General features: G+C 68.6%; 45 protein-coding genes, 1 tRNA gene and 1 pseudogene. 16 read left to right on the top strand and 31 right to left on the bottom strand.

All coding sequences use genetic code 11. From position 1 onward, the window contains the following. Positions 1–13 precede the first annotated feature (13 nt). The 4 genes from cysK (at position 14) to A5678_RS09595 (ending at position 3803) form a co-directional block, all read left to right on the top strand. Entirely contained in the window at positions 14–946 is a 933-nt protein-coding gene (gene cysK, locus A5678_RS09610) for a cysteine synthase A (RefSeq protein WP_068041279.1), read from the top strand. Positions 947–948: 2 nt separating this feature from the next. Then, positions 949–1632, top strand: a complete 684-nt coding sequence (gene cysE / locus A5678_RS09605) for a serine O-acetyltransferase (RefSeq protein ID WP_068041277.1) — start codon at positions 949–951, stop codon at positions 1630–1632. 7 nt (positions 1633–1639) lie between these two features. Beyond that, positions 1640–2059 carry a thioredoxin family protein gene (locus tag A5678_RS09600; protein ID WP_068041274.1) on the top strand — a complete coding sequence of 140 codons (420 nt, stop codon included), beginning with the start codon at positions 1640–1642 and terminating at the stop codon, positions 2057–2059. Positions 2060–2156: 97 nt separating this feature from the next. Further along, positions 2157–3803: an NAD-dependent malic enzyme gene (locus tag A5678_RS09595; RefSeq protein ID WP_068041271.1), complete on the top strand. Its 1647-nt coding sequence runs from the start codon at positions 2157–2159 to the stop codon at positions 3801–3803. A 139-nt stretch (positions 3804–3942) separates the two neighbouring features. Here the strand turns inward: A5678_RS09595 and A5678_RS09590 are convergent. Beyond that, positions 3943–4015: transfer RNA gene (locus A5678_RS09590), tRNA-Asn, on the bottom strand. A 152-nt stretch (positions 4016–4167) separates the two neighbouring features. Between A5678_RS09590 and A5678_RS09585 the strand changes: the two genes are divergently transcribed. Next, a complete protein-coding gene (locus tag A5678_RS09585; RefSeq protein ID WP_068041267.1) occupies positions 4168–4446 on the top strand; it encodes a hypothetical protein in 279 nt (92 codons plus the stop codon). On the opposite strand, the gene dnaG is transcribed toward A5678_RS09585, so the two are convergent. From dnaG to A5678_RS09570, 3 genes are read right to left on the bottom strand one after another with little or no spacing between them, the layout of a single operon-like run. Then, positions 4421–6412: a DNA primase gene (gene dnaG, locus A5678_RS09580; protein ID WP_068041264.1), complete on the bottom strand. Its 1992-nt coding sequence runs from the start codon at positions 6410–6412 to the stop codon at positions 4421–4423. The genes A5678_RS09585 and dnaG overlap by 26 nt on opposite strands. A gap of 30 nt (positions 6413–6442) precedes the next feature. Then, the gene (locus tag A5678_RS09575) at positions 6443–7051 is read right to left on the bottom strand and encodes a superoxide dismutase family protein (RefSeq protein ID WP_082945469.1); all 609 of its coding nucleotides are present in this window, start codon (positions 7049–7051) and stop codon (positions 6443–6445) included. A gap of 53 nt (positions 7052–7104) precedes the next feature. After that, complete coding sequence (locus A5678_RS09570) at positions 7105–8370, bottom strand: deoxyguanosinetriphosphate triphosphohydrolase (protein WP_068041263.1); 1266 nt, start codon at positions 8368–8370, stop codon at positions 7105–7107. A gap of 89 nt (positions 8371–8459) precedes the next feature. Here A5678_RS09570 and A5678_RS09565 point away from each other — a divergent pair, with 89 nt between their 5' ends. Beyond that, positions 8460–10445, top strand: coding sequence for a YgcG family protein (locus A5678_RS09565; protein WP_068041261.1), 1986 nt, complete (start codon positions 8460–8462; stop codon positions 10443–10445). Between the two features lie 24 nt (positions 10446–10469). Here the strand turns inward: A5678_RS09565 and A5678_RS09560 are convergent, their stop codons facing one another. From A5678_RS09560 to A5678_RS09550, 3 genes are all read right to left on the bottom strand, one after another. Continuing rightward, positions 10470–10718 (bottom strand): hypothetical protein, encoded by a 249-nt coding sequence (locus A5678_RS09560; protein WP_068041258.1) that lies wholly within the window; start codon positions 10716–10718, stop codon positions 10470–10472. A 266-nt stretch (positions 10719–10984) separates the two neighbouring features. Beyond that, the gene (locus tag A5678_RS09555; RefSeq protein WP_068041254.1) at positions 10985–12202 is read right to left on the bottom strand and encodes a PPE family protein; all 1218 of its coding nucleotides are present in this window, start codon (positions 12200–12202) and stop codon (positions 10985–10987) included. Positions 12203–12435: 233 nt separating this feature from the next. Then, the gene (locus A5678_RS09550; RefSeq protein ID WP_068041296.1) at positions 12436–13833 is read right to left on the bottom strand and encodes a glycine--tRNA ligase; all 1398 of its coding nucleotides are present in this window, start codon (positions 13831–13833) and stop codon (positions 12436–12438) included. A 248-nt stretch (positions 13834–14081) separates the two neighbouring features. On the opposite strand from A5678_RS09550, the gene A5678_RS09545 reads away from it, so the two are divergent. The 3 genes from A5678_RS09545 to A5678_RS09535 all read left to right on the top strand — a co-directional run bounded on the left by A5678_RS09545 (position 14082) and on the right by A5678_RS09535 (position 15976). Beyond that, on the top strand, positions 14082–14444 hold the full coding sequence (locus A5678_RS09545; protein WP_231983619.1) for a helix-turn-helix transcriptional regulator: 363 nt from the start codon (positions 14082–14084) through the stop codon (positions 14442–14444). Then, complete coding sequence (locus A5678_RS09540) at positions 14441–14833, top strand: Fur family transcriptional regulator (RefSeq protein ID WP_068041249.1); 393 nt, start codon at positions 14441–14443, stop codon at positions 14831–14833. The genes A5678_RS09545 and A5678_RS09540 overlap by 4 nt, the downstream gene beginning before the upstream one ends. Positions 14834–14974: 141 nt before the next feature. Further along, positions 14975–15976: an alpha/beta fold hydrolase gene (locus A5678_RS09535; protein ID WP_068041246.1), complete on the top strand. Its 1002-nt coding sequence runs from the start codon at positions 14975–14977 to the stop codon at positions 15974–15976. A gap of 4 nt (positions 15977–15980) precedes the next feature. On the opposite strand, the gene A5678_RS09530 is transcribed toward A5678_RS09535, so the two are convergent. From A5678_RS09530 to recO, 3 genes are read right to left on the bottom strand one after another with little or no spacing between them, the layout of a single operon-like run. Next, complete coding sequence (locus tag A5678_RS09530) at positions 15981–16409, bottom strand: hypothetical protein (RefSeq protein WP_068041242.1); 429 nt, start codon at positions 16407–16409, stop codon at positions 15981–15983. Beyond that, the gene (locus tag A5678_RS09525) at positions 16409–17299 is read right to left on the bottom strand and encodes a decaprenyl diphosphate synthase (protein ID WP_068041239.1); all 891 of its coding nucleotides are present in this window, start codon (positions 17297–17299) and stop codon (positions 16409–16411) included. The genes A5678_RS09530 and A5678_RS09525 overlap by 1 nt, the downstream gene beginning before the upstream one ends. Beyond that, positions 17292–18086 carry a DNA repair protein RecO gene (gene recO, locus A5678_RS09520; protein WP_068041230.1) on the bottom strand — a complete coding sequence of 265 codons (795 nt, stop codon included), beginning with the start codon at positions 18084–18086 and terminating at the stop codon, positions 17292–17294. The genes A5678_RS09525 and recO overlap by 8 nt, the downstream gene beginning before the upstream one ends. A 62-nt stretch (positions 18087–18148) precedes the next feature. On the opposite strand from recO, the gene A5678_RS09515 reads away from it, so the two are divergent. Genes A5678_RS09515 through A5678_RS09510 form a run of 3 tightly spaced genes read left to right on the top strand, consistent with a single transcriptional unit; the run spans position 18149 to position 21321 of the window. Beyond that, on the top strand, positions 18149–19645 hold the full coding sequence (locus A5678_RS09515) for an amidase (RefSeq protein WP_068041227.1): 1497 nt from the start codon (positions 18149–18151) through the stop codon (positions 19643–19645). 25 nt (positions 19646–19670) lie between these two features. Next, positions 19671–19835, top strand: coding sequence for a hypothetical protein (locus A5678_RS27020; protein ID WP_156746831.1), 165 nt, complete (start codon positions 19671–19673; stop codon positions 19833–19835). A 28-nt stretch (positions 19836–19863) separates the two neighbouring features. After that, positions 19864–21321, top strand: a complete 1458-nt coding sequence (locus A5678_RS09510; RefSeq protein ID WP_068041224.1) for an aminotransferase class I/II-fold pyridoxal phosphate-dependent enzyme — start codon at positions 19864–19866, stop codon at positions 21319–21321. A gap of 135 nt (positions 21322–21456) precedes the next feature. On the opposite strand, the gene A5678_RS09505 is transcribed toward A5678_RS09510, so the two are convergent. The 9 genes from A5678_RS09505 to hrcA form a co-directional block, all read right to left on the bottom strand. After that, the gene (locus A5678_RS09505; RefSeq protein WP_068041215.1) at positions 21457–22236 is read right to left on the bottom strand and encodes an SDR family oxidoreductase; all 780 of its coding nucleotides are present in this window, start codon (positions 22234–22236) and stop codon (positions 21457–21459) included. Between the two features lie 35 nt (positions 22237–22271). Continuing rightward, positions 22272–23171 carry a GTPase Era gene (gene era, locus A5678_RS09500; protein ID WP_068041293.1) on the bottom strand — a complete coding sequence of 300 codons (900 nt, stop codon included), beginning with the start codon at positions 23169–23171 and terminating at the stop codon, positions 22272–22274. Positions 23172–23208: 37 nt separating this feature from the next. Beyond that, positions 23209–24513: a hemolysin family protein gene (locus A5678_RS09495; protein WP_068041213.1), complete on the bottom strand. Its 1305-nt coding sequence runs from the start codon at positions 24511–24513 to the stop codon at positions 23209–23211. Continuing rightward, entirely contained in the window at positions 24510–25808 is a 1299-nt protein-coding gene (locus tag A5678_RS09490) for a hypothetical protein (protein ID WP_068041210.1), read from the bottom strand. The genes A5678_RS09495 and A5678_RS09490 overlap by 4 nt, the downstream gene beginning before the upstream one ends. Further along, positions 25805–26338 (bottom strand): rRNA maturation RNase YbeY, encoded by a 534-nt coding sequence (gene ybeY, locus A5678_RS09485; protein WP_068041204.1) that lies wholly within the window; start codon positions 26336–26338, stop codon positions 25805–25807. Before ybeY ends, A5678_RS09490 begins: the two co-directional genes overlap by 4 nt. A gap of 30 nt (positions 26339–26368) precedes the next feature. Further along, positions 26369–27427, bottom strand: coding sequence for a PhoH family protein (locus tag A5678_RS09480; protein ID WP_068041198.1), 1059 nt, complete (start codon positions 27425–27427; stop codon positions 26369–26371). A 119-nt stretch (positions 27428–27546) separates the two neighbouring features. Then, positions 27547–28308, bottom strand: a complete 762-nt coding sequence (locus A5678_RS09475; RefSeq protein ID WP_068041195.1) for a 16S rRNA (uracil(1498)-N(3))-methyltransferase — start codon at positions 28306–28308, stop codon at positions 27547–27549. 24 nt (positions 28309–28332) lie between these two features. Then, positions 28333–29478 (bottom strand): molecular chaperone DnaJ, encoded by a 1146-nt coding sequence (gene dnaJ / locus A5678_RS09470; RefSeq protein ID WP_068041192.1) that lies wholly within the window; start codon positions 29476–29478, stop codon positions 28333–28335. A gap of 58 nt (positions 29479–29536) precedes the next feature. Then, a complete protein-coding gene (gene hrcA, locus A5678_RS09465; protein ID WP_068041190.1) occupies positions 29537–30568 on the bottom strand; it encodes a heat-inducible transcriptional repressor HrcA in 1032 nt (343 codons plus the stop codon). Positions 30569–30781: 213 nt separating this feature from the next. On the opposite strand from hrcA, the gene A5678_RS09460 reads away from it, so the two are divergent. The 3 genes from A5678_RS09460 (at position 30782) to A5678_RS09450 (ending at position 32651) form a co-directional block, all read left to right on the top strand. Continuing rightward, positions 30782–31096: a type II toxin-antitoxin system VapB family antitoxin gene (locus A5678_RS09460; protein WP_068041187.1), complete on the top strand. Its 315-nt coding sequence runs from the start codon at positions 30782–30784 to the stop codon at positions 31094–31096. A gap of 83 nt (positions 31097–31179) precedes the next feature. Then, positions 31180–31779 carry a carboxymuconolactone decarboxylase family protein gene (locus A5678_RS09455; protein ID WP_068041185.1) on the top strand — a complete coding sequence of 200 codons (600 nt, stop codon included), beginning with the start codon at positions 31180–31182 and terminating at the stop codon, positions 31777–31779. Beyond that, positions 31776–32651 carry a sigma-70 family RNA polymerase sigma factor gene (locus tag A5678_RS09450; RefSeq protein ID WP_068041182.1) on the top strand — a complete coding sequence of 292 codons (876 nt, stop codon included), beginning with the start codon at positions 31776–31778 and terminating at the stop codon, positions 32649–32651. Before A5678_RS09455 ends, A5678_RS09450 begins: the two co-directional genes overlap by 4 nt. On the opposite strand, the gene A5678_RS09445 is transcribed toward A5678_RS09450, so the two are convergent. The 10 genes from A5678_RS09445 to A5678_RS09400 form a co-directional block, all read right to left on the bottom strand. Continuing rightward, entirely contained in the window at positions 32645–33148 is a 504-nt protein-coding gene (locus tag A5678_RS09445; protein ID WP_068041290.1) for a hypothetical protein, read from the bottom strand. The two genes, A5678_RS09450 and A5678_RS09445, sit on opposite strands and share 7 nt — an antisense overlap. Before the next feature lie 176 nt (positions 33149–33324). Continuing rightward, positions 33325–33840 carry a hypothetical protein gene (locus tag A5678_RS09440; RefSeq protein ID WP_068041289.1) on the bottom strand — a complete coding sequence of 172 codons (516 nt, stop codon included), beginning with the start codon at positions 33838–33840 and terminating at the stop codon, positions 33325–33327. A 179-nt stretch (positions 33841–34019) separates the two neighbouring features. Next, positions 34020–34238 carry an MbtH family protein gene (locus tag A5678_RS09435; protein WP_068041181.1) on the bottom strand — a complete coding sequence of 73 codons (219 nt, stop codon included), beginning with the start codon at positions 34236–34238 and terminating at the stop codon, positions 34020–34022. Continuing rightward, the gene (gene mbtG / locus A5678_RS09430; protein ID WP_068041179.1) at positions 34216–35511 is read right to left on the bottom strand and encodes an NADPH-dependent L-lysine N(6)-monooxygenase MbtG; all 1296 of its coding nucleotides are present in this window, start codon (positions 35509–35511) and stop codon (positions 34216–34218) included. Before mbtG ends, A5678_RS09435 begins: the two co-directional genes overlap by 23 nt. Beyond that, entirely contained in the window at positions 35508–39917 is a 4410-nt protein-coding gene (locus tag A5678_RS09425) for a non-ribosomal peptide synthetase (protein ID WP_068041288.1), read from the bottom strand. The genes mbtG and A5678_RS09425 overlap by 4 nt, the downstream gene beginning before the upstream one ends. Continuing rightward, positions 39914–46459 (bottom strand): non-ribosomal peptide synthetase, encoded by a 6546-nt coding sequence (locus A5678_RS09420; protein ID WP_068041170.1) that lies wholly within the window; start codon positions 46457–46459, stop codon positions 39914–39916. The genes A5678_RS09425 and A5678_RS09420 overlap by 4 nt, the downstream gene beginning before the upstream one ends. After that, entirely contained in the window at positions 46456–49464 is a 3009-nt protein-coding gene (gene mbtD, locus A5678_RS09415; RefSeq protein ID WP_156746830.1) for a mycobactin polyketide synthase MbtD, read from the bottom strand. The genes A5678_RS09420 and mbtD overlap by 4 nt, the downstream gene beginning before the upstream one ends. Next, on the bottom strand, positions 49461–50774 hold the full coding sequence (locus A5678_RS09410) for a polyketide synthase (protein ID WP_068041285.1): 1314 nt from the start codon (positions 50772–50774) through the stop codon (positions 49461–49463). Before A5678_RS09410 ends, mbtD begins: the two co-directional genes overlap by 4 nt. Next, positions 50767–51531, bottom strand: coding sequence for a thioesterase II family protein (locus A5678_RS09405; RefSeq protein ID WP_068041168.1), 765 nt, complete (start codon positions 51529–51531; stop codon positions 50767–50769). The genes A5678_RS09410 and A5678_RS09405 overlap by 8 nt, the downstream gene beginning before the upstream one ends. Further along, on the bottom strand, positions 51528–55034 hold the full coding sequence (locus A5678_RS09400; RefSeq protein WP_068041166.1) for a non-ribosomal peptide synthetase: 3507 nt from the start codon (positions 55032–55034) through the stop codon (positions 51528–51530). Before A5678_RS09400 ends, A5678_RS09405 begins: the two co-directional genes overlap by 4 nt. A gap of 98 nt (positions 55035–55132) precedes the next feature. Here A5678_RS09400 and A5678_RS09395 point away from each other — a divergent pair, with 98 nt between their 5' ends. Further along, positions 55133–56779, top strand: coding sequence for a (2,3-dihydroxybenzoyl)adenylate synthase (locus A5678_RS09395; RefSeq protein WP_068041161.1), 1647 nt, complete (start codon positions 55133–55135; stop codon positions 56777–56779). 2 nt (positions 56780–56781) lie between these two features. Here A5678_RS09395 and A5678_RS09390 read toward each other — a convergent pair whose 3' ends face one another. Both A5678_RS09390 and A5678_RS09385 read right to left on the bottom strand, forming a co-directional pair. Further along, on the bottom strand, positions 56782–57399 hold the full coding sequence (locus tag A5678_RS09390; RefSeq protein ID WP_068041159.1) for a TetR/AcrR family transcriptional regulator: 618 nt from the start codon (positions 57397–57399) through the stop codon (positions 56782–56784). An 87-nt stretch (positions 57400–57486) separates the two neighbouring features. Continuing rightward, a pseudogene (locus A5678_RS09385) lies at positions 57487–57671 on the bottom strand (pantothenate synthetase); the annotation flags it as partial.

The following is a 57671-nucleotide window of genomic DNA, read 5'->3' as shown; positions in this document are numbered from 1 at the left end:
CTGAGGAAGACAGATGAGCATCGCAGATAACGTCACAGAACTGATCGGGAACACTCCGCTGGTCCGGCTGAACCGGGTCACCGACGGGGCGGCCGCCGATGTCGTCGCCAAGCTGGAGTTCTTCAATCCCGGAAACAGCGTGAAGGACCGCATCGGGGTCGCGATGATCGACGCGGCCGAAAAGGCGGGCCTGATCAAGCCGGACACGATCATCCTCGAACCGACGAGCGGAAACACGGGCATTGCCCTGGCGCTGGTGGCTGCGGCCCGCGGTTATCGCTGCGTGTTGGTGATGCCCGAGACGATGAGCATGGAGCGGCGGATGCTGCTGCGCGCATTGGGCGCCGAGATCGTCCTGACACCGGGCTCGGAGGGCATGCCGGGCGCCATCGCCAAGGCGGAGGAGTTGGCCAAGAGCGACCAACGCTATTGGGTGCCCCAACAGTTCGAGAACCCCGTGAACCGGGAGATTCACCGCAGGACCACCGCCGAAGAGGTGTGGCGCGACACCGACGGCAAGATCGACATCTTCGTGGCCGGCGTGGGCACCGGCGGCACCATCACCGGGGTCGCCGAGGTCATCAAGGAACGCAAGCCGTCGGCGCAGTTCGTCGCCGTGGAGCCGGCGGCGTCCCCGGTGCTCTCGGGGGGACAAAAAGGTCCCCACCCGATCCAGGGCCTGGGCGCCGGATTCGTACCGCCGGTGCTCGACATGGAACTCGTCGACGAGGTCATCACCGTCGGCAACGAAGAGTCCATGGACCTGGCCCGTCGGCTGGCACGCGAGGAGGGCCTGCTGGTCGGCATCTCGTCGGGCGCCGCGGTGGTCGGTGCCCTGCAGGTGGCCCGCCGCCCAGAAAACGCCGGGAAGCTTGTCGTCGTCGTCCTGCCTGATTTCGGCGAGCGATACCTGAGCACCCCGCTGTTCGCCGACCTGGCGGGTTAGCCATGCTCGACGCCGTACGCCGAGACATTCGGGCCGCCAGGGAGCGCGATCCCGCTGCCCCGACGACGCTTCAGGTGATCTTCGCCTACCCGGGCGTGCATGCCATCTGGGGCCACCGGATCAGCCACTGGCTGTGGAACCGCGGCGCCCGGCTGGCCGCACGGATACTCAACGAGGTCACCCGCATCCTGACCGGAGTCGACATCCACCCCGGCGCCGTCCTCGGTGCGGGCCTCTTCATCGACCACGCCACCGGGGTCGTGATCGGCGAGACGGCGGAAGTCGGCGAGGACGTGACGATCTATCACGGCGTCACGCTCGGCGGCAGCGGACGGGATACCGGCAAACGCCACCCGACCATCGGTGACCGGGTGACCATCGGCGCCGGCGCCAAGGTGCTCGGAGCGATCAAGATCGGCGATGACAGCCGGATCGGCGCCAACGCCGTCGTAGTCAAAGAGGTGCCGTCCTGCGCCGTGGTCATCGGGGTTCCCGGTCAGGTCATCAGTCGCCACGGTCGAAACAGCCCGGACGACTCGATGATGCCCGACCTCGTGGGCGTCAGCCTCCAGTCCCTCCTGACCCGGGTCGCCAAGCTCGAGGCGTCCAACGACGGGCAACAATCCGGAAGTGTCATCCGGCCACCCGAAGCCGGGGTGTGGCACGGCGAAGATTTTTCTATCTGAGGACCAATTGAGCACTCTTGTCATCGCGGGGACGGCGCTGATCGCCGCGCTGGGCGCTGCCACTGCGGCAGGCGCGATGATCAATCGACGGTCCGGGGTACTTCGCGAGACGAGTCTCGGGCCCACGCAGGACGGGGCAGATCTCGGGCTGTCCGAGGCGGGTCCGACCGTCGTCCATTTCACCGCGGCATGGTGTGGTCCATGCGCTTCGGTGCGCCGCGTGGTTCAGCAAGTGTGCAGCGATCTCCCCGACGTGACCCATCTCGAGATCGATATTGACACCAATCCTGCAGCAGCCAAGCAGCTTTCGGTGTTGTCGCTGCCAACTACCTTCATCTTCGACGCCGACGGCCGGCAGCGGTACCGTAGCGCGGGCGTCCCGAAGGCGGCTGACCTGCGGCAGGCGTTGCAGCCTCTGCTGGCTTGACCCGCGGTGCCGGCGCTTCGGATGCCGTTCAAGATGCGGTCACCGCGATCGACGCTACGGTTGCCGTAAGGGACCACGTCAGGGACGGAGAACTGCGATGAGCGACCCCCACGCGCCGAAGATCCCGGCGGCGCTGTCATCGCCGAGCCTGAACCGTGGGGTCGGCTTCACGCACGAGCAGCGGCGACAGTTGGGCCTGACCGGCCGGCTCCCGTCGGCGGTGCTCACGCTCGACGAACAGGCCGACCGGGTGTGGCATCAATTGCAAAGCCTGGCAACGGATCTGGGCCGCAACCTGCTGTTGGAGCAGCTGCATTACCGCCACGAACTGCTCTACTACAAGGTGCTGGAAGACCATCTTCCGGAATTGATGCCGGTGGTCTACACGCCCACCGTCGGCGAGGCCATTCAACGGTTCTCCGACGAATACCGCGGACAGCGCGGGCTTTTCCTGAGCATCGACGAGCCGGACGAGATCGAGCCCGCCTTCGCAACTTTCGGGCTGGAACCGGAAGACGTGGACCTGATCGTGTGTACCGACGCCGAAGCGATCCTGGGCATCGGCGACTGGGGCGTGGGCGGCATCCAGATCGCGGTGGGCAAGTTGGCGCTGTATACCGCTGGGGCCGGCATCGATCCCCGTCGCTGCATCGCGGTCTCCCTCGACGTGGGCACCAATAACGAACAGCTGCTTCAGGATCCGTTCTACTTGGGCAATCGTCACGCCCGGCGCCGCGGCGACGAATACGACGACTTCGTCAATCGCTACATCGAAACCGCTCACCGGCTGTTCCCGAAAGCGATCCTGCATTTCGAAGACTTCGGGCCCCTGAACGCACGGCGGATCCTGCACACATACGGCGACAAGTACTGCGTGTTCAACGACGACGTCCAGGGAACCGGCGCGGTGGTCGTCGCGGCCGTGTACGGCGGATGCCACGTCACCGGTGTGCCGCTGCGCGATCAGCGCGTGGTCGTCTTCGGGGCAGGCACCGCGGGAATCGGGGTGGCCGACCAGATTCGTGACGCGATGGTCTCCGACGGCGCCTCCATCGAGCAGGCCGCGGCGCGGATCTGGCCGATCGACAAGCAGGGCCTGCTATTCGACGACATGGAGGACCTGCGCGATTTCCAGGTTCCCTACGCGAAGAACCGCGCGCAGCTGGGCGTGGGAGCGGGAGATCGGGTGGGATTGGTGGACACCATCAAGCTCGCCTCCCCGACCATCCTGCTCGGCTCCTCGGCCGTGTTCGGCGCCTTCACCGAGAAGGTCGTGCAGGCCATGACCGCGTCATGTGAGCGCCCGATGATCTTCCCGCTGTCCAACCCGACGTCGCGCATGGAAGCCATGCCGGCCGACGTGCTGCAGTGGTCCGACGGCAAGGCGCTGATCACCACCGGCACCCCCGTCGCACCGATCGAATACGACGGCACCACCTTCACCATCGGGCAGGCCAACAACGTGCTGGTGTTCCCCGGAATCGGGCTGGGCATCATCGTCGCCGGCGCCAGGCTGCTGACCAAGGGAATGCTGCAGGAGGCGGCGAAAGCCATTGTTGCGCAGGCCAGCCCGTCAACGGTCGGGGATTCGTTACTACCTGATGTCAGGGCGTTGCGCGCCATCTCGACGGCGGTTGCCGAGGCCGTGTATCACGCCGCCGTCGCCGACGGCGTGGCCACCAGGATGCATGCCGACCCGCGGCAGGCCGTGCTCGGCACCGTCTGGGCCCCGGCATACGACTAGCGCTTTCCGGACGGTTCCGCCGCCGGATCGTTCGGGTGCGGCGCCAGCGGCGCCACCCGGTGCCTAGGGGCCGCCACCCTTGTGACCGGGCGACCACGTCGACGGCGGCCAGAGCGCCGGACACTGAGTTTCAACCTTGCTCCCCCGCCTGGACTCGAACCAGGAACCTATCGGTTAACAGCCGAACGCTCTGCCAATTGAGCTACGGGGGATCAACACGATCGCGGGACGACTCTAGCGTACTGGCATAACCGCACCCAACTGGACAGGACCGGCCTCGTCTCACCCCGGGGATCGGATCGGGCGCGCACGCACCGGGGTGAGTGAGGCAGGATGGGAACGGTCGATAGTCGGGAGGAACGCTTTGATCCGGTATGTCGTGGTGCTGGGACTGGGTTACGTGCTGGGCGCGAAGGCCGGGCGTCGCCGATACGAACAAATCGTCGGCACCTATCGCGCGCTGACCAGCAGCCCCGCCGCGAAGTCGGTGATCCAGGGGGGACGCCGCAAGATCGCGAATCGGATCTCCCCCGACACCGGCTTCGTGACCGTTGCCGAGATCGATGACCAAACGGCCATCTTGGAGCGCGGTGCCGAGCGACCGGCCGACGAGGCCCTTACATCGTCAGATCGTCGCCGCTAGCCTGCTCCAGCAGGCTGCGCCGGTAGGCCTCCATGGCCACCAGGTCACCGAACAACGCGTGGTACTCGTCACCCTGTTCGATCGGCGACATGCGCTGCAGTTTGGACTTCACCTCGGCGATCTGCCGGCCCATCCACACCTCCTGCAGCCGGGCCAGGACCCCGGCGATGTACCGCACCAGCTTCTCGTCGTCATCGACCTGGATGGCCTCCACGCCGAGCTCGCTGACCAGCCCCGCGGTGAGGTCCGAGGCGGCCCGCTGACGGACCGCGTCGATCCACTGCGCCCCGGTGATGCCGCTCGACGTGCCGCCCGCGGCCTCGATGGCCGCGCGCACGGCGGCGTAACCGGGGTGGGTGAAGCTTTCGACGGGCAACGTGTCGAATATCGGCCCGGCCAGCGCCGGATACTGCAACGCCGACTTGAGCGCCGCGCGCTGCGGCCTGAGCGTCGGGTCGCGTGGGTCCGGAGGTGTGGCGGCGGGGTGGCCCGCGGCCGCCGCCCGGGGCTGCTGCGCGGCGCGGCGGGGGGCATTCTGGCCGGAACCGCCCCGCGCCGGTGCCGACGACTTCTTGGCCTGGCTGCGCACCCGGTCGATGACCTGCGCCACGTCGTCCCAGCCGACCCAACCGGCGAGCTGGCGGGCGTACTCGTCACGCAGCGTGGGGTCTTTGATCTGACTCACCATCGGCACGCAGCGGCGCAGCGCCGCGACCCTGCCCTCGGCGCTGTCCAGGTCCATCTCGGCGATAGCGGTGCGTATCGCGAATTCGAACAATGGGGTGCGCCGGGCCACCAGGTCGCGCAGCGCGCCGTCGCCCGACTTCAACCGCAGATCGCAGGGATCCATGCCGTCCGGGGCCACCGCGACGAAGGACTGCCCCGCCAGATTCTGCTCGCCGCCGAAGGCCTTGAGGGCGGCGGCGCGGCCGGCCGCATCACCGTCAAAGACGTAGATCAGCTCGCCGCGGAAGAAGCTGTCGTCCATCATCAGTCGGCGCAGCATCGACAGATGTTCGTCGCCGAATGCGGTGCCGCACGACGCCACGGCGGTGGTGACCCCGGCCAGATGCATCGCCATCACGTCGGTGTAGCCCTCGACGACGACCGCCTGGTGCCCCCTGGCGATGTCGCGTTTGGCCAGATCGATGCCGAACATCACCGACGACTTCTTGTACAGCAGCGTCTCGGGAGTGTTGATGTACTTGGCTTCCATCGGATCGTCGTCGAAGAGGCGGCGGGCGCCGAACCCGATCACCTCGCCGGCCGCGGTGCGGATGGGCCACAACAGCCGGCGGTGGAAGCGATCCATCGGGCCGCGCCTCCCCTGTCGCGACAGGCCGGCCGCTTCCAGCTCCTTGAACTCGAAACCTCTGCGCACCAGATGTTTTGTCAGTGAATCCCACCCGGATGGGGCGAATCCGCAGCCGAACCGGCGGGCCGCCTCGGCGTCGAAATTCCGTTCCGTCAGGTACTGGCGGGCCGGTGCCGCCTCGTCGGATTCCAGCGCCGCCGCGTAGAACTCCGCCGCGGCCGCGTTGGCCGCGACGAGCCGGCTGCGGCTGCCGCGGTCGCGTTGCACGCTGGTCGCCGGACCGGTGTAGCTGATGGTGTGGCCGATCCGGTCGGCGAGCAGCTCGACGGCCTCGACAAAGGTGACGTGTTCGATCTTCTGGATGAAGGCGTAGACGTCGCCGCCCTCCCCGCAGCCGAAGCAGTGGAAGTGGCCGTGGTTCGGGCGGACGTGGAACGACGGCGACTTCTCGTCGTGAAACGGGCACAGGCCCTTGAGGGAATCGGCTCCCGCGCGCCGCAATTGGACGTAGTCGCCGACAACTTCGTCGATGCGAACCCGCTCGCGGATGGCGGCGATATCGCGATCGGGAATGCGGCCCCGGCCCCTGGGCCGGGCGTCATCCTCTCCCGCGCGCGGGTGGTGCCCCCACGAACCTGCCGGGCTGGACATCGGCTCAGTCTAGAGCCCGGAGCCGGCCGGCTAGCCGGTTCCGATGACGCCGCATGCCACCCGTTCCATCGCGTTGTCGGCGCCTTCGGCGCCGTGCAGCATCAACGCTTTGCCCTCGCCACCCAGCAGGACGTCCCGGTTGAACGCGTCGGTGGTGGTCACCAGGTAGGCCGAGCCGTCCGAACGCACCTCCAGCGACGTCAGGTCGCCGCTTTCCGGCTTGCCCGTGTGTCCGGGCGCCTGGTAGTGGCCGCCGGCGGACAGGAAGTTGCCGGGCGGACCGCCGGTCGGGGCGACGGAGTTGGGCTCGCACTTGCCGATCTGGTGGACGTGCAGGCCGTGGAAGCCCGGCGACAGGATGCCGCCGGCCACCGTCTTGACGGTGACGGTCACGTACCCGCCGGTGAAGTCGAACGTCGCCGTGGCAACCGACCGCCCGTCGGGCGTCTTCAGTTGCGCGGTGAGCGATTCGCCGTTGGGCGCCGGCGTCGTCGTCTCACCCGACGATGCCGGCGGGGCGCTCTTGACCGGAGGGGTGGTGCCGGACTGGGTGCTCGCATGTTGGGGTGAGCTGCAGGCGGTCATGGCGACGACGGGAAGCCCCACCGCGAGGGTGGCGATACCGCTGAATTTGGTCATGCCGGGCAGCCTAGTCCGCGACGACGACGGCGCTGCCGAGGGATGACCCGCGGTTAACCGGTGGCCTGGCGCGCGTCGATACGCTCCAGCCGACCCTCGGTATATGAGGCGATCTGATCGACGATGACCCGTAGCCGGGCGCGGTCGTCGGCCGCGGTGGTGAACGCCGCGGCGAAGACCGGGTCGAGTGTTCGGGGTGCCCCGGAGTACAGCCACCGGGCCACCCGGTGGATCCGTTCGCGCTGCAGGGCCTGGCTGCCCAGATGCCTCGGATCGGACATGATGAATTGCAGCGCCAAGATTTTCAGCAGCGCGACCTCGGCGCGCACGAGGTCCGGTACCAGCAGGTCGGCCCGGTACCGCACCAGCGGGCCGGGACCGGCCGCGGCGCGAGTGGTGGCAATGGCGGCCGAGGCGAATCTGCCGACCAATTCACTGGTGAGTCGCTTGAGCGCCACCGCCGCGGCCAGCGTGGCGTCGTACTTACCGACCGCGGCGACCACCGGCAGCCCTGAGAGCCGCCGGGCGGCCGCCATGACGTCGTCCGCGCTCACCCGGGAGAATTCGCTCTCGCCCAGTTTGGCCAGGGCGGCCGCCTCGTCGTCGTCGGCGAGCACGCGCAGGTCGATGCGCTGGGAGACGACGCCGTCCTCGATGTCGTGCACCGAATAGGCGATATCGTCCGCCCAGTCCATCACCTGCGCTTCCAGGCACATCCGGCCCTCCGGCGCGCGGGCCCGAAGCCAGGCCGCCGGCTCGCGGTCCTCGTCGTAGAACCCGAACTTGCGCTTTCCATTACCCCGCGGCCACGGATACTTGGTGACCGCGTCCAGGGAGGCGCGGGTCAGGTTTAACCCCGCGCTATTGCCTTGCTCGTCAAGCACTTTGGGCTCGAGGCTGGTCAGGATGCGAAAGTTCTGCGCATTGCCCTCGAAACCGCCGTAGTCGGCGGCGAACTCATCCAGGGCGCGCTCGCCGTTGTGGCCGTAGGGCGGGTGTCCGATGTCGTGGGCCAGGCCGGCCAGCTCGACCAGGTCGAGGTCGCAGCCCAGGCCGACCGCCATCCCCCGCCCGATCTGGGCGACCTCCAGCGAGTGGGTCAGCCGGGTGCGCGGCGTGTCGCCTTCGCGAGGCCCGACGACCTGGGTCTTGTCGGCCAGCCGGCGCAACGCGGCGCTGTGCAGCACGCGAGCCCGGTCCCGGGCGAAGTCGGTGCGGTGCTGACCTTCCGTACCCGGCAGACCGGCAGTCTTCGGCGCTTCGCGTACCCGCCGTTGACGGTCGAAGTCCTCGTAAGGGTCTTGCCGATTCGTGGTCACCGCAGCACAGTCTGCCAGGGAATGCGGGGCGACGGACCGCTCCGCCGCACGGCTGTTTGCCCGCGTCGTCACCGGGCTAAATTGGCGTCATGCGCTCTGCTCGCCTGTTAGGTGTGATCGCGACGATCCTCGCAATCGGTTTCGGCGGCGGGCTGCTCGTGGCACCAATGGCCGGCGCGCAACCCCCGTTCCGGCTGGCGGATTACGTCACCGACAACGCGGGCGCCCTGTCGGACTCCGGCCGTGCGGCGGTCACGTCGGCGGTGCGCAAGCTCTACACGGATCGGCACATCCGGCTTTGGGTGGTCTACGTCGACGACTTTTCCGACCAGAGCCCGGTTAACTGGGCAGAGCGCACGGTGCGTACCAGCGATCTGGGCGACTATGACGCCCTGCTGGCCGTCGCCACCCGCAGCCGTGCCTACGCCTTCCTGGTGCCGTCCACCGTCAAGAGCGTCAACGCGCGTCAGGTCGATGACTTGCGGCACAACAAGATCGAGCCCGCCTTGCACAACGGCGACTGGAGCGGCGCCGCGGTCGCGGCGGCCAACGGGCTCAATTCCTCGCCGGGTTCGTCGGGGCGGGTGGCCCTGCTGGTCACGCTGGCAATCATTCTCGTGGCGGTGACGGCCTTGCTGCTGATCATGCGCTATCGCGCTCGGCGGCGGCGCGCGGCCGAATTGGCCGCGGCCCGACGGGTCGACCCCACCGACTCCCAAGCGCTGGCCGCCGTGCCGCTGCAGGCCCTCGACGACCTGTCGCGCGCGCTGGTTGTGGATGTCGACAATGCCGTGCGAACCAGCTCCAACGAAGTCGACCTGGCGGTCGCCGAGTTCGGTGAAGAGCGGACTGAGCCCTTCACCCGGGCCGTGGCCAACGCCAAAGCCGCTCTGTCCCAAGCGTTCACGGTGCGACAGCAGCTGGACGACAGTACACCGGAGACGCCCGAGCAGCGCCGCGAGCTGCTCACCCGGGTGGTCGTGTCGGCGGCGCGCGCCGACCGCGAGCTGGAGTCGCAGACCGACGCGTTCGAGAACCTGCGCGATCTGGTGATCAATGCCCCGTCGCGGCTCGACGCGCTGACCCAGCGGTACGTCGAGCTCACCAGCCGGATAGCGCCGTCAGAGCAGCGCCTAGCCGAGCTGCACGACCAATTCGACGCTGGCGCACTGACTTCCGTGTCCGGCAACGTCTCGGCCGCCAAGGAGCGGCTGGCGTTCGCCGACCGCAACATTGGCACCGCCCGGGGTTTGGCCGCCGAAGCCGTCAGCGGCCGGCAGGCGGGCTTGGTGGATGCGGTGCGTGCCGCCGAGTCCGCGCTCGGGCAGGCGCGTGCGCTCCTCGACTCGGTGGACAACGCGGCCACCGACATCCAGCACGCCATCGACCGGCTGCCGTCGGCCGTGGCCGACATCCAGGCGGACATCAAACGCGCGGGCGAGCTGCTGCAGAAAGCCCAGACAACCGCTCACACCGGCGATCTGCTCGCGGCGCGCGATGCGGCCGCTCGGGCCGTCGACGGCGCGCGCGCCGCCGGCTCCACCGACCCGCTCGGCGTGTTCGCCCAGTTGGCCAGGGCGGATGCCGATCTCAACGGGCTGCTGGTCACCCTGGCGCAGGAGCAGGCCAACGCCGAGCAGCTCAACCGATCATTGGAGCAGGCGCTGTTCACCGCCGAGTCCCGGGTGCGAGCGGTCTCCGACTACATCGACACGCGTCGCGGCAGCATCGGCCCAGAGGCCCGCACCCGGCTCGCCGAAGCCACCCGGCATCTGCAAGCCGCGCGGGACAAGAGGGCTACGAACCCGACCGAGGCGATCTCCCACGCCAATGCTGCGTCGACGCTGGCCGCCCAGGCGCAGGCGTTGGCCAACGCCGATGTGCAATCCATTCAGCGCGCCTACACGCGCCGCGGGGGCAGCGACATGGGCGCGATGCTGGGCGGCATCATCATCGGCAACCTGCTGGGCGGGGGCATGAGGGGCGGCTTCGGCGGCTGGAGTCCCACATCATTCGGCGGCTCGTCGGGGGGCGGCTCCGGCGGCGGCTTCATGGGCGGCGGCGGTCGATTCTGAGCCGCTCGCGCTAGACCCCGGCGGTCAACCGGCGGCCGGTGAGTGCGGAATCACGCCTCCGCTGCGCGGCATCTCGAAGTGGGGTTCGGCTTCGCCTTCCCACCGCTTCCACTCGGTCCATTCTTTGGTGTCCGCGACCGCGGTAGGGGCGGGGGCCTCGGCCGCCACGTCGCCGGGATCGGCGCTCACTTCCGGCTTCGGGGCCCAATGGTCGTAGTCATCCGGCGGCACGACAACGCCCCACACGAGCGGAACCGAAAGACCACCGAGCATCCCCGACTCACCCCGAACCGCCGATACCGAGTCATCGGGTAACGGCGGACCAAGAGGCAAAAGCATGTTGCCCCCTTCCACAGCCGATTTTCGGAGGCTGTGGCCGAACCTAATAACAGCAAGCAGGCACATCGTAAGCCAAACTTCAGACAAATACCCGAAAAACGTGGATTTGCTTTTCGCGAGGCATCCGCCGGCCGCCCGGGCCGAAACCGGCAAGCGGGCCACCGGACCCACAGCGCCAGTCGGATGGCGGTGGTCCCGCGCTATCCGCCCTTGGTCCGCGGGACGACCTTGGGCCGCGACTGCACGACGTGTGGATTCTCCCCGCCGCGGCGTCCCCTCCGGTCGGTCTGGTCGGTCTTGTCGTTCCCGGTTTCCCGGCCGTCCATCGCCATGGCCATGGCCGGGGACGAACCGGCGGGTGCGGATGACGGCGAAGACGATCCCCCGGTCGCGATCGGGGTCGGTATTTGGGTGCCCAAGGCCGGCACGGCGAGACTCGTGAGGACCGCCGGCACCGGCATCGAGCCCTGCCAGGTCGGCGGCACTGTAATCGCTCCCACGAACCGCGCCGTGCCCAACCCGGCCGTCGCGACGCCCAGCCCGCCGGCCGACTGCAACCCATGCACGCCGCCCGCGATGGCTTGCGGGGTTCCCGCGGCCACGGTGGTGACACCGGCCATTGCGGGTGCCGCCGGCCCGACGTTGTGGGCCAGGACCATCATCGGGGACATCAGCGCGCTCGCCGGATACATGCCGATCGGCGCCAGCGCGGTCATCGTGGTCACCGGCATCGACGAGAGCAACGACGTCACCGACGACAGGCCGGGGAAGAACGCTCCCAGCACCGACTGCAGCTCCGAAACGAAGGTGGCCCCCAGCGACGAGAACGCTCCGAAAGCCTGAGACACCAGGTCGAGCGGCGCCGTCACCAGCCCTGCCAGCCCACCCAGGGCCATCGGCGGGACGCTGAACGCCGGCAGCGTCGCCGCCACCGTCTGGGCCCCGATGTGGTAGCCCACCATCGCGGCCACATCCCGGGCCCACATCTCCATGTACTCGATTTCGGTCATCGCGATCGCCGGGGTGTTCTGACCGAAGAAGTTCGTGGCGATCAGCATGAGCAACCGGAGGCGATTTTCAAGCACCTCCGGGGTGGGCACCGTCGCCATGAACGCCGCCTCATAAGCCGTCGCCGCCGCGGTCGCCTGGGCGGACGCGAGCTCAGCTTGTCCGGCGGCCGAGATCAGCCACTGCAGATACGGTGTCGCCGCCGCCACCATCGCCGCGGACGACGGACCGGTCCAGGGACCGGCGGCGACTCCCGTCACCACCGACTCGAACGAGGCCGCCGCGGCCGCCAAATCCGCCGCCAGCGCTTGCCAGGCCGAGGCCGCCGTCAACAGTGGGCCGGGCCCGGCGCCGCCATACATCAGCGCAGAGTTGATCTCGGGGGGGAAGAACATAAAAGCTGGAATCATCACATCCCCGACTCACCGACCGAGTCAACGCCACCTACACCCACACGAACCGACACCCACCCCCCGGCGACTAGACACGTGAGGAACATCGCCCTAAGAGCCTAGGCCAATCGGCTACCCAGGAACGGTTTTTTACGAAACGTTTAATAACGCGGCGCCGGGGTCCCCACGCCGGTCAACCAGCCAAGTTGGGACCCTGGGCGGGGGCCGGAAGGGGAGGGAGCCGGCGCCGGTCAGCAACCCTTGAGCCGCGCGGCCAAGTAGTCGGCGACGGCGTTCATCGCGACGCGCTCCTGCGTCATGTCGTCGCGCCGGCGCACCGTGACGGCGTTGTCTTCGAGGGAATCGAAATCGACGGTCACACAGAACGGTGTCCCCACTTCGTCCTGGCGCCGGTAGCGGCGCCCGATAGCGCCGGCGTCGTCGAAATCGATGTTCCAGCAGCCACGCAACTCGGCGGCCAAGTCGCGAGCCTTGGGGCTCAAGTCAGCGTGCCGGGACAGCGGCAGCACCGCGGCCTTGACCGGCGCCAACCGCGGATCCAGCCGGAGCAGCGTGCGCTTCTCCATCACACCCTTGGCATTGGGGGCCTGGTCCTCGGTGTAAGCGTCGATCAGAAACGCCATGAACGACCGCGTCAGCCCGGCAGCCGGTTCGATGACATACGGGGTGTACCGCGTATCGGTGCCCTGGTCGTAGTACGACAGGTCGGCACCGGAGTGTTTTGCGTGCGTGGACAAGTCGAAATCGGTCCGGTTGGCGACGCCTTCCAGTTCGCCCCACGGGTTGCCCGCGAAGCCGAACTTGTACTCGATGTCGACGGTCCGGTCGGAGTAGTGCGAGAGCTTGTCGGCGGGGTGTTCGAATAACCGCAAATTCTCCGGGTCGAGGCCGAACTCGACATACCACTGCAGGCGGGTGTCGATCCAATATTGGTGCCATTCCTTCGCGGTCGACGGCTCCACGAAGAACTCCATTTCCATTTGCTCGAACTCGCGGGTGCGGAAAATAAAGTTGCCTGGCGTGATTTCGTTGCGAAAACTCTTGCCGATCTGGCCGATACCGAACGGCGGCTTCTTCCGCGCGGTGGTGACCACGTTGGCGAAGTTGATGAAGATGCCCTGCGCGGTCTCCGGACGCAGATAGTGCAAGCCCTCCTCGGTCTCGATCGGCCCGAGGTGGGTCTTGAGCATCATGTTGAACTCGCGCGGCTCCGTCCACTGGCCCTTGGTTCCACAATCCGGGCAGACGATCTCGGTCATCGGCACCGAGTCGGGGTCGTCGATGCCCTTCTTGGTCGCGTAAGCCTCCTGCATGTGGTCCTGCCGATGCCGATGGTGGCAGTTCAGGCACTCGACCAGTGGGTCGTGGAAGACCTCGACGTGGCCGGAGGCCACCCAGACCTGCCGCGGAAGGATGATCGACGAATCGATGCCCACGACGTCGTCGCGCCCGGTGACCACCGATCGCCACCACTGCCGTTTGATGTTCTCTTTGAGTTCCACTCCCAGCGGGCCGTAGTCCCACGCCGACCGGGTGCCGCCGTAGATCTCACCGGAAGGAAAGACGAAGCCGCGCCGTTTGGCCAGGTTCACTACGGTGTCGATGACGGACGCCACGGGGTGGTGCACTCCCTTTCCGGGTTTGGGTGGGCACGAGCGGCGCTCGGCCGCCGTGCGCAGAGCATTCGTCATCGTAACGATCGGCCCCGCGGTCTTTGACATGCGTCATCATGCATGTGACAGTGGAAGTCGACCGTCTCACGGCGTGTCCTCCCCACTACCTGGCACTTCTCGAGGTGATGACTCTCTCCATGGCGATATCCCCCTCCCCGTCTTCCTCGATGCCGGCCACCGCCGGCGGTGACATGGGATCGGTCATGAGCGCGGTTGCCCACGAGCACGCCGAAACCGTGCCCGGCGGACACGCGCCGGCGGACTACCCCGTCCCGCCGCCGCGGGAAATTCTCGACGCGGCCGGGGAGCTGCTGCGCGCGCTGGCCGCTCCGGTGCGGATCGCCATCGTGTTGCAGCTGCGTGAATCCCAGCGCTGCGTGCACGAGCTGGTCGACGCGCTCGGTGTGCCGCAGCCATTGGTCAGCCAGCACCTGAAGATCCTCAAGGCCGCCGGCGTCGTCGCCGGGGAGCGATCCGGCCGCGAGGTGCTGTATCGGCTGGCCGACCATCACCTGGCGCACATCGTCGTGGACGCGGTCGCCCACGCGAGCGAGGACACACCGTGACAGGCGCGAGTGTCCGGTCGACCCGTCAGCGAGCGGCGATCTCCACGCTGATGGACACCCTCGACGACTTCCGCTCGGCGCAGGAGTTGCACGACGAGCTGCGCCGCCGCGGCGAGAACATCGGGCTGACCACCGTCTACCGGACGCTGCAGTCAATGGCGGCGGCGGGAATGGTCGACACGCTGCGCACCGACACCGGCGAGTCCGTCTACCGCAGGTGCTCCGAACATCACCATCACCATCTGGTCTGCCGCAGCTGCGGTTCCACCATCGAAGTGGGCGACCACGAGGTTGAGGAGTGGGCGGCGCAAGTCGCGTCCAAACACGGCTATTCCGACGTCAGCCACACGATCGAGATCTTCGGCACCTGTTCACAGTGCGGGTCCTAGGTTGACCCTTGCCGGCCGAACGCGGCACGGCGGAAAAAATAGTTCTGGAAAAAGTGTCCCGACACGCGCCCGCCGCGTGCTCCTACCCATGAGTGGCCCACGGGCCGAGACGAGCAACAACTCTAGGGAATTGAGAGCACCATGCGGAACCACCCATCGCCCCATCTGCGGCCCGTCCGCGACGTCGAGGCTCCGTCACTGCAATTTCGCACCATCCATGGCTACCGACGTGCGTTCCGGATCGCGGGGTCGGGACCGGCTCTGCTGCTGATCCACGGCGTCGGCGACAAGTCCACGGCATGGGAGCCGGTACACGCCAAACTGGCGCGACGGTTCACGGTCATCGCACCGGATCTGCTGGGCCACGGGGAATCGGACAAACCACGCGCCGACTACTCGTTGGCAGCCTTCGCGAACGGCATGCGCGACCTGCTTGCCGCGCTTGACATCGACCGTGTCACCGTGGTCGGTCATTCGTTCGGTGGCGGCGTCGCAATGCAATTCGCCTATCAGTACCCGCAGTTGGTGGAGCGCATCGTGCTGGTCAGCAGCGGCGGCGTCGCCCAGGAGGTAAGCGTGGCCTTGCGGTTGGCGGCGATGCCGTTGGGCAGCGAGGCCCTGGCCATGCTGCGCATGCCGGGCGTGATGCCGGCGATCCGACTGTTCGGGCGGGCCATGGCCACCGTATTGGGCCCCACCAACCTTGGGCACGACGTCGCCGACGTGGTAAATCTGCTCGAGGGCTTCCGGGACCCGCGCGCATTGTCGGCGTTCGCGCGCACCTTGCGGTCGGTGGTGGACAAGCGCGGCCAATTCGTCACAATGCTGGACCGAAGCTATCTCGCGCAACCTATTCCGGTGCAAGTGATCTGGGGCGAGGATGACTTCGTGATCCCGGTGGACCACGCCCGGATGGCCCACGATGCGATACCCGGGTCACGGTTAGAGATCTTCGAAGACTCCGGGCACATGCCGTTCAAAGACCACCCGGATCGCTTCGTCGAAGTCGTCGAGCGGTTCGTCGACTCGACCCGACCGGCTCAGCACGACCAAGACCTCCTACGCTCGTTGCTGCAGGCCCGCGTCGACGAAAACGCCCGGGGATCGGTAGCCGTCGCGCTGACCGAATCGGCGGTGTCCTAGAGTCCTAATCCGTCAACGCGCGACGTATCCCGGCGCCCGAATCCAGCACCAACAGAACCAGAGTGCGCAGGGCATCGTCGGTCAGGCCGCCGCCGGGAAAGTTATAACGCAGCATCACGTCGGCGATTTTGGCGCTGTTTTTACTCGAATTGCGTTGCACGGCTTTCTTGTTGATTTTCTCGACGAGCGAAACGCTGCCAAAGTTGCTCTCGCGGGCCTGCCTGGCGACCTGATCGCTGACTTTCTTGGTCAGTGGCAGATCCCACGCCACGACCTGGGTCAGCGACACCAGATCGAGGTCGTCGGCAATGCTCACCACCCGTAACGAGGCGATGGTTCCCCCATGGCGTACGGTCAGCGCCCCGTCGGTTTCCTGTTCGACCGGAAGGACTTCACCGAGCACGGACGCCAGACGCTCTTGCAGTGACGGCATTAGGCACTCCCGAATCTTCTATTGCGAGAAGCGTATTCCTCGCAGGCCGCCCACAGGTCGCGGCGGTCGTAGTCGGGCCACAGCTTGTCCTGGAAGATGTACTCCGCGTAGGCGGCCTGCCACAACATGAAATTGCTGGACCGCTGCTCCCCCGAGCTTCGCAGGAAGAGATCCACGTCGGGAATGTCGGGCCGTTGCAGGTGCTGCGCCACCGTCGCCTCGGTGATGCGCTCGGGGTTCAGCCGGCCGGCGGCGGCCAGGCGCGCGATTTCTTTTGTGGCGTCCGCGATCTCGGCGCGGCCTCCGTAGTTGACGCAGTAGTTGACGGTGATGACGTCGTTGTCCTTCGTCATGTCTTCAGCGATCGCCAATTCATTGATCACGCTGCGCCACAGGCGTGGACGCGAGCCCACCCAGCGGATCTTGACCCCTATGGTCTTGAGGTTCACGCGGCGCATGCGCACCACGTCGCGGTTGAAACCCATCAGGAAGCGGACCTCCTCTGGCGAACGCTTCCAGTTTTCCGTGGAGAAGGCGTAGAGGCTGAGCCACTTGATCCCGATTTCAATTGCGCCACATACGATGTCAATGACGACCGCCTCGCCCGCCTTGTGGCCGTCGGTGCGGGTCAACCCACGTTGGGTGGCCCAGCGGCCGTTGCCGTCCATCACGATCGCCACATGATTGGGCAAGCGATCGGCCGGGATCCGGGGCGCCGCCGCCTTCGAGATGTGCTGTGGTGGCCGGCTCGGTCCGCCGCCTGGAGACGGCGGCAACTCGGGGAACACCACCGGCCATGTCGACTTTTCGGGGAAGACCGGGTAATCGTCGGGCGCCGGGGGCAGTTGCGGGAAGCCGGTCGACTTGAGCTTGCGCTCCGCTTTAGCCACAGTCCAACTGCTCCATCAGCGCTGCTCGCCGTTCGGCGATGGTGCGGTCGACGTGATACGTCCGCTCCACCAGTGGCAACGTCTTGAGCTGGCGTTCCAGGTGCCATTGCAGGTGCGCGGCCACCAGTCCGCTGACGTAGCTGCGGTGCGATTGCGGGGCTTCTTCGGCGAACTCCCAATCGCCGTCGTGCAGCGCGGACATCAGATCCAGCACACCCGGCGGCGGTGTCGTCGACCCGGCCGGACGGCAGTGCGTGCACACGCTGCCTCCGGCGCCGACATGAAACGCGCGATGCGGCCCGGGGGTGGCGCACCGGGCGCATTCGGTCAGCGCCGGCGCCCATCCGGCGATGCCCATGGCACGCAGCAGGTAGGCGTCCAGCAGCAGGTCCCGGGAGCGGCGGCCGTCGGCCACCGCCCGCAACGCGCTCACCGTCAGCCGGTGCAGGGCCGGGGCGGGGGCCCGCTCCTCCCCGGCGAGGCGTTCGGCGGTTTCCAGCATCGCGCACCCACAGGTGTAGCGGCCGTAGTCGCTGACGATGTCGGTGGCGAACGCGTCGATCGAGACGACCTGGGTGACGATGTCGAGATTGCGGCCGGGATGCAGTTGCGCGTCGATGTGCGCGAACGGTTCCAGCCGCGCACCGAATTTGCTGCGGGTGCGGCGAACGCCCTTCGCCACCGCCCGAACCAGGCCGTGGTCGCGGGTGAGCAGCGTGACTATCCGGTCGGCTTCGCCGAGCTTATGTTGACGCAACACCACCGCCCGGTCTCGATACAGCCGCATCACAATAGTTTTGCACCCCGCCGCGACAATGCTGGTATCCGCGCCGGTTAGTCTCGTACCCCGTGATTGGCGCTACCGAGTCAGGTCCTGGATCCCTTTTCGGATCCGGCGGCCAGCGCCTGCCCACACTGACTGACCTGCTCTATCAGCTTGCCAGCCGGTCCGTGACTTCCGTCACACTGGTGCGCCGGTCCCTGCACGCCATCCACGCGAGCCAGCCCACACTGAACGCCTTCCGCGTGGTGCTCACCGAGTCGGCCCTGGCCGATGCGGCGGCGGCCGACCGGCGGCGGGCGGCCGGAGACACGGCGCCGTTGCTGGGCATCCCGATCGCGGTCAAAGACGACGTCGACGTTGCTGGAGTGCCCACCGCCTTCGGCACAGAGGGCTATGTCGCACCCGCCACCCACGACGCCGAGGTGGTTCGCCGCCTGAAGGCCGCGGGCGCGGTGATCGTCGGCAAGACCAACACCTGCGAGCTGGGCCAGTGGCCCTTCACCAGCGGACCCGGGTTCGGCCATACCCGCAACCCCTGGTCGCGCCGGCACACCCCGGGCGGATCCTCGGGTGGCAGCGCGGCCGCGGTGGCCGCGGGACTGGTCACTGCGGCAATCGGCTCCGACGGCGCGGGCAGCGTGCGCATTCCCGCCGCGTGGACGCACCTGGTGGGCATCAAGCCGCAGCGCGGACGCATCTCCACCTGGCCACTGCCCGAGGCGTTCAACGGCATCACGGTCAACGGTGTCCTGGCCCGCACGGTGGCCGACGCGGCCCTGGTGCTCGACGCGGCGTCGGGCAATGTCGAGGGCGACCGGCACAAGCCGCCCCCGATCACCGCCTCGGACTATGTCGGTATCGCGCCCGGCCCGCTGAACATCGCCCTGTCAACCCGGTTCCCGTACACCGGTTTTCGGCCCAAGCTGCATCCCGAGATTTTGGCCGCGACCCGGGCGGTGGCCAAGCAGCTGGAGCTGCTCGGCCACACCGTGGTGCCGGGCAACCCCGACTACGGCCTGCGGCTGTCGTGGGACTTCCTCGCCCGGTCCACCGCCGGCCTGCGGGATTGGGAGGAGCGGCTGGGCGACGGGGTGATCCTCGATCCCCGCACGGTGTCCAATTTGCGTGTCGGCCACGTGCTGGGTCAGGCGATCCTGCGGACCGCGCGCAGGCATGAAACCGAGGCCCAGCGTCGGGTGGGTTCGGTCTTCGACATCGTCGATGTCGTCCTGGCCCCGACCACCGCCCAACCGCCGCCGCTGGCGCGCGCCTTCGACCGGCTGAGCGGCTTCGGCACCGACCGCGCGATGATCGCCGCGTGCCCGTTTACCTTCCCGTGGAACGTGCTGGGCTGGCCGTCGATCAACGTACCGGCCGGGTTCACCTCCGAGGGGCTGCCGATCGGCGTGCAGTTGATGGGGCCGCCCAACAGCGAGGGCATGCTGATCTCGCTGGCCGCCGAGCTGGAGGCCGTGTGCGGGTGGTCGACCAAGCAGCCGACCATGTGGTGGAACGCCGAAACGGGCGCGCCGCCGGTGTCCGGCGCCCCGCCGCCGAAGTGAAAATCCAAGCGGCACATCACCTTGGATGACTTCGCTTGAGCGACTTCGGGTTTGTCGATGCCCGGGCACGGTGATCGGCGGCGCCCGCAAGCGAATCACGGTCCTCTTCGACGAATTCGCCTACCGGGCACTGTCGATGGCGGCGGTGCACGAACACGGGTTACTCGAGGTCACGGAGGCGGTCGCATAGCCGGCAGCAACGCGGGTACCCCGAAACGATGGACCAATCTGATGCTCCACTGTTAGATGCGCTGGTCGATTACCGGGAAAAGAACCGGTACGGGTTCACGCCACCGGGCCACCGGCAGGGCCGCGGCACCGATGACCGGGTCTTGGCCGTCCTGGGCCGTGAGCCGTTTCTCGACGACGTGCTGGCCAGCGGCGGGCTGGATGATCGCAGGACCAGCCACGAGTACCTCAAGCACGCCGAAGACCTGATGGCTGAGGCAGTGGGCGCCGACCTCGCCTGGTTCTCCACCTGCGGCAGTTCGCTGTCGGTGCGGGCCGCGATGATGGCCGTGGCCGGCGGCGACGGCAGCCTGCTGGTCGGCCGGGACAGTCACAAGTCGATCATCGCGGGGCTCATCTTCTCGGGGGTGCAGCCCCGGTGGATCACCCCCCGCTGGGATGCCGAGCATCACTTCTCCCATCCCCCGTCGCCGCACCAGGTGGAAGAGACCTGGGACAAACACCCCGACGCCGCCGTTGCGCTCATCGTCAGCCCCAGCCCGTACGGCACGTGCGCCGACATCGCGGGGATCGCGGAGGTTTGCCACGCTCGCGACAAGCCGTTGATCATCGACGAGGCCTGGGGGGCGCACCTGCCGTTCCACGAGAACCTGCCGACCTGGGCGATGGATGCCGGTGCGGACGTCTGCGTGGTCAGCGTGCACAAGATGGGCGCCGGCTTCGAACAGGGCTCCGTGTTTCACGTACAGGGCGACCGGATCGACCAGGACCGCTTATCGGCCTGCGCGGACCTGCTGATGACCACCAGCCCCAACGTCCTGGTGTATGCCGCCATGGACGGGTGGCGACGCCAGATGGTGCAGCGCGGCCACGAATTACTCAGTGGTGCATTGGATCTCGCGTGTCAGCTGCGTCAGGACATCGAAACCATCCCGGATGTGAAGGTGCTCGACGACGAATTGCTCGGCGTGCAGGCCTCTCACGACCTGGACCGGATGCAAATTTTGATGGACGTGGCCGCGACGGGGACCTCCGGGTATCAGGCTCATGACTGGCTGCGCGAGCACGCCCACATCGACACGGGGATGAGCGACCATCGCCGCATGCTGGCGACGCTGTCCATGGCCGACGACAAGGACACCGCAGGCCGCCTCACGGAGGCGCTGTGGGCGTGGCGCAAAGCCGCCGACGACTTCGACCCGCCACCTCGCATCGACCTGCCGTCACCCGAGCAGCTGCAGCTGGAAACGGTTTGCCTGCCGCGTGACGCGTTCTTCGGGCGCGTCGACACGGTACCCACCGAACGAGCCGCGGGCCGCGTCGCGGCCGAGCAGTGCACGCCGTATCCGCCGGGGATTCCCGCCGTCGTACCCGGCGAGCGCCTCAACGATGCCGTGCTGGACTACCTGTGTTCCGGTGTGCGCGCCGGCATGAACGTCCCCGACGCGGCCGATCCGTCGCTGCGCACCATCCGCGTGCTCGCGTGACCGGCCTCGCGACGATCGCAAGCGCGGCGAAGCCGGGCGCTGCGGGTCGTCGCCATCGGCCTCGCGACGATCGCAAGCGCGGCGAAGCCGGGCGCTGCGGGTCGTCGCCATCGGCCTCGCGACGATCGGGTTCAGTCAGCGTGGGCGCGACATCACCCGGTTGCCAACGGCTTTGATGCTGTCGGGCAGCACGCGGTTCGCCGCACCCATGGCCTTGACGAGGACGGAGCCGGCGATGATCTTCTGATCACCGCGCATCAACGCCTCGAACCCTTGCCGCGCGACCTTGGCGGGATCGTCCTTGGGGCCCTTGCCCATCAAGGACTCAACCATCTTGGCGCGACCGAAGAAGTTGGTGTCGGTCGGTCCGGGCATCAGCGCCGTGACAGTGATTGACGTGTCGCGCAATTCGTCCTGGAGCGCTTCGGCAAACGACTGGACGAACGACTTCGACGCGTTGTACACCGGCTGATAAGAACCCGGCATCTGGGACGCGATGGACGACGTGAACAGCACCTTGCCGGAATCACGATTCGCCATGTCGCGCAACACCAGCTTGGCCAGGTGAACCGTCGAGCGCACGTTGAGGTCGACGATGCTGAGGTCGTCGGCAAGTTCGCTCTTGAGGAACATCTCGCCGCGGCCGACGCCCGCGTTGAGCGCCGCGGCGGCCAGCACCCGGTCGCCCTCGATCGCGCTCTGGTACAAGTGCTCCACCCCCTCGGCGGTGCGCAGGTCGACCTGGATCGGCTGCACGGTGGAACTCCACCGGGAGAGTTTGTCGGGTACGTCTCTGATGGCGTCGTCTTCGGCGGCCACGACCAGGTCGTAGCCGTGTTGGGCGAACTGCTTGGCCAGTTCGAGCCCAATGCCGCTCGACGCGCCGGTGACTAACGCGTACTGTGCTTGGGTCATACGCGTCGGCTACCCGCCGCCGATCGGATCAAACTTCAGAAGCCAAGCCGACCAAGCTGTTTGGGGTCGCTCTGCCAGTTCTTGGCGACCTTGACACGCAGGTCGAGGTAGACCTTGGTGCCGAGCAGCTTTTCGATCTGGCCGCGCGCCGCGGTACCCACCTGTCGCAGTCTGGCGCCACCCTTGCCGATGATGATGCCCTTCTGGCTGTCGCGCTCGACGAAGAGCAGGGCATGCACGTCGATGAGGTCGTCGCGGTCCTCGCGGGGGTTGACCTCGTCGATGACCACGGCCAACGAATGCGGCAGCTCGTCGCGGACGCCCTCCAGGGCGGCCTCGCGGATGAGCTCCGCCATCAGGACTTCCTCGGGTTCGTCGGTCAGCTCGCCGTCGGGGTAGTACGCCGGGCCGGCGGGCAGCGCCGCGGCCAGCACGTCGATCAGGACGTCCACCTGCGCCCCGGTAGCCGCGGATACCGGGACGATCTCGGCCGAATCACCGACCAACTCACTGACCGCGACCAGCTGCGCGGCCACCCGGTCCCTGGGCACCTTGTCGATCTTGGTGACGATGGCCACCAGTGCCGTCTTCGGTGCGATCGAACGGATTTGGTCGACGATCCATCGGTCGCCGGGACCGATCGCCTCGTCGGCCGGAATGCACAACCCGATCACGTCGACTTCGGCATAGGTGTCGCGCACCAAGTCGTTGAGCCGCTTGCCCAGCAGAGTTCGCGGCCGGTGCAGGCCCGGCGTGTCGACGAGGATGATCTGAAAATTCTCCCGGTGCACGATCCCGCGGATGGTGTGCCGGGTGGTCTGCGGCCGGGTAGAGGTGATCGCCACCTTGGTGCCGACGAGCGCGTTGGTCAGCGTCGACTTGCCGGTGTTCGGTCGGCCGACCAAACACACGAAGCCGGAATGGAATTCGGTCATGTCGCCGGACGTTTTCACCGCGGACGCTCGCTTGGCGTCATAGCGGGTGCTCTCCATCGGAGCCGTTGGACTCGGGCGCGGCCGGGCTCAGCAGGACCGTGCCGATCCGTACCCGCCCCCGGTGGTCGGTGCCGCCTTCGGCTTGGAGGCGCAGGCCATGCGAGACCACCTCGGCCCCGGGCAGCGGAACCCGGCCCAATTCGAGGGCGAGCAGGCCGCCGACGGTATCGACGTCGAGGTCGTCGTCGAAATCCACGTCGTACAGCTCGCCGAGGTCTTCGATCGGCAACCGTGCCGAGACGCGAAAACGCCTGTCGCCCAGATCCTCTACCGGTGCCGTCTCCGCCTGGTCGTACTCGTCGGCGATCTCGCCGACGATCTCCTCCAGCACGTCTTCGATGCTCACCAGGCCGGCTATCGCGCCGTACTCGTCGACGAGAAGAGCCATATGGTTGCGGTCGCGCTGCATTTCGCGTAACAGCGTATCCAGTGGCTTGGAGTCCGGCACGAACACCGCTGGACGCATCACTTGTGCCACGGTAATGCCACGACCACCATCACCTGACAGAAAGCTCTGCTGCACAAGGTCTTTCAGGTATACGACGCCGACGATGTCGTCAACGTTCTCCCCGATCACCGGGATGCGGGAATGCCCACTGCGCACCGCCAGGTTCAACGCTTGGCTGGCAAGCTTGTCGCTTTCGATCCAGATCATCTCGGTGCGCGGCACCATCACCTCGCGGGCCGGGGTGTCGCCGAGCTCGAAGACCGACTCGATCATCCGGCGTTCGTCGGCGGCGACCACGCCGCGTTGCTGGGCCAGGTCGACGACTTCGCGTAGCTCGATCTCGGATGCGAACGGCCCGTTGCGCAGGCCGCGGCCGGGTGTCAGCGCGTTACCCAGGACCACCAACAACCGGCTGAGCGGCATCAACAACCACGAGATGAGCCGCAGCGGAACGGCGGTCGTCAACGAGATGGAGTACGCGTGCTGGCGACCGAGGGTCCGCGGGCCCACCCCGATCACCACGAAACTCATGACCACCATGGTGGCGGCGGCCCCGAACAACGCCCAGTTCAAGCCGAAGTTGTCGTAGAGGAACAGCACCAGCAGCACGGTCGCGGTGATTTCGCAGGTGATGCGCAGCAGCACAACCAGATTGATGTAGCGCGGCCGCTCGGCCATCACCTCGGCCAGCGACACGGCGCCGGGCCGCTCCTCGCGCACCAGCTCCTGGACCCGCGCCAGCGACACCGTGCTGATGGCGGCATCGATCGCCGCGAACAGCCCGCCGATGGCGATGAGCGCCATCGCGCCGAGCAGCCAGGACAGACCGGTCAATTGCCGGAAGACCTCGACGTGGTGACAGGCTCCCCTACGTCGTCGTCACTTCGCTTCCGGTTCAGGGCCCAGGCGCCAAGGCACACCACTACCCCCAGCACCCCGTAGCCCAGGGCCGAGGGCCACCAGGGCGGGGCGGGTTGGGCGGGCTCCTCGTGCGGGCGAACCGCCAGTACCACCAGGAAGTTCCCGTCGTCGGTCGGTCCGATGCCGGGCAGGGACTGAGTCTTGGTCACCCTGATCTGGGCGCTGGCGCTGCTGGAGTCGTTGACCTGACCCCAGGCGAGGGTGGAGTCGTCGAGCAGGAAGATGGTGTCCCGGCTGCCCGCCGGCTGGCTCTCGTCAAGGCCCACCACCGCCACCTGCGCGACCTCCACGGTCTGACTCGCGGCGGGGATGTTGACCAAGACGGTCTTGTACACCTTCGCGGGCTCCGGCGGCTTGTAGTCCGGGGGCGGCGGGCCGTTGAAGCCGTCCGGCGGAACCGAGCCCCCGCCGTAGAAGCTGCCCGACGCCACCCAGCCGTCGCCGACCGCGGTGAACGGGTACACGCCGACGGTCGCCGCATCGAGCACGAGCCGGGCACCGGCCGGCACGTAGGCCTCCCGGTAAGCGCCGCTGTAGAAGTAGCGGAACGTCATCGCCTGGTTGAGCGGGTTGAACAGGGCCGGCCTGCGGAACGCGTCGTCGTAATCGACGTAATCCCAGTGGCGGGGTCGGACCAGCCGCTGATTGTCGACCTTCAGGACGTCAACGTTCTCCCGGTGCGTGCTGACGACGTTCTGGACCCGTTGGTTGAAATCCAGCTGCGTGGGCGGCTGCGGTGGGTCGGCGGGGTTGACGCGCGTCGGTGGTGCGGCCTTGGCCGCCGCGACCGCCTGCGGCGCAACGTCCAGCCCCCGCGGCGGTGCCACCACCGGAACGTTTCTGGGCGCATCGGGGCCCGCCGCGTTGATCGTCGGGACCGTGTTCCCGGGCGGCAGGTTCGGCGGAATGAGCGGCGGGCCCTGCACCGGCACCGGGCTGGGCGGAACGTACGCGGGAATCTCCGGAATCTGCACCGGGCTCGGGGACGGCGGCGGCTGAGCGCGCCGGGGCGGCGCGTCCTGGGAGCACACGTTGGAGGTGTGGTAGCGCGCCACCAGGTATTGACACCACTGGCAGCTGGTCGGGTTCGACCCGCTGCCGGCGCATGGAGCCGCCTCCGCCACCCCGATCGTGGCGGCCACCAACGAGATCGGTGCGAAGGCGATGGCGGCGGCGGCCGCGATCCCGAATGCTTTGCGTGGGCTCAATTGTCGAAATACCTTGACTTGTCCAGTAACCGGCGATCCCGCTCCTGCTGGCGGTCCTGGTGGTAGGCCTCGACTTGCTCGGCGACCCACTCTTCGAGCAACCGGTCCTGAAGGGTGAACATCTCTTTTTCCTCGTCCGGCTCACCGTGGTCGTAGCCCAGCAGATGGAGCACACCGTGGATGGTCAACAGTGCCAACTCGTGGCCGAGGCTGTGCCCCGCCGCGTCTGCTTGTCCGGCCGCGAATTCCGGGCACAGCACGATGTCACCCAGCATCGACGGCCCCGGCTCCGGGGCGTCGGGCCGGCCACCCGGCTCGAGCTCGTCCATCGGGAAACTCATCACGTCCGTCGGCCCGGGCAGGTCCATCCACCGCATGTGCAGGTCGGCCATGGCCGCCGTATCCAACAGCACCATCGACAGCTCGGCCGCCGGGTTGACGTCCATCTTGGCGATGACAAACCGTGCGACGCTGATCAACTCGGTTTCGGAGACGTCGATGCCCGACTCGTTGGACACTTCAATGCTCATGAGACGCCCATAAAACCATCAAAGCCCTCGTCACCGGCGCCCGCGGGAGCCCGACGCACGCCGAGCCGCCCGGTTCATCGTCAGGCCCGGTTCTTCGAACTTGGCGTACGCGTCGACGATTTCGGAGACCAGCCGGTGGCGCACCACGTCCACACTGGTCAGCTCCGCGATGTGGATGTCCTCGACGCTGTCCAGGATCTCGATCGCCGACCGCAGGCCCGACTTGGCGCCACCGGGAAGGTCCACCTGGGTGATGTCCCCGGTGATGACCATCTTCGATCCGAAGCCGAGCCGGGTGAGGAACATCTTCATCTGCTCGGCGGTGGTGTTCTGCGCCTCGTCGAGCACGATGAAGGCCGAATTCAACGTGCGGCCACGCATATACGCCAACGGCGCCACCTCGATGACCCCGGCCGACATCAGCTTCGGGATCAGCTCCGGATCCATCATGTCGTACAGCGCGTCATACAACGGGCGCAGATACGGGTCGATCTTTTCGCTCAGTGTGCCCGGCAAAAAGCCAAGGCGCTCACCGGCTTCCACCGCCGGACGGGTCAGGATGATGCGGTTTACCTGTTTGGTCTGCAACGCGCTGACCGCCTTGGCCATCGCCAGGTACGTCTTCCCGGTGCCGGCCGGGCCGACCCCGAAGACGATGGTGTTGGCGTCGATGGCGTCGACGTAGCGCTTCTGGTTCAGCGTCTTGGGCCGGATCGTCTTGCCGCGCCGCGACAGGATGTCCAGGGTGAGCACTTCGGCCGGCGACTCGTTGTCGGTGCCCGCCAGCATGGCGACGCTGTGGCGGACCACCTCCGGCGTCAACGGCTGACCGTTGGCGACGATCGCGACCAGCTCGGAAATCGCGCGCTCGGCCAGCGCGACGTCGGCCGGCTCGCCCGAGACGGTCACGGCATTGCCACGCACGTGCAGATCGGCGTTCAGGCTGCGCTCCAGCGCGCGTAGGTTTTCGTCTGCCGAGCCCAACAAGCCGACGACGACATCGGGCGGAACATCGATGCTGCTGCGTACATGGGCGTTGGCCTGGAGGCCTCCGGCTGCGTCAACAGCGCTGGTCTCGCGGGGCGTCACGTGGCTCTCGATGCCTGCTTCCTCGGCTTGTCGGTGGTTTGCTCGGCTGCCTAAGTCTACGCCGGAGCCCCAAATTGGCCAGCGTTCAACCGCCTATTCGACGGCCCGAGCCCGGGGAATCAAAGGGTCGAAGCATCATCCCACCGTGGCGTGAGCACGCCGAGCGCCCCCAGCGCCACCGCCGCGGCGGTGGACGTGCGCAGCACCTGGGGGCCCAACCGCACCGGCGCCGCCCCCGCCTCGGTCAACGCGGCGATCTCGTCGGGCGCGATCCCGCCTTCGGGACCCACCACGAGAAGCAACGAAGTCGCGCCGGCGAGATCGAGTTTGCTCAGCGGGTCGGTGGCCGACTCGTGCAACGCCAGCGCCACGGCCCCGGCGGCCACTTCGTCGCGGATCCGCTGGGTCAGTCCTGCGGTGGACAGGACGCCGTCGACGGGCGGGATGTGCGCCCGTCGGGATTGCCGGGCCGCCGAACGGGCGACGGCACGCCACCGGCGCAGGCCCTTGTCCACGCGGGCGCCCTGCCAACTGGCCACGCACCGGGCCGCCTGCCAGGCCAGGAACGCGTCGGCGCCGGCTTCGGTGGCCAATTCGATGGCCAACTCCGAACGCTCCGACTTCGGCAGCGCCTGCACCACCGTCACCGGTGGCTGCCCGGCCGCGACGCTCCACCGCTTGAGCACCCGGGCGCGCAACCCGTCGCGGCCAGCGTGCTCGACCTCGCAGTGCGCCAGCCCGCCCGCGCCGTCACCGAGGACCAGTTGCTCGCCGGGCCGGATCCGCCGCACGGTGGCGGCGTGAAACCCCTCGTCGCCGTCGACGACGGCCAGCGAGCCGGTGCCGGGCAGCGCGTCGACGTAGAAGAGCGTCGCGACCATGCGTGCGCGCCTTTTTACTCGCGACTAACGCCCGGTGAAGGTTTCGCGCAGCCGGCTGAACAGCCCGCCGCCGGCGTGCGTCGAGCGGACCTCGGGCACGTCGCGGCTGCGCCGGGTCTTGAACTCGCGCAGCAGTTCGGAGTCGTGGTGGTCCAGCCGGCTGGGGACGACCACCTCGACGTGGACGTGCAGATCCCCGCGGGTGCCCGACCGCAGGTGCGGCATCCCGTGGCCACGCAGCGTGATAACCGAATTCGGTTGCGTGCCAGGCGGAATGGTGACCTCGCTGATGCCGTCCAGGATGGCGTCGATGGTGACCGTGGCGCCCAGCGCCGCGTCGACCATGGGCACCGAGACCGTGCAGTGCAGATCGTCACCCTCGCGCACGAACACGTCGTGGGCCTGCTCGTGAACCTCGACGTACAGGTCGCCGGCCGGCCCTCCCCCGGGCCCGACCTCGCCCTGGGCGGCCAGCCGCACCCGCATACCGTCGCCGACCCCGGCGGGGATCTTGACGCTGATCTCGCGGCGGGCCCGTACCCGGCCGTCGCCCATGCACTGGTGGCACGGATCGGGGATGACGACGCCCACGCCGCGGCAGGTGGGACACGGCCGCGAGGTCATCACCTGGCCCAGCAGCGACCGCTGCACCGTCTGGACCTCGCCGCGGCCGCCGCACGTGTCGCACGGGACCGGCACCGAGTCACCGTTGGTGCCCTTGCCCTGGCAGCGGTCGCACAACACCGCGGTGTCGACGGTCACCTGCTTGGTCACGCCGGTTGCGCACTCTTCGAGGTCGAGCCGCATCCGCAGCATCGAGTCCGAGCCCGGCCGCACCCGGCCGATGGGGCCGCGGGAGGTCGTGCCGCCGCTGAAGCCGCCGCCGAAGAAGGCCTCGAACACGTCGCCGAGGCCGCCGAACCCGCCGCCGAAGCCGCCGCCCGCCGCGGCGCTTTCCAGCGGATCGCCGCCGAGGTCGACGATGCGTCGTTTCTCGGGGTCGCTCAGCACCTCGTAGGCGGCGCTGATCTCCTTGAACTTCGCCTGCGCGGCCTCATCCGGGTTGACGTCGGGATGCAGCTCGCGGGCCAACTTGCGGTACGCGCGCTTGATCTCCGCATCGCTGGCGTTTCTGCCCACCCCGAGCAGCCCGTAATAATCGCGTGCCACGCCTGACTCTCCTAAACCTGGTCCTTATCCCGCGCCTGCGCGTGCCGCGGGTGCGCGTTCATCGAGCACCCAGGACTTCGCCGATATATAGGGCAACCGCGGCGACGCTGGCGATAGTTCCCGGATAGTCCATCCGGGTAGGCCCCAGCACGCCCATTCCGCCGAACACGGTGTCGGAGGTGCCGTAGGCGGTGGTCACCATCGAAGTTCCCGCCATTTGCTCGGCGGCCGTCTCATGGCCGATGCGCACCGTCACCTTACCGGCCTCCTGCTGAGCCGCCAGCAACCGCAGCACCACCACCTGTTCCTCCAGCGCTTCCAGGATGGAGCGCAGCGAGCCGCCGAAATCGGCGGCATTGCGGGTCAGGTTGGCGGTCCCGCCCATCAGCAAGCGTTCTTCGGTGTGTTCCACCAAGGACTCCAGCAATACCGTCGCCGAGCGCCCGACAGCGTCGCCCAGGCCGTCCGGGGCGCGCAGCTGTCCGGCCAGGTCGGCCACCGCGATCGAGGCCGCCGAGAGCTTCTTGCCCACCAGCGCCTGGCCGAGCATCTCGCGGAGCTGGGACAGCTGGTGATCGTCGATGACGTCGCCGAGTTCGACGATGCGCTGATCCACCCGACCGGTGTCGGTGATGACCACCATCAGCAGCCGGGCCGGGGTCAGTGCGATCACTTCGAGATGACGCACCGTGGACGACGTCAGCGTCGGATACTGCACCACGGCCACCTGGCGGGTCAGCTGGGCCAGTAGGCGCACCGCCCGGCGCAGCACGTCGTCGAGGTCGACGCCGGACTCCAGGAAGCTCAGGATCGCGCTGCGCTCCGCCGAGGACAGCGGCTTGACGTCGTGGAGCCGATCGACGAACTCGCGGTAGCCCTTCTCCGTGGGCACCCGCCCGGAGCTGGTGTGCGGCTGGGTGATGTAGCCCTCGGCCTCCAGCACCGCCATGTCGTTGCGGACGGTTGCGGACGAGACGCCCAAGTTATGACGCTCCACCAGGGTCTTCGAACCGATGGGCTCCTTGGTGGCAACGAAATCGGCGACGATGGCGCGCAGCACCTCAAAGCGACGATCGTCGGCACTTCCCACTCGTCGTCACCTCTCTTTACCGCCCTGACCCGGGTTCATTTTACGGGTCGCGAGCCGTGCTAACGGTTACAGCGGCCGGTTGCCGGGGCGGGGTGGCGCCTCCCTCGGCGGCGACCGCTGGAATTAGGGAGGGTTGGAGGCTGGCGACCCTGCTCCGGATAGCCTGTCCAGCATGAACCGGTCGGGTCATAGGACGTCGGGAAAGATCCGGCGATGATCTTCAAGGGAGTGCGCGAGGGCAAGCCGTATCCCGAGCACGGGCTGTCCTACCGCGACTGGTCGCAGATTCCGCCGCAGCAGATCCGCCTCGATGAACTGGTCACCACGACGACGGTGCTCGCACTGGACCGCCTGCTGTCGGAGGACTCCACCTTCTACGGCGACCTCTTTCCGCACGCGGTGCGGTGGAAGGGCGTCACCTATCTCGAGGACGGCCTGCACCGCGCGGTCCGGGCCGCCCTGCGGAACCGCACCGTGCTGCACGCCCGGGTGTTCGACATGGACATGGCCCCGGGGCCGCCCAGGTAGGTGGGCCGGTCACGTTTGCGCCGCGCCGGGTGTCGACTTAGTGAGGACGTTGGTTCACACCCCAACTTGCTAGGAGGATCGCCATGTCCCGGTTGCCAGGGCTCTCCGACCGCGACGCCGGCCTGAGCGCCAAGATCGCCTTCTTCTTCACCAAGCGCAAGCTGGCGCAGATGACCGGTCTGGAAACGGCCGGGATGCTGGAACCGCTGCGGATGTACGCGCACATCCCCCGGCTGCTCAACGCCTACGGCAAGCTCGAGCAGGCCGAGTCGAGGCTGAATATCGTCAGCCCCCGCCACCGCGCGCTCGCGGAGCTCAAGTCGGCGACGACGGTGCGCTGCGAGTACTGCATCGACCTCGGTTCACAGATCGCCCGCCAATGGGGCCTCACGGACGAGGAACTGCTCGCCCTGGCGGACTATCGAAACGCCTCGTGCTTCTCCGAAGTCGACAAGCTGATCCTCGAGTACGCGACCGGGATCAGCCGCACCCCCGTCGAGGTGAGCGACGAGCTTTTCGACGCGCTGAGAGGCCATTTCGACACCGCCCAGCTCGTCGGGCTCACCCACGTGATCACGCTGGGCAATCTGCGCGCCCGCTTCAACCTTGCGCTCGGGATCGGCTCGTCCGGCTTCTCCGCCGACCGGGTTTGCGCCCTGCCCGAGAGCCGCGGTGGCGCGTGACCGTGGATGCGTCGGTGACGGCGCGTTTCGAGGCGGCGCGACCGCAGCTGGGCGCTATCGCGTACCGCATGCTGGGCTCGATCGACGACGCCCAGGACGCCGTGCAGGAAGCGTGGCTGCGGCTGAGCGGCACCCGCTGCGGCGACATCGCCAACCTGGACGCGTGGCTCACCACGGTGGTGGCCCGCATCTCTTTGAACATGCTCCGCGACCGCCGGACGCGCGGCCTGACCGTGGCCCTCCCGGATCCGATCGTGGAAGTCGAGGGCGAATCGGACCCCGAACACCGCGCGATGCTCGCCGACGCGGTCGGGCTGGCGCTGTTCGTGGTGCTGGACACCTTGCCGCCGGAGCAGCGCCTGGCGTTCGTGCTGCACGACGCCTTCGCCGTGCCGTTCGACCAGATCGCACCCATCGTCGGCCGGACGCCGGAGGCCACCCGCAAGCTGGCCAGCCGGGCTCGCCGGCGCATCGAAGAGGCCGATCCGGCCCCCGACGGCGACGTGGCCGCCCAGCGGGAGGCCGTCGACGCCTTCTTCGCGGCCGGCCGTAGCGGTGACTTCGGCCGGCTGGTGGCCGTGCTCCATCCCGACGTGGTGCTGCGCGGCGACTTCGGCCACGGCTCCCCCGGTTTCCGCGCCGAGGGGGCCGCCGCCGTGGCGAGACTGGCCCGCGGCTACGCGGGTCCGGACCGCGAAGTGCGCTCGGCGACCATCAACGGGGCCGCGGGCGCGGTCATCTTTGTCGCCGGGCAGCCCACGGCGATCATGGGCTTCGTGGTGCGGGACGGCCTGGTCGCCTCGATCGAGGTGCTGGCCGACCCCGTCCGCGTCGCCAAATCAGACCTGCGCGCGCTGCGCGCCGGTCACTGACCGGCGGCCTGCAGCAACTCCATCGCCGACGCCCGCGACAGCACCCAGCCGCCCTGGTTGACGAACGTGACGTTCTGGGCGACCGGCGACGTCAGCTTGGGACCGGAGACGGCGACGTCAGCGGTGGCCGAACCGGCCGCGGCCGGTTGGATGTTCGTGACGTCGAACGACAGCGGCAGGTCGCCGTTCTTGGCGGCCTTCTGCAGCTTCTTGTCGGCGACGTGCGCCTCGATGCCGCTGATACCCCCCTGCACCAGGTTGCTCTTGCTGGAGAAGGAGACGCTCGGGTCGGCCAGGCTGTTCAGCACGCCGGTCAGTTGGTCGGCGGTCGGGACGTCGGCGGTCGCAGCCGAAGCCGGATCCTGCGGCAAAGGCGCGCCGACCGCGGCCAGCCGCACGTGATCCACCGGCGCCGCGACGGACGCCGCGGCGGCGGCCGCACCCCCGATGACGGCGAAGGCTGCCACGCTGGTGGCGAGCAACTTGACGGTTTTCATGGTTCCCCCTTCGACGGGCACGAATTTCGACGGATCCACACATCTGGCGTGGGTGTCAGCGCGCCTGCTACTCCTGTTGTTTCGCGACTCGGCACGGCAACGTTACGACCAGGCCATATGAAGACAACATGCGCAACCTGTGCGCGCGCTGTGTGGCCGCCCAGAATTCTAGCCGCCTAGTTCGTCGCCGTCGCCGCCTGGATCAGGGCGATGGCGGCGTCGTGCTGCAGGACCCAGTTCCCGCCCTGGTTGACGAAAACCAGGTGCTTTTGCACCGGCCCGGCGAACTTCGGACCCGAGATGGCCACGTCCGCCTGCGCCATGTTCGGGCCGGCCGGCGCAATGTTCGTCACGGCGAACGTCTCCGGGAAGTTTCCGTTGCGGTAGGCCTTTCGCAGATCGTGGTCGGCGACGTGGCCCTCCTCGGGGCTGATGCCGTTCTCGACCAGATTGTTCTTGGTCGTGTACGAGACGCCCGGATCGGTGGCCTGGTTGCACAGGGTCGACAGCTGTTCCGCTGTCGGCAGTGCTCCCGGTGCCGGCGGCGGCGGTGGCGGGTCCTGCGGTAACGGCGTGCCGACCGCGGCCAACTGCACCTGATCCATCGGTGCTGCGACGAAAGCGCCACCGGCGGCTCCCCCTATGACGGCGAACGCCGCCACGCCGGTGGCAAGAGTTTTCATGGACTTCACGGTCTTCACGGTTCCCCCTTCGATACGCACGAACCGTGGCGGGATCTCAGCGATCTTGTCCCCCAGAAGGTTCCGCGTCACCACGGTTTGATTGGTGTAAGTGTGCCTTGTGTGACCGGCGATTGTGTCTCGGGCCGGTCACGTTACGGCGACGCTACGGTCGCGTGCACCGCCCCCTGTTATGAGCGACGCTCGATCGATTCCTGGAGACTCTTCGGCCGGATGTCGGTCCAGTGCTGTTCGACGTACTCCAGGCACTCCGCGCGGCTTGCTTCGCCGAACACCACGCGCCAGCCCGCCGGGATGTCGGCGAAGCTCGGCCACAGGCTGTGCTGGTCCTCGCCGTTGACGAGCACGAAGAACGTGCCGTTGTCGTCATCGAAGGGGTTGATGCTCATCGCGTCTCCTTGTCGTGTGCTTGGACGGGCCCATTACGCCCCCACCAGCTCCCAATACCCGGTCAGACAACAATCCCAGGCAACTCAGGTTCGGAAATCCGGGGCCCTGCGTCAACCCCGACAGATTGGGCAGAAACAACTTCGGCGTGACGTCGGCGACGGCCAGGTCGTAGCCGATCGCTTCCTGCAGGCTGTCGGCGGTCAGCGGTCCGCCCAGGCCGAGCTCCAACAGGTCCAGCGCATCCTGGCCGAACAACGACGTGAACCACAGTGGGTCGGCGCCGGAGCCGTCGATGACCAGGTCGAAACCGTGCACCGTCTCGAGGTTCTCGCTGCCCCGGTTGGTGGACAGGGTCAACCGGATCTGCCCGTCCCGGCCCACCGCATGGGCCACCCGGCCCCGCAGGTGGCGGATCCGGTCGTCGGCCAGCAGTGCCTCCTGCACGTTCGCCGAGAACACCCCGCGGTCGGTGCGGGCCAGCGCGTCGCGGCGTTCGGCCAGCGTCAGGGCGCTCCAATCGGTGGGGTCGGAGAACAGGGAGTTCTCGAAGAAGCTCTCCCCGCGGGTGAACAGCGTCACTTGCGGCGAGATGACGGTGATGGTCGAAACCCGGTGCCGGAACAGTTCATTGAGCATCGACGCGGCCGTCTCACCACCCCCGATCACCGCCACCCGCTCGGCACTGATCCGGTCATGGCCCGCGGCGCGATCCCAGAACTGGGCTATCGACAGCATGCGCGGATTGCCGGGCAGCAACGATTTCTCGGCCTGCCCCGGTCCGGTGATCATCAGAGCGTCGGCGTGCACAGTGGCCTCGTGGGTGTGCAGCGTCCACTGGTCGCCGCTGACGGCCAGCCGTTCCACCTCACCGTGCACCACGTTGAGGCCGACCTGATCGGCCACCCAACCCAAGTATTGACTCCACTTGCGATGAGTGGGCGCCGGCCGGCCGCGGTCGATCCATTCGGCGAAGGACGCCGTGGCGATCAGATAGGACTGCCAGCTGTAGCGGGTCATCCGCTCGTCGAGTTCGGCGTTGCGGCGGGGCACCAGCGCAGAGCGGTAGGGAAAACCCACGTCCTTCTCCGGGCTGGTGCCCAACCGGTGCGCTCCGTCGGTCCAACCGCCGCTGGCTTGCCAGTTGGCCGCGACGCCGATGCGTTCGACCGCGATCAGCTCGGGGGCATCGACACCCATCTCGCGCAACACGGATGCCTTGGCCCCGACGGCAACCGCCTTGGCTCCCGCGCCCACGATCGCAAGTGTGCTCATCTGACAATCTCCCGCAGCGATTCGATCCAAAGACGTTGCAGCTCAGCCACATCGGTGTCAGAGAGAATGTCCGGCAGCGTGCGCCACTGCGCGGCCAGCACGCGCTGTCCGTCGAACGTGAGCATTGCGGCCACAATGGTGAGCTCGTGGCGAACCGCCAGCTCCGGCTCCGGCTGCGGCGAGACGCCGGCAAGGAGCTCACGCTCCAGCGTCAGCAGCCGGGTGCCGCCGGCGGCGTGTGCGGCACCGAGGTAGTTCAGCAACAGCTGCGGGCCGGGCAACGGGGCTAGGCGTTCAGCGGTGTCGGCACGCAGATACCGCAGCAGCCCGTAGTCCAGCCCGTCGCCCGGGATGGCCGCCAGCTGCTCCCCCACGTCCCGGGGATCGGCCGACGGCACCCGGACCGGGTAGATGGAACTCAGCAGTCCGACGGTGTCGCCGGTGTCGATGGTGTGCGCGCCCGGCCCGTCGATGAGACCGTCGGCGCGTCCATGTGTTTCCAGCGCCAGCAGGGGTGGCGGCGTGGCCTGATTGCGCAGCCGCCGCCACCGCGTCACCGTCGCCGCGGTGGCGGCGACCAACAGGTGCGGCAACGGCACGCCCGAGTCCAGCAGCCCGCGCGTGGTGTCCGCGTCGGCGGCGATCATGCGGACGTCCAGATCGCGGGCCCGGTCGCGGTGGGGATCGACCCGTCGGGCGCCGAGATCGGGGTCCTCGCCGTCGGACTGGGCGGCCCAGAACTGCACGGTGTCCAGCCGGTGGGCGCGCTCGATGAGCGCACGGGCCCAGCGCCGGTAGCTGGTGTGCTCCCGGATCGGTGCGGGTGGGTGACGCGTGGCCAAAGCCCTTAAGGCAGCGTCCAATTCGCCGAGGACCACGCGCCACGACGCGGGATCCATCGCCAGGACGTGCGCGGCCAGCAGCAGGACGCTCTGCCCGGTCCGGGGCCGGAGCCACACCGCCGCCAGCAGCTCTCCGCGCTCCGGGTCGAGGCGGTCGACGGCGCGTGCGACGTGATCGGGGACCGCGGCGTGCAGATCGTCGGCCGCCGCTATTTCGATGAGGCGAAGGCCGGGGGCCCCGGTCGGGATTAGGGTCATGGTCGGGCGGTCCAGGCGGGCGCGCAACACCTCGTGTCCGGCGAGGATGCCGGCCAGCGCGGCGTCCAGTTGCTCGCGGGTGATGTGGTCGGGCAGCCGAATGGCCTCAGTCTGCGCCAGCTGGCGCGGCTCGCCGTATTCGTAGAGCCAGCGGCCATTGGGCAGCACCGGCATCGGCCCGGCCTTGCTCTCGACATCGATTGTGGCGGCGATCTTTTCGGAATCGATGGCTTCGGCAAGCTCGCGAATGTTGGAGCACTCGAGGATGAGCCTGGCGCGCAAGCCGATCCCCCGCGCCCGCGCCACCTGTACCACCGACAACGCCATGATGCTGTCCAGTCCCAGCTGCAGGAAATCCGCGGCGACGTCGACTCGCGGCTGATGCAGCAGTTCCGAAAACAGTTCCGCCAGTACGGCTTCCGTGGCGGTTTCGGGTTTGTCTCCGGCGCAGACCGCCTCGGCGGTGTCGAAGGCGCTCAGCGCGGCCTCATCCAGCTTGCCGTTGACCGTCAGCGGAATTTCGTCGACCGTGACGATGCGCTGCGGGATCATGTAGCGCGGCAGCCGGGCGCCGAGCATGCCGCGCAGTTCGGCAGTCGACGGCGGCCGGGGCGCCGCATCGGAGATCACCACGTAAGCGGTGAGCCGCGCCCCCGCCTCCGACCGGCGCACCAGCACGCCCGCACGCTGGACGGCGGGATGCGATTCGAGCGCGGCGCCGATCTCGCCGGGCTCGACGCGATAGCCGCGGATCTTCACCTGCGCGTCGGCGCGGCCCACGTATTGCAGCGCGCCGCCGGGACCGCGACGCACCAAATCGCCGGTGCGGTACATGCGTTCGCCGATTGCGAACGGGTCGGCGACGAACCGCCGGCCGGTTTCCGCCGCGCGTCCGAGATACCCGCGGGCCAGCTGGGCGCCGCCAAGATAGAGCTCGCCGGTGGCCCCGACGGGCACCGGACGCAGCGCCGAATCCAGCACGTAACCGCGCGTGTGCGCCGTCGGCCATCCGATCGACGGCTCGTTGTGGTCCGTGACGGTGGCCACCACGGCCTCGACCGTGGTTTCCGTGGGGCCGTAGCAGTTGTAGGCCGCCATCCCGGTGCGCTCGCACTCGGCGCGGATGAGGGCCCACGCGGGGGTGCCGAGCGCTTCCCCGCCCAGCGCCAGCACCGCCAGCGGGACCGTGGTGAGCAAACCGCATGCCGAAAGTTGGTCAAACATAGACGGAGTGGTGTCGATCATGTCGACGCCGTGCTCGGCGATCGCGGCGACGAGTCCCTCGGCGTCGGTCTGGGTGGGCTCGTCGACGACGTGCACACCATGGCCGTCGAGAAGCGCGACCAACGGCTGCCAGGCGGCGTCGAACGCGAACGACCACGCGTGCGCGATGCGCAGCGGCCGCCCCAGCCGGGCGGCCGCCGGCCGCAACACGCTATTCAGGTGGTCGTCGGCGTAGGCGGCCAACGCCGCGTGAGTTCCGATGACCCCCTTGGGTTCTCCGGTCGTTCCCGACGTGAAGACGACATACGCGGCCTGGCCGGGCGCCACCTCGGCCGGGCGGAAATTCGTTGCGGGGTGTTCGCCCGCTATGAGCGACACCTCGTCGATCACGATGGAGGCGCCGGATTGACGCAGGATCGATTCCACCCGCTCCGGGGGCGTCCCCGGCTCCATCGGCACGCACGTGCCGCCGGCCTTGAGCACACCGAGTATCGCGACGATGTACTGCGGCCCCCGGGAAAGCCGGATGGCCACCGGGGTTTCGGGGCGCACCCCGCGGTGCGCGAGCCGGGCGGCCAGGCCGTCGGCCAGCGCGTCCAATTCGTGGTAGCTGAGTTGACCGCCCGCCCAGCTGACGGCGAGGTTGTTCGGGGTCCTGCCGACGACTTCGGCGAATCGGGTGTGGATGCCGACCGGCGGCGGGGCGGGCTCGCCCACGGTGCGCGGCGGGACCGCCTCGTCGTCGAAGAGGACGCTGACCTGACGCAGCGGGCGCTCCCAGTCCCGCAGCAGCCGCTCGGCGGTGGTGAGCACCCGTCGACCGAAGGCGGCGGCGGGGATGGCGCCCAGCGCTCCGTCGATCACTTCGACCAGCACCACCAGTTCGCCGCCTGCCATGTGAGCGGCGACGGTGATCGGGAAGTGCGACAACGTCTGCAGGGCGGAGGGCCGGAATGTTGCGCCCGCGGTGGTCAATTCGGTGCCGGCCGTCAGTCCGTCCATTGGAAAGTTCTCGTAGACCAGCAGGGTGTCAAACATTTCACCGACGCCGCCGAGCGCCCGCAGCTGCGCGTGCCCGAGGTGGCTGTGCTCACGCAGCAGTGCGGCGTTGCGTTGCACCGCGCGGCATTGTTCGCCGACGCTCGCGGCCGGGTCGAGCCGCACCCGCAGAGGGACGGTGTTGATGAACAGGCCGATCATGGTCTCGACGCCGGCGAGTTCGGGCGGCCTGCCGGACACCGTCACGCCGAAAACCACGTCATGGGTGTCGGTCAGCCGCGACAGCACCAGCGCCCACGCCATTTGCATCAGGGTGTTGACGGTGATGCCACGGGCTCGGGTCTCCTCGACCATCCGCGCGGTGGCCGCGCCCGGGATCCGCAGTTCGGTGGTGCGCGGCAGCCCTGTCCGCCGGCCCTCGGCCGAGCCCAGCGCGGCCGCTAACAGGGTGGGTCCGGGGAGGCCCGCCAGGTTCCGGCGCCAGACGCGTTGGCTGGCTTCGGGATCGCGATTCGCCAGCCAGCCGATGTAGTCGCGGTAGGGCCGCGGAGCGTCGGGCAGCGCGGACAGATCTCCGCCGGCCCCGTACAGGATCATCATCTCGTTGACGAACACCGGTAGCGACCAGCCGTCGATCACGATGTGGTGGGCGGTGAGCACCAAACGCCACCGTGCGCACGGCAATTCGATGAGCAGGAAGCGAATGGCCGGCCCATGTTCCAGGTCGAATGGTCGGCGGCGTTCGCCATCCTGCAGCGCAGGCACATCCTCGGGTGTGGCAATGACGGTGCGCCATGGCAGGTCCACCCGGTACGGCACAATTTGCACCGGCCGCGCGATGCCCCGGCTGAAGAAGCTGGCCCGCAGGTTGGGGTGTCGCCCCAACATCTTTGTCGCGCAATCGCGTAACAGCGCCACGTCGAGCGAACCGGAGATGTCGGCGGCCATACCGATCACATACGGGTCGTCGGCCTCGCCGTCAGTGAATTCGGCAAGCGTGGTCAGTGAATACAAGCCCTCCTGCAGCGGGCTCAGCGCCATCACATCTTCGATGTCGGGCGCGACATCCTTAGTCGTCGTCATGGCGTGCCGTCCCGCGACGACGACCACAGCTGCGTCACGACCGCAAGATCCTCGGCCGACAGCCCGGACGCGCTCATGGGCTCGAACCGGGCATCGGTGGGCTCGTCGATGTGCCCGGTGCCGTTGCCCCCCAACGCATCCAGGGCCGCGGCCAGCTCTTGCACCGTCGGGTTCTCGAAGATCATCCGCGGGTTGACCGCCAGCCCGGCCGCCCGCGCCCGCGAAGCCAGCTGCACCGACAGGATGCTGTCACCGCCCAGGGCGAAGAAGTCGTCAAAGCGGCCCACCTCGGGCGTCGAAAGCAGCTCGGCGAACACCTTGGCAAGCGTCCGTTCGGTGTCGGTGCGCGACGGTTCAACCCGTCCGCCGGTGCTGACCACCGGCCGCGGCAGCCCGGGCCGGTTCAGCTTGCCCGATTCGGTTTTGGGAAGCACATCGAGAACGGTCAACGACGAGGGCATCATGTACCCGGGCAGCGTCGTTCCGATCGCCGCGCGAACCTCCGACGCGAAAGCGGCCTTCCCGGCCTCATCGCCGACCGGCCGTTGGGGCACAACGTATCCGGCCAGCGAGGTGCCGCCATGCACCTCCCAGGTGCGAGCCGCCGCCGCGGCGACACCGTCGACTGCCGCGAGCGCCGCCTCGACTTCAGCCAACTCAACCCGAAAGCCGCGCACCTGTACCTGGTGGTCGGAGCGTCCGACGAATTCCAGCTGCCCGTCCTCGGTCCAGCGGGCAAGGTCGCCGCTGCGGTACAGACGCGAACCCGGCTCGAGGGCATAGGGATTGGCGACGAACCGGGTGGCGGTCAGCCCAGCCCGCCTCCAGTAGCCGCGGGCCAGTTGGTCGCCGGCGTAGTACAGCTCGCCCACGACCCCGACCGGCACCGGCCGCAGGCCGCCGTCGAGCAGGTAGGCGTCTGCGCCCGGGACCGGTTTGCCCACTCGCGGATTCGGCGGCTCCAGTCGACCCCGGGACACCGCGCCGGAGGTCTCGGTGGAACCGATGTTATTCAACAGCTCGGTGTCCGCGCCTGCACACACCGCCACCAGCCGTTGCAGCAGCGCGGTGCTCACCGGTTCCCCGCCGCACACCAGCCGGGACAGGGCGCGCACCGCCTCGGGCGTGCTGTCGACCAGGGCGGAGACCAGGCTCGGCACCGCGGTCACCTGGGTCACCGCGTGCCGAACCATCAACTCCCCGATGGCTTCCGGGTCGCGGAGTTCGGCATCCTCGGCGAGGATCATGGTCGCTCCCGCCGCGAGGCCGGCCAGCATCTCCATGCCGCCCTCCAGGAACGTGATCGAGGCCTGCGCCAGTCGAACGTCGTCGGTTCTCGGCGGGTAGTGCCGTAGCTGCCAGTCCAGCCGGGCCGCCATGGATCGATGGGTGCCCAGCGCGCCTTTCGGTTTGCCCGTGGATCCGGACGTGAAGACCAGAAACATCGGGTCGTCGGGGTGCGGGAGCGGCAGTACACGCGGATCGCCCTCCGCGTTCTCTACCGCGGCGCGCACCTGCGGGTCGTCCAGCGAAATGACGGAGACACCGGCAACTTCGGGTATGGTGCCGGCGGCCTCGGCCGTGGCCAGCACCACCGGCGGTCGGACGTCTTCGAGCATGAACAGCTTGCGCGCCGGCGGGTAGCCGGGATCGATCGGAAAATAACCGCCGCCGGCCTTCATGATGGCCACCAGCGCCACCACCAGGTCGATGCTGCGCCGCGTCGACAGTCCGACCAGCGACCCGGGCCCCACCCCGCGCCCGGCGAGCAGCGCCGCGAGGTTATCCGAACGACGGTGCAGCGCGGGGTAATCGATCTGCTCGTCGCCGCAACGCACCGCGATCCGGTCGGGGGCCCAGCTTCGGCTCGGCTGCAACAGTTCCGGAATGGTGCGGCGCCGGTTGTGCGGCGGCCGCTCGCCCCGGCTCCAGTGCTCCAGCATGCGGCGCCGTTCGCCGGCGTCGGTCAGCTGCAGGTCGCGCAAAGTTTGATCGGCATTGCTGGCAAACTCGGTGACCACCCGGGTCAGCCAGCCGGCCAACCGCTCGATGCTGGCCCGGCTGTAGAGCTCGGTGCGAAAGATCAGGTTGCAGTTGTACCCGACGTCTCCCGAACCGTCGGTGCCGAAGAAGTTGACACTGAGATCGGCGTGCGCCATGTCGAAGACGGGGTCGAGCGATGTGCACACCGTGTCTTGTCCGCCGCCGTCGGGGGCCTGCTCGATCAACCGCGTGGCGGCCAGGTGGTCGCGGACGTGCACGACGACCTGGAACAGCGGGTTGCGCGACAGCGAACGCACCGGGCTGACGCTCTCGACCACCCGGTCGAACGGCAGGTCCTGGTGGGCGTAGGCGGCCAGGGCCGTGTCTCGGGCGCGGGTCAGCAGTTCACGCAACGTCGGGTTGCCGGTCAGGTCGTTGCGCAGCACCAGGATGTTGACGAAAAACCCGATCAGTTGGTCTAATTCGGCCTCGGTGCGCCCGGCGACCGGGGTGCCAAGCGGGATGTCCAGCCCGCCGCCCGCCTTGTGCAGCACGACGGCGACAGCCGTTTGCAGCAGCATGAATTCGGTCATGCCCAGCTCGCGCGACAACTCGGCGAGCTTGCCGCGAGTGGCGGCGTCGATGCGGAAGTCAACGGATTCGCCCTCGCCGCTCGGCACCGGCGGGCGCGGGAAGTCGGGACGCAGCCCGGTGTCCTCCGGCAGCCCGGCCAGCTGCCGGTTCCAGTACTCCCGTTGCCCGGCGGCCACGGCGGACTCCTGGCCGCTCGCATCGCCCAGGAATCTCCCCTGCCATGCCGCGTAGTCGGCGTACTGGACACGCAGCGGCGCCCAGGCCGGGGCTTCCCCGGCCCGCCGGGCCCGGTACGCGGTCATCACGTCGGCGAACAGCACCCCCGCCGACCAGTGGTCGGAGGCGATGTGGTGGACGACCAGCGACAGCACGTGTTCGGCGGGGTTATCGGCGTTGTGCAGCAACGCAACCCGAACCGGCAGCTCGCGGTCCAGCTCGAAGCAGTGCCGGCGCTCGTCATTCAGCTGCCGCTGCAGCCATGCGTCGTCGGGTCCGGCCTCTCGGCGCACGGCGACCTCCCCGGCGGGCCCGACCACCTGGTAGGGCACCCCGTCCAACTCCACGTAGGAGGTGCGCAGGATCTCGTGCCGGGCGACGACGTCGCCGACGGCGGCGACCAGGGCGTCGATGTCCCATGGCCCGGTCAGTTTCGCGGCGAAGGGAATGTTGTTGACCCAGCTGGGCCCGTCGACGCGGTAGGCGAACCAGCTGCGCAGCTGCGAGGCCGACAGCGGCATCGGCTCGTCGTGGTCGGTCGCGATCAGCCTGGGCCGCGGCCGCCTGAGTTCGCCGGAACCCAGCTGGTCGACCCGTTCCGCCAGCAAGCCCACCGTCGCGAGCTCGAAGACGTCGCGGATGCCGAGCTCCACCCCGCACTCCGACCGGATGGCGTTGACCAGTTTGGTGGCCACCAGCGAGTGACCGCCCAGGTCGAAGAACGAGTCGTCGACCCCCACCCTGTCGTGGCCGAGCAACGCGGAAAACAGTGCAGCGATGCGGCTTTCGGTGGGCGTCGTCGGGTCGCGGTATACGGCGGTCGCCGTGATCTGCGGTTGAGGCAGCGCGGCCCGGTCGATCTTGCCGTGCGCGGTGATCGGGATTTCGGCGAGTGCCACATAGGCGGCCGGCGTCATGTAGTCGGGCAGCGCGGCGGCCACCCGGACGCGAATGCGGTCGACCTCAACGGTTTCCGGGCTGCCGCCCTGGGCCGGCGTGACGTATCCCACCAGGCTCTTGCCCAACCGGGGCAGGTCCATGGCCAGCACCACCGCTTGCCCGACGCTGGGGTCCACCGAGATCGCGGCGGCGATCTCGCCCAGCTCGATGCGGAAGCCGCGGATCTTCACCTGCTCGTCGGCGCGGCCCACGAACTCGATATCCCCGTCGGCGTTGCGGCGCGCCAGGTCACCGGAGCGGTACAACCGGCCGCCCGGGGTGAACGGGTCAGCGACGAACCGTTCGGCCGTCAGTCCGGGCCTGCGGTGGTATCCGTGCGCGACATGCGTTCCGCCGATGTAGATCTCGCCGATCGCGCCCACAGGTACCGGCCGCAGCGCGTTGTCGAGCAGGTGTACCTGGGTGTTGATCTTGGGACGGCCGATGGGCACCACCCGGGTGCCCTGGGCGCCTTCGACCGGGTAGCTGGTGCAGTTGACGACGGTCTCGGTCGGTCCATAAAAGTTGTACAGCAGCGCATCGAACGTGGCGTGGAACTTGTCGGCGATCTCGCCCGGCAGGGCTTCCCCACCGATGGGTACGCGCCGCAGGGTGCGCCACTGGCTGACACCAGGCAGCGACAGGAACAAGCCCAGCAGCGACGGCACGAAGTGCATCGAGGTGATGCCTTCGCGGCTGAGCAGATCGGTGAGGTAACCGATGTCGCGCAGCCCGTCGGGCCGCGGAATCACCAGGCGCGCGCCCATGATCAACGTTCCGAAGATCTCGCCCATGGACACGTCGAAGCTCGGCGACGCGACCTGCAGCAGCCGGTCGGTTTCGTCGACGCGATACTCGTCGCCGAACCAGACGAAGTATTCGGCGATCGGCGCGTGCGGCACCGGCACGCCCTTGGGCAACCCGGTCGAACCCGAGGTGTAGATCAGGTAGGCGGTGTTTTGCGGGCTCAGCGGCCGGATCAGCTCGGTCGGGGCGGTGGCCGGGAACCGCGACAGGCCGGTAACGGGTTCGCGCAGAACGAGTTTGGCGCCGGCGTCGCCCAGAATGAAGGTCAGCCGATCCTCGGGGTAGGTGGGATCCACCGGCAGGTAGACCGCCCCGGCCTTCAGCACGCCCAGCGCGGTGATGACCAATTCGGGTGATTTGTCCAGCAACACCGCGACGCGATCCTCGGTGCCGATGCCCTGGTCGATCAGCCAGTGCGCCAGGCGGTTCGAATCTTCGTCGATCTCCCGGTAGGTGTACTCGCGCCGCTCGTAGACCACGGCGATGGCATCGGGCGACAGCGCCGCTCGCCGGGTGACCAGTGCGGGCAAGGTGGCGGTTGGGGTCGCGAACTCGGCACCGCTCGAGGCCCAGCGCAACCATTCGGCGTCATCGGTGTCCATCAGCGCGCACGCCGACAGCGCCGTGTCGGGATCGGCCAGTGCGTTGTCGAGCAGCACGGCGTAGTGCCGCAGCAGCTGATCCACCAGCCGGTGATCCAGCACCTCGACCAGGTACTCGGCTTCCACCAGCCCACCGTTCGGGCGGTCCAGCTCGATCATGAAGCTGAGTGGCAGCTGGTTGAAGTGACCGCGCAATTCCCCTCGCTCGCACCGCACCCCGGGTGGGCAGAAGCCGGCGCCATCGGGCTCGCGCTGTCCGAAACTCACCCGGGTCATCCGGTCGGCGCCATGCCGGCGATCGGGATTGGACTCGCGCACCAGCCAGTCCAAGTCGGCGCGCGAATGGGCGAAGGCGCCCACCGCGCTATCCCGGGTTTGGGCCAGTAGCTGGCGGAATGTCTGGTGCGGCTCGGGTCGCAGCCGGATCACCACGGTGTTGCCGTAGTAACCGATGGCCGATTCGGTCCCGACGCCGCGGTTGACCACGGGCGCGGCGATCAGGAAGTCCGTTGACTGGGTGTAGCGATGCACCAACGCCGCAAAGGCGGCCATCAGCACCATGTACGGGGTGGCACCGGTCTCGCGCGCCAGTGCCGCCGCCCTTTCGACGGTCGCCGGCGACAACCGCGTCGTGGCCCGCTGTGCACGCCACGTGGTCGGCACCACCGAACCGTTAGGGCCGGGAAGCTCAAGCGGCTCGGGCAGATTCGCCATCAGCGGTCGCCAGTATTCGAAGTCCGCGGCGGGATCCGCGGCTTCGTCCGGCGGAGGCGCCGTTACCGCGGGTTCGCCGCCGAACCCGATCGGATCGGTGTACGCGCGAGTCAGGTCGGCGAAAAACGGTCGCCACGACGCGTCGTCCCAGGCGATGTGATGGGCGGTGATCAACAGCATCAGTTCGTCCGCGGACAGGCGGGCCACGGTGACACGCAGCGGCGAATCCCCGGACAGGTCGAAGGGCCGGCGGAAATCCCGCTGCGCCAGCACATCCAGCCGCAACCGCCGCGCCTGATCGGTCAGCCCGGACAGGTCGTGGTGCGCCCACTCGGGCCGCAGCTCCTCGCGGATGACCGGACACGGGTCACCGTCCGCGCCGGTGCCATAGGTCGTGTGCAGCACGGGGTGCCGCGCGGCCACGGCGTCGACCGCGCGCCGCAACCGTTCAGTGTCGACCGTGCCGGTGACGCGATAGGAGACGCAGACGTTGAGCAGCGCGCTGTCGGGGTCCACCGACTGCACGAACCACATCCGGTGCTGTCCGACGGACATGCGCGGCTCTTCGTATGTCGCCACCGGCGCTCCGGCGCGCGGCCTCGCCAGGCCGCGTTCGGCGATCTTGCGGCGCAACAATTCCAGGCGCTCATCGTCGAGCCCTGCGCCGGCTCGGGTGGTTTCCGTCACGCGGGGAGTCCAACCTTTCTGGCTTCGCGAGCGTCGAGTGTTGTGCATTCCCGCGGCTCGCCCGAGCCGCCGCGCAACGCGTCGATCATTTCGTTGAGGGTGATCCCGCCGAGCATGCGAGCTACCGGGACCGAGCTTCCGACGGTCCGGCGCAGCCGCTTGCGCAGATCGAGTGCGAGTAACGAGTCCACACCAAGGTCGACGAGCGGTGCGCTCGGGTCGATCGAAACCGAATCGCCAAGGCGCAAGGCAGCGGCGAGTTCGGTGCGGACCACCTCGGCGAGCGGCTTGGCGGCGGAGGCGTCCGCTCCCCCGCCGCCGCCCTGCGGCGCACTGAACGGCACTGGCATGCCCTGGCTTTCGAAGAACACCCCGAGCCGGCCGAGGTCGGCGTCGAAGATCAGCGGATCGCCCTCGTAGCGGCACAAGCCCGCCTCGATCGCCACTTCCGGAGGCATCGCGACCAGACCGGAGCGTTCGGTACGGGTGATCTCGTCGCCGGTGACGACGCCGGCGGCCTGCCACAGCCCCCACCGGATCGCCGTGCTGTCGTGTCCCCGGTCGCGCAGCTGGGCGACCAACACGTCGAGCATCCGATTCGAGGCGGCGTAAGCCGCGTGGCCGTAACCGCCCCATACGCCGAACACCGACGAGCAGGCCAAGATTCGGCAATCCGGCCGCAACGGCCAGACCTCGGCCAGCAGCGCCAGGCCACGCACCTTAGCCGCACACACCGCCGCCACGTCGGCTCCGGTCAGCTCGGAACGGGAGCGGGCCTCGGCGATGCCCGCGGTATGGATCAGCAGTGCCGCGCTGTTCCGCGCGTGCCGGGCGGCAACGGCCGCCACGGCGGCCGGATCGGTGATGTCGCACCGCGGGGCGCGCACCTCAGTGTCGTGGTTCGCAGTGAGCCGGCGCAGCGTGTCCGGGTCGATACCGTTGCGGCTCAGCAGCGTAACCGTCCGCGCCCCGCGCTCGATGCAATACCGCGCGTACTGCAGGCCGATGGCTCCGCTGCCGCCGGTGATCACCACGTTGTCCAACGCGTCGGCGTCCAGCGGCCGCTTGGTGGCCGAATCACGGCACTCGCGGAAGGCTCGCACGTAGCGGCGCGGCGATTCGCTGCCCCGCAGCGCCACCTCGGCCGCCTCCCCGAGAAGCACGTCGACTGCGGCGCGCGCCGTGTCGGCATCGACGTCTCGGCCGGGCAGGTCGAGATGCCCGAAGGTCTGGTCGGTGAATTCGAAGCCGACGCTGCGATGCATCGCGGCCAGCGCCGCCTGCACCGGGAAGGCATCGGCGTCATCCGGACCGATGGTTTCAGCGCGGGCGGTCAACAGCCAGACGCCCCGGCATCGCGGACCGATCAGGGCGGCGTAGTCGGGTAGGCCCGCGTCTTGGCGCCCGGCGATCTGCTCGATCGCCACCGTGGCTTCGAGCTCGTCGAGCTCGGGTGCGATGATCGCGAGGATCTCCGCGTCGTGCGGTGCCACCACCCGGCAGCCGTCTTGCGCCCCAACGGTATCCATCAGTCGCCGGGTCAAGGCGCCGTCCGTCGGGCCGACCGCGACAATGCCGACGTCGGCGGCCGCCCCGCCGGTTGAACTCGCTTGCTGCCAGTCTTCAAGGACTACGGTGAGCGCCGGGGCCATCTCGATCAGCGGTTCGGGTGCCGCCCACAACTGCACCGCCCGCATGGGCGCGTTCGGGAATCCGCGCATTGGCGGCCGGACACCGCCGGGAATCGCGTTGGCCCATTGGCAGCCGGGATCGGCCGCGGCCACCCTGACAACGTTCGCCGCCAGCGTGTTGCTGATGGCCCCGTCGCGATGCCCCGAGCCGACGGCCACGGTGGTCCGCTCGTCGAGCAGGTCCGCGAGCGGATAGAGCAGTGCGGGATGCGCGGACAACTCGACGAAGGTCGTGGCCCCGAGTTTTCGGGCCGCGGCCACGGCACGGTCGAAACGCACCGTGTTGCAAAGGTTGTCATACCAGTACGCGGAGAAGTCAACGTCACCACCGACCTCCGCGCCGAAGGTCGAGCCGAGGAATCGCACCGGACTGTCCCGGAATCGCGAGCGGGGAAGCAGCTCGGCCAGCTGGGTGCGTAAGGGCCGCAGGACGCTGGTGTGGCCCGGGTAGTCCACCGAAAGTTGCTGGGCGAAAACGCCGCGTTGCCGGGCGAGGTCGACAGCGGCCGCCACGGCGCCGTATTCTCCGGACACCACGGTCGACGATGGACCGTTGACCGCCGAAACTTCCAGCCAGCCGTCCGTTTCGCCGATCAGGGACTCGGCCTTGTCGACGCCGGCGCCGAGCACCGCCATGGCGTAGTGGCCGGCCAACTGGTCGACGATCGTGGCGCGGGCTCCGACCAACGCGACCGCGTCGGGCCGCGTTATCGTTCCGGCCACGTACGCCGCCGCGACCTCGCCGAGGCTGTGGCCGATGGCAATTGCGGGGGGCACGCCGCGGAATCGCCATTCGTGGGCCAGGCTGACCGCGTGGGTAAACTGCGCTCCCTGAATTTCGGTCCGCGACCAGTTCTTGTCGCGTTCCCCGGTCAGGTAGGCCAACGGTGAGGGCAGCCCGGCGGCGAGGAATGCCTGGGCGCATCGGTCGGCCTCGGCGCGGTATCCGGAAAGCCGTTGGTAGGACTCGGCGCCCATCGATGGCCACTGGTTGCCCTGGCCGGGAAACACGAACGCGATGCGCGGGGCGGCCCCGACGGAGGATCGGGTGACCAGCGGGTGATCTTCGCCGCGGGCGAGCGCGGTCAGGCCGGAGACCAGCTCGGCGCGGTCGGCCGCGCGCACCACCGCGCGGTGCCGCCGCACCCGTCGCAGGCGCAGCAGGGTAGACGCCACCGCCGCTGGGTCCGCGTTCGCGCCCGTCCCACCCAGGTAGTCCAGGATTGCGCGAGCGTCCTTACTGATCAGCTCTTGGTCGTGCGCAGAGAGCAGCACGGCTACGCGACCGTCGGGCAGTGGGGAGGTCAGCATCACGCGACCTCGGGAAGGGAGACGATCACGTGCGCGTTGGTGCCGGCGATGCCGAACGCCGATGTCGCCGCGATCCGTTGCCCGCCGGCCGCCGGCCACGGGGTCAGCTGCTTCGCCAAGCGCAAACCCTGGCTTTCCCAGTCGATTTCCGGGCTAGCGTCCGACGCGTGCAGGGTCGGTGGGATGGCGCCGTGCTCGGCGGCGACCAGCACCTTGGCCAGCCCGAGCGCCCCGCTGGCGGCCAGAGCGTGGCCCAGGTTGGATTTCACCGAGCCCAGCAACGCCCCACCGCCCGGCGCCGTGTCGCCGTAGGTTTGTGCCAGCGACCGCAGTTCGGTGCGGTCGCCGAGTCGGGTACCCGTGCCATGGCCCTCGACCATCGCGACCTCTTCGGGCCGGATCCCGGCGTGCGCCATGGCACGCCGGAACAAGCGGACCTGCGCGTCACCGCTGGGGGCGCTCAGCCCTGCGCTGCGGCCGTCCTGGTTGACGGCGGTGGCGCGCACTTCGGCGATGACCTGCCGGCCGGCGCGCAGGGCGGCCGATTTGCGTTGCAGCACAAACATCGCCGCGCCCTCGGCCCACACCGTCCCGCTGGCCTGCGCGCTGTAGGGCCGGCAGTGACCGTCGTCGGAAAGGGCGTGCTGCTTGGAGAATTCGACGAAGAACCCGGGCGAGCCGAGCACGTTGACCCCGCCGGCCAGCGCCAGGTCGCAGTCGCCGTTCTCGATCGAGCGCACGGCGACGTGGAACGCCGCCAGCGCGGACGCACAGGACGAGTCCACCGTCAGCGCCGGGCCGGCCAGCCCCAGCGTGTAGGCGACCCGCCCGGAGATCACGCTGAGCGCGGTCCCGGCGAGCAGGTGGCCGCTGTATTGGGAGAAGTTGGCCATCTGCGGGCCGTATCCGGTGGCCGAAGCGCCGACGAAGCACCCAGCGTCATGCCCGGCCAGGTCGTCGGGGTTGATGCCGCTGTTTTCCAGGGCGCGCCAGGACACCCGGAGCACGACGCGCTGCTGGGGGTCCATGGCGACGGCCTCGCGCGGCGAGATGCCGAAAAACTCCGGGTCGAATGCGGTTGCGCCGGCGAGGAATCCACCGCGATCGTGGATCTGCTTGAAACCACTGCGCCGCGACCCCGCGAGCAGTTCGCGGACCTGCCAACCGCGATCGGTGGGGAACGGCCCCAGCGCCTCACGACCGTGGGACAACAACTCCCAATACTTGTCGGCGGTATCGATGCCGCCGGGCGCTTCAACGGCCATGCCGACGATAGCGACCGGGTCAGCCGCGCCATTGACGTTGTCAGACATCGGCATTCACCCGTTGCGCCACGGCATCGATGTGCTCGTCGAGATAGAAATGCCCGCCGTCGTACAAGAACAGCTCGAAGGCGCCCGCGGTGTGGTTCTCCCAGAGCCGCAACGCGGACGGATCGACGCGGTGGTCGTCGCGCGCCCCCAGGACGCGGATGTCGGCGCGGATGCGGACGCCGGGAGCACACTCGTAGCGGTTGACCACTTCGTAGTCGGTGCGCACCGCGGTGGTCAGCAGTTCGGCGAACTCTTCATCGGCGAGCAGTTCGGGGTCGGTACCGCCGAGATCGGCGATGTCGGCGAGCAATCCGTCGTCCGTGGTGGGGAGCTCCGGCATGGCGGCAACGGCGGACGGCGCCGGGCCGGCCGAGACCCACAGGCGCTGCACCGCAACATCGTGGGATTCGGCGATCCGGGCGAACTCGAAGGCGACGACGGCACCCATGCTGTGGCCGAACAGCCGCAGCGGCGCCACCCGGCTCCACGCCCCGCCGTCGAACAAGCCCTGGGCCAGGTCGTGCACCGTGTCGTGGGCCGGGTGACTCAGCCGGTCCGCACGCTGCGGGTACTGCACGATGTAGGTGTCGGCGCCCGCGGCCAGCGCGGTCGCCAGCGCGCGATAGCTTGCCGCGGCCGCCCCGGCGTGCGGGAACACGACGGTCGCGCCGGTGCGCCGGCCCTCGTTCCTGCTGGGCACCCGCTTGATCCAGGGGGCGAACTCCGTTGGCGCACTCAGCACCCGGTCGGATGTCATCGGGCCGTCCCGGGTTGGCCGGTTTGGTGAGAAGCCGCTAGGGTGTCGGCGTCCATGTGGATGACTTCTAGGTACAGCTCGGCCACCTGATCCAGCCGCTGGCCGTCCCGCTCGCGATCGACGAGCAAATCAGCAAGTGCCACAACGGTTCTGGTGGCAAAGATATCGGCGACCATGACGTCGGCGTCCAGCCAGGTCCGGATGCGACCGACGGCCTGGGTCGCCAGTACCGAGTCACCGCCCAGGGCGAAGAAGTCGTCGTCACGACCGACGCGGTCCAGGCCGAGTAGGTCACCAAGCAGCGCGGCGAGGGCGGATTGCAGCGGCGTCGACGGGGCGCGGTAGCCGGGCTGCGGGGACGGCGAAATCGTGGCGCCCAAGTCGCGTGCGACTGCACGACGGTCGATCTTCCCCGCATCGGTGAACGGGATGCGCTCGACAAGCGCGATGTGACGCGGAACCATATGCGCCGGAACGAGTTCGCCCATCAGGTCCAGAATTAGCCCGGTCGTCAGATCGGCGCCGGTCGAGCTTTCCGGACACACCGCGGCGGCCAGCACCTCGGAGCCGCCCGATGCGGGGAGCAGGGCGGCGACCGCTATCGCCACCCCGGGCAGTCGCCGCAACACCGCCTCGATCTCGCCGAGTTCGACGCGATATCCGCTGATCTTGATCCGGTGGTCGGCGCGGCCGACGAATTCGAGCGTGCCGTCGGGCCAATACCTGGCCAGGTCGCCGGTGCGGTACCACCTGCGTCCGGCGTCCTCGACGAAGCGCTCCGCGGTGAGATCCGGGCGCCCCCGATAGCCGCGGGCAATGCCACGGCCGGACACCCACAGTTCGCCGGCGACCCAGTCGGGGCAGTCGTCGCCCGCTTCGTTCACGACGCGGCAGGCGTTGTTCGTCAGCGGAACCCCGTAGGGCAGGGCGGTCCACTCCGCCGGCAGCGCATAGGGATCGGCGACCTCGAAAATGGTGTTGTGCACCGGCGTTTCGGTTGCTCCGCCCAGCCCGGCGAACCGCAGGTTGGGCGCCTCGGCCTTGAGGCGGCGCGCCACCTCCGGGCGCACCCAGTCCCCGCCGGTGGGGATGACCCGCACCGAGGACAGCCGTCCGTGTCCGACTTCGGTGAGCATCTCCAGCCAGCCCGGCATGAAGTGCAACACGGTGACTTGGTGGGTGTCGATGAGCCGGGCCCAGGCGTCGGGGTCGCGGCGCTGCGCTTCGTCGACCACCACGATCGACCCGCCCGTGCGCAAGGTGACGAAGATGTCCATCACCGAGATGTCGCCTTCGAGTGTGGAGAGTGCCAGGCACCGATCAACGGGACCGATCTGGAAGTGGCGTGCGATGAACTCCACGGTGTTCATCGCGGCGTCGTGCGTCACCTCGACGCCTTTGGGCTCGCCGGTCGATCCGGACGTGAACATCACGTAGGCGAGGTCGGCGGGATCGATTCTGGCCGAACGGGTGTCGGGGACAACGTGTGGTTCGCGCAAGACATCGGCGAGGGTGAGGTCGGGCACCGGCAGTGCCAGCGGCTGCCCGCCGCACACCAGGGCCAGGCGCACCGCGCCGGTCTTTAGGATGCGCTCCGCGCGGTCGCGCGGCTGGTCGAGGCCGATCGGCAGGTAAGCCGCACCGACGCTGAGGATGCCCAACAGCGCCGGCACCTGCTCGGCGGTTTTCGGGCCCATCACCGCGACCGTGTCGCCGGCGCCGACGCCGGCCGCGCGCAATGCGGCCGCGACCGCCAGCGCCTGGCCGCGCAGCTGCCCATAGCTGAGTTCACCGGAGCCGGCGAACACGGCGGGGGCGTCGGGTCGCCGCTCGGCTTGTCGGAAGAAGCCGTCGTGCAACGCTTCTCCGCTGGGTTCCGCGATGCGGCCATTGATCGCGTCGCGCACCGCGCGCTGGGCGTCCGGCAGCGGTGACGGTGCCGGCGCGTCCCAACTGTCGTCGGCAACTGCCAATCTGAGCAGTTCGTCGATGTGGTAGGCGAACATGGCGTCGACGACGCCCGGCGCGAAGATGCCTTCGCGCACATCCCAATTCACCAGCACGCCGCCGTCGAACTCGGTGACCTGAGCGTCGAGCAGCACCTGGGGACCCTGGGAGATGATCCACGCGGGTGTCCCGAATTGGTCGGTGACCTCGGGGCTGAACAGTGCGCCGAGTCCCAGCGCGCTGGTGAAGACCACCGGCGCCAGCACCTGGGTGCCGCGATGGCGGCTGAGGTCCCGCAGCACCGACAGCCCCGGATACGCGGAGTGCGCGGCGGCGGTCCGCATGGTCTCCTGCACGGCCGCCGCCCGCGCCGCCGCGGTCCGGGTGCCGGTGAGGTCGACGTCGAGCAGCAGGGAGGAGGTGAAGTCGCCGACCATCGAGTCGACGTCGCTGTGCAGCGGCCGGCGCCCGAACAGCGGCACGTTCAGCAGGAAGCGCGAGGTGGTTGACCAGCGAGCCAGGGCATTGGCGAAGGAGGCGGCCAGCGTCATCGCCGGGGTGACCCCCCGGGCCTGGGCGCGGGAGAACAGGGCATCCCGGGTGTGCGGGTCCAGCCAGTGCCAGACGCGGGTGCTCCTGCGCGAATTGCGGTCGCCGGTGGTGGGCAGGGCCGGTGGGTCCGGCAGGTGCGGGATGCGCCGCGCCCACCACTCGCGGGCGGCATCGCGGGCCGGCTGCGGCCGCGCCTCTTTCGCCTCGATCGCTTGCCGGTACTGCCGATAGGTGTAAGTCAACGCGGGCAGGTCGTGCCCGAGGTACAGGGTCGCCAGGTCGGCCATCAGGGTCCGGTAGCTCATCGCATCGGCGGCCTGCATGTCCAGATCGACGTGCAGGCGCGAACGTTCGCCCGGCAGCTGCGTCAAGGCGAGCTCGAACACCGCACCGTCAAGCTGCTGGTGCGATTTGGCGTCGCGGATGGCGGCGAGGCGCCGATCGACGTCGCCTTTGCCTTGTCGGCGCAGATCCTCGACGGCGACCGGGAATTCGTCACAGGTCGCCGCGATCCGCTGTGTGCCGTCGGGCAGGAACCGCACCCGCAGCATCGGGTGGCGCCGGGCCAGCGCCGTGGCCGCGTCGCGCAGGCGGTCGGGATCGATCCGGCCGCCGTCGAATTCGACGTAGAGGTGACCGGCCACCCCGCCGAGCTGCTGGTGGTCCTGGCGACCGACCCACATCGCGTGCTGCATCGGGGCCAGTGGGAACGGCTCGCCGGTGTCACCCGCCGGTTGCGCGGCAACGTGCTGATCGGCGGGATCGGCCGGCGAGTCGGCGGTTACCAGCTCGGCCCAGGCCTCGACCGTCGGAGTTTCGGCCAGCGTGGCGAAGTCCACGGCGATGCCCTGACGTCGCCATCGGCCCGCCAGCGTCATGATCCGGATGGAGTCCAGGCCCTGGCCGATGAGGTTGGTGCCGGGGTGAACGTCGTCGACACCGACGCCGAGCAGTTCGGCCACCTGCGCCCGGACGTCTTCCGAGCGCGCCGAGGCACGCACCACGAACCCTCCCTGGATTAGCACAGGCTGCCCTAAGTATTTTTGGTTACCCTATCCTTACTCATGGATCGCCGCTACTACGCCCCCCGGTTTAAGGACCTATGACCGCGCAGACACGACCGTCCCCGGCCGGGGCCCTCGAAGGGTTCGTGCCTTTTCCCCCCGATCGGGCCGCCGCCTATCGAGCGGCCGGCTACTGGGCGGGGCGAACGCTGGACACCATCCTGAGCGACGCGGCGCAGCGCTGGCCCGACCGAACGGCCGTGCTCGACGCCGTGGACGGCTTGAGCTATGCCCAGCTCGACGCGCGCGCCGACCGCGCCGCCGCAGGGTTGCGCGGCCAAGGCATCGCGCCGGGCGACCGGGTGCTGCTGCAACTGCCGAATGGTTGCCAGTTCGCAGTCGCGCTGTTCGGGCTGTTGCGTGCGGGCGCCATCCCGGTGATGTGTCTGCCCGGCCACCGGGCGGCCGAATTGGGCCACTTCGCCGCCGTCAGCCAGGCCACGGGACTACTGATCGCCGATGCGGCAAACGGTTTCGACTACCGCGCCATGGCGCGCGAACTCGTCAACGATTACCCGGCGCTCGAGCACGTCATCGTCGACGGCGACGCCGGTCCGTTCACGTCGTGGACACAACTTTGCGGCCAAGCCACCACCCCGCCCCCGGCGCCGCTACGCGATCCGGGATCACCCGCGCTGCTGCTGGTTTCGGGCGGCACCACCGGAACTCCCAAACTCATCCCCCGCACCCACGACGATTACGTGTTCAACGCGACCGCCAGCGCCCAGGTCTGCGGGCTCACCGCCGACGACATCTATCTGGTGCTGCTCTCGGCCGGCCACAACTTCCCGCTGGCCTGTCCCGGGCTGCTCGGCGCGATGACAGTGGGCGCCACCACCGTGTTCGGCACCGACGCCAGCCCCGAGGCCGCCTTCGCCATCATCGAGCGCCACGGCGTCACGGTCACCGCCCTGGTGCCGGCCCTGGCCAAACTGTGGGCACAAGCCTGCGAGTGGGAGCCGGTGACACCGAAATCCCTGCGGCTCTTGCAAGTTGGCGGCGCCAAGCTGGAGGCCGAGGACGCCCGCCTGATCCGCACCGCGTTGACCCCGGGGCTGCAGCAGGTGTTCGGGATGGCCGAGGGACTGCTGAACTACACCCGCCCGGGCGATCCGCCCGAGCTCGTCGACCACACCCAGGGCAGGCCGCTCTGCGCGGCCGACGAATTGCGCGTCGTCGACGCCGACGGCGAACCGGTGGTCCCGGGTGAGGAAGGCGAGCTGCTGGCGCGGGGCCCGTACACGCTCAACGGCTACTACCGCGCCGAGCGCGAGAATCAACGCTGCTTCGACCGCGATGGCTTCTTCCGCAGCGGCGACCTGGTCCGGCTGCGGCACGACGGCTATCTGACCGTCACCGGGCGGGTCAAGGACGTGATCTGCCGAGGCGGTGAAACGATTTCCGCGGCAGACCTCGAGGAGCAGATGCTCAGCCACCCGTCGATCTTCTCGGCGGCCGCGGTGCCCCTGCCCGACCCATACCTTGGCGAAAAAATCTGCGCGGCGGTCGTTTTCACCGGCCCGGCGGTGACGCTGGCGGAACTGAACGCCTACCTCGACCGTCGTGGCGTGGCCGCCCACGCCCGGCCCGACGCGCTGGTGCCGATGACAGCACTGCCCAGCACACCGATCGGCAAGATCGACAAGAAGGCGATTGTCGAGCACATTTCGGTCCAGCCGAGTTGACGTCAGCCGATGTTCTTGGCCCGTAACGCTTCAATGATCCTGTCCATCACCGCGCCGGCATCCGCCCGCGCTTGGCGATGATCGCTTGCGCGCGCAATGTAGAGCGTTGCCTCCCGCAACGCGCCCATGACCGTCAGGGCCGTGGCCTCGACGGGTTGGGGCGGGATGCTGCCGGACTCGATGGCGTCGGTCAACAGCGCCGTCACGAATCCGATGTTGTATCGGTGCCCGATGTCGCTCCAGCGTTCCCAGCCCAGCACCGCCAGCGCCTCCAGCAGGACGATGCGCTGAACCTCGGGCTCGGCGCACGCATCCAACCACAGGCCCGCGCACAGCCGCATGATCTCAACCGGATCGGATTCGCCAGCAGCCGCGACGGCCTCCCCCATCCGGGCGGCCATCTCGCCCTCCACTCGCTCGAACACTGCCGCGAATAGCTCTGTCTTGTCGGCGAAGTGGTGGTACAACGCGCCGCGCGTCACCCCGGCGTCGCGCACGATCGTCTCCAGGGATGCCTCGGCGAAGCCCAACGATGCGAACAGGGGCCGGGCGGCGCTGATCAACGCGTGGCGCGTGTCCGCGGCGCGCTCCGCCTGTGTGCGGCGACCATCCTGCGCCATGCGACCCTTACCTTTCACACCTACGTATGCATGTCATGCATACCGCATGAAGGTCGTCGGGTGTGATGCCGCGCGAGGCAGCGTCGTTCAGAACACCCTGAACTGGCGGATGATCTCCAGAGCAGACGGGTCACCTTCGGCCTGAACGCCGAGGCTTTCCCAGGCGCCGCGTTGGGTGACCCACCGCACGAACGCTTCCGAACCAGACGTGATCCGCGCGGCCACATCGGCCTGCGCGCCGAGGCGCAGGGTCCGGGCGCAAAGACCGTCGA

Source organism: Mycobacterium sp. E2733, assembly GCF_001667585.1.
GTDB lineage: Bacteria > Actinomycetota > Actinomycetes > Mycobacteriales > Mycobacteriaceae > Mycobacterium.
The sequence above is the reverse complement of the archived record's forward strand: the minus strand, read 5'-3'. Positions and strand labels throughout refer to the sequence as shown.

Coding starts and splice junctions, on each gene's coding strand:
- A5678_RS09405 (WP_068041168.1), bottom strand. CDS start 51,531: ATGACATCCGACCGGGTGCTGAGTGCGCCAACGGAGTTCGCCCCCTGG.
- cysK (WP_068041279.1), top strand. CDS start 14: ATGAGCATCGCAGATAACGTCACAGAACTGATCGGGAACACTCCGCTG.
- A5678_RS09530 (WP_068041242.1), bottom strand. CDS start 16,409: ATGCCGTCACTGCAAGAGCGTCTGGCGTCCGTGCTCGGTGAAGTCCTT.
- A5678_RS09455 (WP_068041185.1), top strand. CDS start 31,180: ATGTCCCGGTTGCCAGGGCTCTCCGACCGCGACGCCGGCCTGAGCGCC.
- mbtG (WP_068041179.1), bottom strand. CDS start 35,511: ATGAGCACACTTGCGATCGTGGGCGCGGGAGCCAAGGCGGTTGCCGTC.
- A5678_RS09510 (WP_068041224.1), top strand. CDS start 19,864: ATGGACCAATCTGATGCTCCACTGTTAGATGCGCTGGTCGATTACCGG.
- dnaG (WP_068041264.1), bottom strand. CDS start 6,412: ATGTCCAGCCCGGCAGGTTCGTGGGGGCACCACCCGCGCGCGGGAGAG.
- A5678_RS09575 (WP_082945469.1), bottom strand. CDS start 7,051: ATGACCAAATTCAGCGGTATCGCCACCCTCGCGGTGGGGCTTCCCGTC.
- A5678_RS09460 (WP_068041187.1), top strand. CDS start 30,782: ATGATCTTCAAGGGAGTGCGCGAGGGCAAGCCGTATCCCGAGCACGGG.
- ybeY (WP_068041204.1), bottom strand. CDS start 26,338: ATGAGCATTGAAGTGTCCAACGAGTCGGGCATCGACGTCTCCGAAACC.
- recO (WP_068041230.1), bottom strand. CDS start 18,086: ATGCGGCTGTATCGAGACCGGGCGGTGGTGTTGCGTCAACATAAGCTC.
- A5678_RS09595 (WP_068041271.1), top strand. CDS start 2,157: ATGAGCGACCCCCACGCGCCGAAGATCCCGGCGGCGCTGTCATCGCCG.
- A5678_RS09395 (WP_068041161.1), top strand. CDS start 55,133: ATGACCGCGCAGACACGACCGTCCCCGGCCGGGGCCCTCGAAGGGTTC.
- A5678_RS09410 (WP_068041285.1), bottom strand. CDS start 50,774: ATGTCTGACAACGTCAATGGCGCGGCTGACCCGGTCGCTATCGTCGGC.
- cysE (WP_068041277.1), top strand. CDS start 949: ATGCTCGACGCCGTACGCCGAGACATTCGGGCCGCCAGGGAGCGCGAT.
- A5678_RS09475 (WP_068041195.1), bottom strand. CDS start 28,308: ATGGTCGCGACGCTCTTCTACGTCGACGCGCTGCCCGGCACCGGCTCG.
- A5678_RS09560 (WP_068041258.1), bottom strand. CDS start 10,718: ATGCTCGGTGGTCTTTCGGTTCCGCTCGTGTGGGGCGTTGTCGTGCCG.
- A5678_RS09390 (WP_068041159.1), bottom strand. CDS start 57,399: ATGGCGCAGGATGGTCGCCGCACACAGGCGGAGCGCGCCGCGGACACG.
- era (WP_068041293.1), bottom strand. CDS start 23,171: ATGACCGAATTCCATTCCGGCTTCGTGTGTTTGGTCGGCCGACCGAAC.
- A5678_RS09425 (WP_068041288.1), bottom strand. CDS start 39,917: ATGACGACGACTAAGGATGTCGCGCCCGACATCGAAGATGTGATGGCG.
- A5678_RS09555 (WP_068041254.1), bottom strand. CDS start 12,202: ATGATTCCAGCTTTTATGTTCTTCCCCCCCGAGATCAACTCTGCGCTG.
- A5678_RS09445 (WP_068041290.1), bottom strand. CDS start 33,148: ATGAAAACCGTCAAGTTGCTCGCCACCAGCGTGGCAGCCTTCGCCGTC.
- A5678_RS09505 (WP_068041215.1), bottom strand. CDS start 22,236: ATGACCCAAGCACAGTACGCGTTAGTCACCGGCGCGTCGAGCGGCATT.
- A5678_RS09535 (WP_068041246.1), top strand. CDS start 14,975: ATGCGGAACCACCCATCGCCCCATCTGCGGCCCGTCCGCGACGTCGAG.
- A5678_RS09545 (WP_231983619.1), top strand. CDS start 14,082: ATGAGCGCGGTTGCCCACGAGCACGCCGAAACCGTGCCCGGCGGACAC.
- A5678_RS09565 (WP_068041261.1), top strand. CDS start 8,460: ATGCGCTCTGCTCGCCTGTTAGGTGTGATCGCGACGATCCTCGCAATC.
- A5678_RS27020 (WP_156746831.1), top strand. CDS start 19,671: ATGACTTCGCTTGAGCGACTTCGGGTTTGTCGATGCCCGGGCACGGTG.
- A5678_RS09435 (WP_068041181.1), bottom strand. CDS start 34,238: ATGAGCATCAACCCCTTCGATGACGACAACGGCACGTTCTTCGTGCTC.